Annotated in this window: 51 protein-coding genes and 2 pseudogenes (1 of these 53 running past the window's edge); 19 read left to right on the plus strand and 34 right to left on the minus strand. The window is 69.4% G+C overall.

The annotated features are described in order from the left end of the window. From ACFUPX_RS23220 to ACFUPX_RS23230, 3 genes and pseudogenes are all read right to left on the minus strand, one after another. A pseudogene (locus tag ACFUPX_RS23220) lies at positions 1–322 on the minus strand (hypothetical protein); the annotation flags it as partial. A gap of 125 nt (positions 323–447) precedes the next feature. Then, positions 448–1,365, minus strand: coding sequence for a cupin domain-containing protein (locus ACFUPX_RS23225; RefSeq protein WP_383325691.1), 918 nt, complete (start codon positions 1,363–1,365; stop codon positions 448–450). Positions 1,366–1,405: 40 nt separating this feature from the next. Beyond that, positions 1,406–2,323 (minus strand): zinc-binding dehydrogenase, encoded by a 918-nt coding sequence (locus ACFUPX_RS23230; RefSeq protein WP_383325694.1) that lies wholly within the window; start codon positions 2,321–2,323, stop codon positions 1,406–1,408. Positions 2,324–2,908: 585 nt separating this feature from the next. Here ACFUPX_RS23230 and ACFUPX_RS23235 point away from each other — a divergent pair. The 3 genes from ACFUPX_RS23235 to ACFUPX_RS23245 are packed head-to-tail and all read left to right on the plus strand — an operon-like array spanning position 2,909 to position 5,028. Further along, positions 2,909–3,271: a MarR family winged helix-turn-helix transcriptional regulator gene (locus ACFUPX_RS23235; protein WP_383325928.1), complete on the plus strand. Its 363-nt coding sequence runs from the start codon at positions 2,909–2,911 to the stop codon at positions 3,269–3,271. Further along, complete coding sequence (locus ACFUPX_RS23240) at positions 3,268–4,701, plus strand: MFS transporter (protein ID WP_383325697.1); 1,434 nt, start codon at positions 3,268–3,270, stop codon at positions 4,699–4,701. The genes ACFUPX_RS23235 and ACFUPX_RS23240 overlap by 4 nt, the downstream gene beginning before the upstream one ends. Before the next feature lie 33 nt (positions 4,702–4,734). Continuing rightward, on the plus strand, positions 4,735–5,028 hold the full coding sequence (locus tag ACFUPX_RS23245) for a DUF1330 domain-containing protein (protein WP_383325700.1): 294 nt from the start codon (positions 4,735–4,737) through the stop codon (positions 5,026–5,028). A gap of 330 nt (positions 5,029–5,358) precedes the next feature. On the opposite strand, the gene ACFUPX_RS23250 is transcribed toward ACFUPX_RS23245, so the two are convergent. Together ACFUPX_RS23250 and ACFUPX_RS23255 are read right to left on the minus strand one after the other, a co-directional pair. After that, positions 5,359–6,066 (minus strand): TetR/AcrR family transcriptional regulator, encoded by a 708-nt coding sequence (locus tag ACFUPX_RS23250; RefSeq protein WP_383325703.1) that lies wholly within the window; start codon positions 6,064–6,066, stop codon positions 5,359–5,361. A gap of 176 nt (positions 6,067–6,242) precedes the next feature. After that, complete coding sequence (locus ACFUPX_RS23255) at positions 6,243–7,202, minus strand: NAD-dependent epimerase/dehydratase family protein (protein WP_383325706.1); 960 nt, start codon at positions 7,200–7,202, stop codon at positions 6,243–6,245. A gap of 85 nt (positions 7,203–7,287) precedes the next feature. Here ACFUPX_RS23255 and ACFUPX_RS23260 point away from each other — a divergent pair, with 85 nt between their 5' ends. From ACFUPX_RS23260 to ACFUPX_RS23270, 3 genes and pseudogenes are all read left to right on the plus strand, one after another. Continuing rightward, positions 7,288–7,806, plus strand: a complete 519-nt coding sequence (locus tag ACFUPX_RS23260; RefSeq protein ID WP_383325709.1) for a helix-turn-helix domain-containing protein — start codon at positions 7,288–7,290, stop codon at positions 7,804–7,806. A 345-nt stretch (positions 7,807–8,151) separates the two neighbouring features. After that, positions 8,152–8,640, plus strand: a pseudogene (locus ACFUPX_RS23265) (oxidoreductase); the annotation flags it as partial. Positions 8,641–8,968: 328 nt separating this feature from the next. Further along, positions 8,969–10,150 (plus strand): acyl-CoA dehydrogenase family protein, encoded by a 1,182-nt coding sequence (locus ACFUPX_RS23270; RefSeq protein WP_383325712.1) that lies wholly within the window; start codon positions 8,969–8,971, stop codon positions 10,148–10,150. Positions 10,151–10,266: 116 nt separating this feature from the next. Here the strand turns inward: ACFUPX_RS23270 and ACFUPX_RS23275 are convergent, their stop codons facing one another. After that, positions 10,267–10,605, minus strand: coding sequence for a thioredoxin family protein (locus ACFUPX_RS23275; protein WP_383325931.1), 339 nt, complete (start codon positions 10,603–10,605; stop codon positions 10,267–10,269). Between the two features lie 256 nt (positions 10,606–10,861). Here ACFUPX_RS23275 and ACFUPX_RS23280 point away from each other — a divergent pair, with 256 nt between their 5' ends. Continuing rightward, the gene (locus tag ACFUPX_RS23280; RefSeq protein ID WP_383325715.1) at positions 10,862–11,434 is read left to right on the plus strand and encodes an EF-hand domain-containing protein; all 573 of its coding nucleotides are present in this window, start codon (positions 10,862–10,864) and stop codon (positions 11,432–11,434) included. A 176-nt stretch (positions 11,435–11,610) separates the two neighbouring features. Here the strand turns inward: ACFUPX_RS23280 and ACFUPX_RS23285 are convergent, their stop codons facing one another. From ACFUPX_RS23285 to ACFUPX_RS23305, 5 genes are all read right to left on the minus strand, one after another. Beyond that, positions 11,611–13,299 carry a methyltransferase gene (locus ACFUPX_RS23285; protein ID WP_383325718.1) on the minus strand — a complete coding sequence of 563 codons (1,689 nt, stop codon included), beginning with the start codon at positions 13,297–13,299 and terminating at the stop codon, positions 11,611–11,613. A gap of 105 nt (positions 13,300–13,404) precedes the next feature. Beyond that, positions 13,405–14,568: a 4-hydroxybenzoate 3-monooxygenase gene (locus ACFUPX_RS23290; RefSeq protein ID WP_383325721.1), complete on the minus strand. Its 1,164-nt coding sequence runs from the start codon at positions 14,566–14,568 to the stop codon at positions 13,405–13,407. Positions 14,569–14,930: 362 nt separating this feature from the next. Beyond that, on the minus strand, positions 14,931–16,142 hold the full coding sequence (locus tag ACFUPX_RS23295) for a lytic murein transglycosylase (RefSeq protein WP_383325724.1): 1,212 nt from the start codon (positions 16,140–16,142) through the stop codon (positions 14,931–14,933). Between the two features lie 25 nt (positions 16,143–16,167). After that, positions 16,168–17,445, minus strand: a complete 1,278-nt coding sequence (locus ACFUPX_RS23300; protein ID WP_383325727.1) for a lipase family protein — start codon at positions 17,443–17,445, stop codon at positions 16,168–16,170. A gap of 113 nt (positions 17,446–17,558) precedes the next feature. Beyond that, positions 17,559–18,773: a glycosyltransferase gene (locus ACFUPX_RS23305; protein WP_383325731.1), complete on the minus strand. Its 1,215-nt coding sequence runs from the start codon at positions 18,771–18,773 to the stop codon at positions 17,559–17,561. Between the two features lie 629 nt (positions 18,774–19,402). On the opposite strand from ACFUPX_RS23305, the gene ACFUPX_RS23310 reads away from it, so the two are divergent. Together ACFUPX_RS23310 and ACFUPX_RS23315 are read left to right on the plus strand one after the other, a co-directional pair. Further along, entirely contained in the window at positions 19,403–20,569 is a 1,167-nt protein-coding gene (locus ACFUPX_RS23310) for a DUF6801 domain-containing protein (protein WP_383325734.1), read from the plus strand. 122 nt (positions 20,570–20,691) lie between these two features. Continuing rightward, positions 20,692–21,729 carry a WxL protein peptidoglycan domain-containing protein gene (locus ACFUPX_RS23315; RefSeq protein ID WP_383325737.1) on the plus strand — a complete coding sequence of 346 codons (1,038 nt, stop codon included), beginning with the start codon at positions 20,692–20,694 and terminating at the stop codon, positions 21,727–21,729. 175 nt (positions 21,730–21,904) lie between these two features. Here ACFUPX_RS23315 and ACFUPX_RS23320 read toward each other — a convergent pair whose 3' ends face one another. Next, positions 21,905–22,936: a DUF6801 domain-containing protein gene (locus ACFUPX_RS23320; protein ID WP_383325740.1), complete on the minus strand. Its 1,032-nt coding sequence runs from the start codon at positions 22,934–22,936 to the stop codon at positions 21,905–21,907. Between the two features lie 414 nt (positions 22,937–23,350). Between ACFUPX_RS23320 and ACFUPX_RS23325 the strand changes: the two genes are divergently transcribed. Together ACFUPX_RS23325 and ACFUPX_RS23330 are read left to right on the plus strand one after the other, a co-directional pair. After that, positions 23,351–24,622 carry a DUF6801 domain-containing protein gene (locus ACFUPX_RS23325; protein WP_383325743.1) on the plus strand — a complete coding sequence of 424 codons (1,272 nt, stop codon included), beginning with the start codon at positions 23,351–23,353 and terminating at the stop codon, positions 24,620–24,622. A 99-nt stretch (positions 24,623–24,721) separates the two neighbouring features. Continuing rightward, on the plus strand, positions 24,722–25,879 hold the full coding sequence (locus ACFUPX_RS23330) for a DUF6801 domain-containing protein (RefSeq protein ID WP_383325746.1): 1,158 nt from the start codon (positions 24,722–24,724) through the stop codon (positions 25,877–25,879). 67 nt (positions 25,880–25,946) lie between these two features. Here ACFUPX_RS23330 and ACFUPX_RS23335 read toward each other — a convergent pair whose 3' ends face one another. The 18 genes from ACFUPX_RS23335 to ACFUPX_RS23420 all read right to left on the minus strand — a co-directional run bounded on the left by ACFUPX_RS23335 (position 25,947) and on the right by ACFUPX_RS23420 (position 42,666). Next, the gene (locus ACFUPX_RS23335) at positions 25,947–26,693 is read right to left on the minus strand and encodes an SAM-dependent methyltransferase (RefSeq protein WP_383325749.1); all 747 of its coding nucleotides are present in this window, start codon (positions 26,691–26,693) and stop codon (positions 25,947–25,949) included. A 158-nt stretch (positions 26,694–26,851) separates the two neighbouring features. Next, complete coding sequence (locus ACFUPX_RS23340) at positions 26,852–27,874, minus strand: HTTM domain-containing protein (protein WP_383325752.1); 1,023 nt, start codon at positions 27,872–27,874, stop codon at positions 26,852–26,854. Further along, entirely contained in the window at positions 27,871–28,509 is a 639-nt protein-coding gene (locus ACFUPX_RS23345; RefSeq protein WP_383325755.1) for a DUF5819 family protein, read from the minus strand. The genes ACFUPX_RS23340 and ACFUPX_RS23345 overlap by 4 nt, the downstream gene beginning before the upstream one ends. An 11-nt stretch (positions 28,510–28,520) precedes the next feature. Continuing rightward, positions 28,521–29,099 (minus strand): hypothetical protein, encoded by a 579-nt coding sequence (locus ACFUPX_RS23350; RefSeq protein ID WP_383325758.1) that lies wholly within the window; start codon positions 29,097–29,099, stop codon positions 28,521–28,523. Between the two features lie 13 nt (positions 29,100–29,112). Beyond that, on the minus strand, positions 29,113–29,760 hold the full coding sequence (locus tag ACFUPX_RS23355) for a hypothetical protein (protein WP_383325760.1): 648 nt from the start codon (positions 29,758–29,760) through the stop codon (positions 29,113–29,115). Between the two features lie 11 nt (positions 29,761–29,771). Beyond that, positions 29,772–30,320, minus strand: a complete 549-nt coding sequence (locus ACFUPX_RS23360) for a hypothetical protein (RefSeq protein WP_383325763.1) — start codon at positions 30,318–30,320, stop codon at positions 29,772–29,774. 19 nt (positions 30,321–30,339) lie between these two features. Further along, positions 30,340–30,822, minus strand: a complete 483-nt coding sequence (locus tag ACFUPX_RS23365) for a hypothetical protein (RefSeq protein ID WP_383325766.1) — start codon at positions 30,820–30,822, stop codon at positions 30,340–30,342. A 154-nt stretch (positions 30,823–30,976) separates the two neighbouring features. Further along, the gene (locus ACFUPX_RS23370; protein ID WP_383325769.1) at positions 30,977–31,477 is read right to left on the minus strand and encodes a hypothetical protein; all 501 of its coding nucleotides are present in this window, start codon (positions 31,475–31,477) and stop codon (positions 30,977–30,979) included. A 14-nt stretch (positions 31,478–31,491) separates the two neighbouring features. Then, positions 31,492–32,703, minus strand: coding sequence for an MlaD family protein (locus ACFUPX_RS23375; RefSeq protein ID WP_383325772.1), 1,212 nt, complete (start codon positions 32,701–32,703; stop codon positions 31,492–31,494). Beyond that, positions 32,703–33,857 carry an MlaD family protein gene (locus ACFUPX_RS23380; protein WP_383325775.1) on the minus strand — a complete coding sequence of 385 codons (1,155 nt, stop codon included), beginning with the start codon at positions 33,855–33,857 and terminating at the stop codon, positions 32,703–32,705. Before ACFUPX_RS23380 ends, ACFUPX_RS23375 begins: the two co-directional genes overlap by 1 nt. After that, complete coding sequence (locus ACFUPX_RS23385) at positions 33,854–35,056, minus strand: MCE family protein (RefSeq protein ID WP_383325778.1); 1,203 nt, start codon at positions 35,054–35,056, stop codon at positions 33,854–33,856. The genes ACFUPX_RS23380 and ACFUPX_RS23385 overlap by 4 nt, the downstream gene beginning before the upstream one ends. Beyond that, positions 35,056–36,153, minus strand: a complete 1,098-nt coding sequence (locus ACFUPX_RS23390) for an MCE family protein (protein WP_383325781.1) — start codon at positions 36,151–36,153, stop codon at positions 35,056–35,058. Before ACFUPX_RS23390 ends, ACFUPX_RS23385 begins: the two co-directional genes overlap by 1 nt. Further along, positions 36,141–37,175, minus strand: coding sequence for an MCE family protein (locus tag ACFUPX_RS23395; RefSeq protein ID WP_383325785.1), 1,035 nt, complete (start codon positions 37,173–37,175; stop codon positions 36,141–36,143). The genes ACFUPX_RS23390 and ACFUPX_RS23395 overlap by 13 nt, the downstream gene beginning before the upstream one ends. Further along, complete coding sequence (locus ACFUPX_RS23400) at positions 37,172–38,452, minus strand: MCE family protein (protein WP_383325934.1); 1,281 nt, start codon at positions 38,450–38,452, stop codon at positions 37,172–37,174. Before ACFUPX_RS23400 ends, ACFUPX_RS23395 begins: the two co-directional genes overlap by 4 nt. Positions 38,453–38,487: 35 nt before the next feature. Further along, on the minus strand, positions 38,488–39,309 hold the full coding sequence (locus ACFUPX_RS23405) for an MlaE family ABC transporter permease (protein ID WP_383325937.1): 822 nt from the start codon (positions 39,307–39,309) through the stop codon (positions 38,488–38,490). Between the two features lie 12 nt (positions 39,310–39,321). Then, entirely contained in the window at positions 39,322–40,119 is a 798-nt protein-coding gene (locus ACFUPX_RS23410) for an MlaE family ABC transporter permease (protein WP_383325788.1), read from the minus strand. Beyond that, complete coding sequence (locus ACFUPX_RS23415; RefSeq protein ID WP_383325791.1) at positions 40,116–41,132, minus strand: ABC transporter ATP-binding protein; 1,017 nt, start codon at positions 41,130–41,132, stop codon at positions 40,116–40,118. Before ACFUPX_RS23415 ends, ACFUPX_RS23410 begins: the two co-directional genes overlap by 4 nt. Before the next feature lie 100 nt (positions 41,133–41,232). Next, on the minus strand, positions 41,233–42,666 hold the full coding sequence (locus ACFUPX_RS23420; RefSeq protein WP_383325794.1) for a DUF6801 domain-containing protein: 1,434 nt from the start codon (positions 42,664–42,666) through the stop codon (positions 41,233–41,235). Positions 42,667–43,371: 705 nt separating this feature from the next. Here ACFUPX_RS23420 and ACFUPX_RS23425 point away from each other — a divergent pair. Beyond that, the gene (locus ACFUPX_RS23425) at positions 43,372–44,613 is read left to right on the plus strand and encodes a PucR family transcriptional regulator (protein ID WP_383325797.1); all 1,242 of its coding nucleotides are present in this window, start codon (positions 43,372–43,374) and stop codon (positions 44,611–44,613) included. A 505-nt stretch (positions 44,614–45,118) separates the two neighbouring features. Continuing rightward, complete coding sequence (locus tag ACFUPX_RS23430) at positions 45,119–45,367, plus strand: hypothetical protein (protein WP_383325800.1); 249 nt, start codon at positions 45,119–45,121, stop codon at positions 45,365–45,367. A 200-nt stretch (positions 45,368–45,567) separates the two neighbouring features. Here the strand turns inward: ACFUPX_RS23430 and ACFUPX_RS23435 are convergent, their stop codons facing one another. Further along, positions 45,568–46,299: an alpha/beta fold hydrolase gene (locus ACFUPX_RS23435; RefSeq protein WP_383325803.1), complete on the minus strand. Its 732-nt coding sequence runs from the start codon at positions 46,297–46,299 to the stop codon at positions 45,568–45,570. 294 nt (positions 46,300–46,593) lie between these two features. Between ACFUPX_RS23435 and ACFUPX_RS23440 the strand changes: the two genes are divergently transcribed. After that, positions 46,594–47,226 (plus strand): DUF2461 family protein, encoded by a 633-nt coding sequence (locus ACFUPX_RS23440; RefSeq protein ID WP_383325806.1) that lies wholly within the window; start codon positions 46,594–46,596, stop codon positions 47,224–47,226. A gap of 466 nt (positions 47,227–47,692) precedes the next feature. Beyond that, positions 47,693–48,376, plus strand: coding sequence for a GAF and ANTAR domain-containing protein (locus tag ACFUPX_RS23445; RefSeq protein ID WP_383325809.1), 684 nt, complete (start codon positions 47,693–47,695; stop codon positions 48,374–48,376). Positions 48,377–48,745: 369 nt separating this feature from the next. Here ACFUPX_RS23445 and ACFUPX_RS23450 read toward each other — a convergent pair whose 3' ends face one another. Beyond that, on the minus strand, positions 48,746–49,537 hold the full coding sequence (locus tag ACFUPX_RS23450; protein ID WP_383325812.1) for a phosphotransferase: 792 nt from the start codon (positions 49,535–49,537) through the stop codon (positions 48,746–48,748). A 161-nt stretch (positions 49,538–49,698) separates the two neighbouring features. Beyond that, positions 49,699–50,925 carry a threonine--tRNA ligase gene (gene thrS, locus ACFUPX_RS23455; RefSeq protein ID WP_383325940.1) on the minus strand — a complete coding sequence of 409 codons (1,227 nt, stop codon included), beginning with the start codon at positions 50,923–50,925 and terminating at the stop codon, positions 49,699–49,701. 373 nt (positions 50,926–51,298) lie between these two features. Here thrS and ACFUPX_RS23460 point away from each other — a divergent pair, with 373 nt between their 5' ends. Next, a complete protein-coding gene (locus tag ACFUPX_RS23460; protein ID WP_383325815.1) occupies positions 51,299–54,295 on the plus strand; it encodes a helix-turn-helix transcriptional regulator in 2,997 nt (998 codons plus the stop codon). A 219-nt stretch (positions 54,296–54,514) separates the two neighbouring features. On the opposite strand, the gene ACFUPX_RS23465 is transcribed toward ACFUPX_RS23460, so the two are convergent. Further along, positions 54,515–55,105 (minus strand): TetR/AcrR family transcriptional regulator, encoded by a 591-nt coding sequence (locus ACFUPX_RS23465; protein WP_383325818.1) that lies wholly within the window; start codon positions 55,103–55,105, stop codon positions 54,515–54,517. A gap of 90 nt (positions 55,106–55,195) precedes the next feature. Here ACFUPX_RS23465 and ACFUPX_RS23470 point away from each other — a divergent pair, with 90 nt between their 5' ends. The 3 genes from ACFUPX_RS23470 to ACFUPX_RS23480 form a co-directional block, all read left to right on the plus strand. Then, positions 55,196–55,642 (plus strand): anthrone oxygenase family protein, encoded by a 447-nt coding sequence (locus ACFUPX_RS23470; RefSeq protein ID WP_383325821.1) that lies wholly within the window; start codon positions 55,196–55,198, stop codon positions 55,640–55,642. A 116-nt stretch (positions 55,643–55,758) separates the two neighbouring features. Continuing rightward, a complete protein-coding gene (locus ACFUPX_RS23475) occupies positions 55,759–56,109 on the plus strand; it encodes an antibiotic biosynthesis monooxygenase family protein (protein ID WP_383325823.1) in 351 nt (116 codons plus the stop codon). A 32-nt stretch (positions 56,110–56,141) separates the two neighbouring features. Beyond that, positions 56,142–56,477 carry the 5' portion of a VOC family protein gene (locus tag ACFUPX_RS23480; protein WP_383325826.1) on the plus strand. It continues 51 nt past the right edge of the window, so only the first 336 of its 387 coding nucleotides appear in the window; its start codon is at positions 56,142–56,144; its stop codon lies beyond the right edge, outside the window.

Genomic DNA, 56,477 nt, shown 5'->3' on the forward strand with positions numbered 1-56,477 from the left:
TCCCCGGGGGGGGGGCGGTTTGGGGCCCCCCGGGGGGGCCCCCCGGCCGGGGGTTGCTGCCGGGCAGGGGCACCGCCTCCGTGGCTTGCCCGGCGAAGCCGCGCCCGGATGCAGCAGGCAGGGCTGGACCCCGCCGGGTCAGTACTCGCCCGACGCCCTTCTCCGTACCCCAGTACTCGCCGATCGCGTCGTCGGGGCGCAGCTTGCACTCGGTGCTCTTGCTGGCCTTCAGCTCGACCTCGCTGTCGTCGCCTCCTCCGCAGGCGGTGAGCGTCAGCAGCGGTGAAGCGGCGAGTACGGCGACGGTGGTGGTGCGGCGCATGGCCCCCAGATGTGTGGGGGGCCCGGATCGCAGCCGGGCGGGAGGCCGGCGGGAGCGGGAAAGCTGGAGCAGGGCACCGGAGTTAACCAGCTTCCCGGCATTCGCTGGGGGTCGCCTGCCTACGATCACTTGCGAAGTCGAGAACGGTACTCGCCCGGGGGCATGCCTCGGGCACGTCGGAAGGCACGGCTGAAAGCGTGTGGCGAGGCGTAGCCGACCGCGCCGGAGATCGACTCGACCGGCTCGTCGGTGTCGCGGAGCCGGACGGACGCCAGGTCCATGCGCCACTGCGTCACGTATGCGCCGGGCGTCTGTCCGAGAGCGGACCGGAAGTGCCTGGACAGCGTCGTTCGGGAGACTGCTGTCGCCACCGCCAGGGACTCGGTGGTCCAGGGGTGTTCCGGCCGGGCGTGGACACATGCCAGGGCGTCGCGCACGACCGGATCACGCATCGCGCCCAGCCATGAGCCGGACTGCTCCCGCGGGTGGCGGGCCAGCCAGACGCGTACGAACTGGATGAGCAGAAGGTCGACGATGCTGTTGACGGCGGCGGTGGTGCCGATCTGCGGCTGTGCGAGCTCCGCCGTAAGAAGCTCGACGGTCTTTCTGAGCTGGGTGTTCTCCCGGCTCGTGACGTGCATCGGCCGGAGGAGAGAGGTGAGCACCGGCGTGCTCACCTCCGGGTCCTGCTCATAGCGCAGGACGAGCACTTCCGTCCGCGTCGGCGTCGAGCCCAGGTGCAGAGGGCTGCCGTCGGTGAGGGCCTGGTCCGTCGCCTTGCGGTCGCAGGGGCCCATCGTCGTACTGGACCCGCCGGCTATCCCGTGGGAGGTGCCCGGCGGCAGCAGGACGGCGTCTCCTGCCTGGACCTCCAGGGGTTTCCCGCCGGGGACGCGCAGCCACATCGTGCCGCGGGACACCACGTGCAGTGCCGCTCCCGGAGAGGAGTCCAGCCACAGGCCCCAGGTTCCTCCCGCCTTCAGCACGACCCCAAGTGCCCCTCGCGCACCCGATATACGCAAGGCCTCCGTGAGTACGTCCATCGTTCCATTCTCCTCGGCGGGCGTCGGACCATGACGGGCGTCAGACCACGTCAAGAACGATCTTTCCGTGCACCTTCCGCGCGAACAGTGCCTGGACGGCGTCGTCCACGTCCCGCCAGCTGCCTCGCAGTCCGACCGGTGCCGAGAGCCTCCCGGCGGCCATGAGGCCCAGCAGGTCCGTCAGCTCCCCGCTGGTCGGCGTCATGTCGCCGTAGGTGGCGATGCTGCGGGGTTCGCCGAAGCCGAACAAGGCCCCTGACGCAAACGTGGTGTCCTGCCCCGAGGAGTAACCGACCACGTGGATGGTGCCGCCCTCGGCGAGGAAAGTCCACGCCTGGGCCATCAGCGGCCCACCGACCGTGTCCAGGACGAGGTCGAACCGGCACTCGGTCTCAGCCAGGTCGGTCAGGTCGGTCAGGACCTTGTCGGCCCCGAGTTCGCGGAGCCCGACGGTGCGGTCCGGCGAACCCACCAGTGCCGTCACCCGGGCGCCCGCCAGCGCCGCCAACTGGACGGCGAAGTGCCCAACGCCCCCGCTGGCGCCGGTGACCAGCACGTCGCGCGCCAGCAGGGATCGCTTGCGCAGCACCCGCAGCGCGGTGACTCCCGCGATACCCAGCGCGGCACCGTCGGCCAGATCCACGCCCTCGGGGACGGTGCCGAGCGAGGCGGGGCTGACTGCCACCCGCTCCGCCCACGCGTGGGCGGACATCCCCAGCGCGACGCGCGTACCTTCGGGTGGCCCCGAGCCGTCGGATGCGGCGCGCACCACGACGCCGGCCGCGTCGTGACCGTGCACAGCGCCGATCGGCCACTGGCGCACGTAATTCAACTCACCGAAGTTGAGACCGATATGCCGTATCTCGACCAACGCCTCGTCGCTGGACGGCACGGGCTCATCGACATCGGCGAACCGGACGGGTCCGGCCTCGCCATGATCGACCACAAGGGCGCGCATGGGTGTGTTTCCTTCCCTCGTGGATGCGCCTGAACACTCGGCGCGAGCGACAGAGGCGGCAGTGCGCGAATGCAGCGCTGCCGCCTCCTTGAAACCCTACGCAGCACCAACACAGCGAACAGCCCCGTGAGAACCAATCAGTTGACGATCTGTATCAGTCCGATTCGCGCGCGGCGTCGAATCCGCACGCATCCGGTGGATGACGCTGTGACGGGCGCGGCGACACCCTGGCGGGCCGGCAGAGCACAGCAGCTCCCGCCCGCTGCCCGACTTGCCCTCACTCCGAGGCAGCGACTGACCGACACGTTGACTGCGGAGGGCTACTTGTCACTTGGTTCGCTACGTGACACCAGCCGCAGTTGCAGCCGGATGCGCTCTCAGCCTCGGCGACCGTGCTGCTCGGGTCGTCGGCCTTCCGCAACAGGCGTGCCGCCCAAGCCAGTTCACCATTTCCATAAACCATGAATATAAAAACGCTATGCTTCGAGCATGAGTCGTCACGACACCGCTCCCGGCGCGTCCACCGCCATCGGGACAGCCCTGTACGGCCTGGCCACCAGGGCCGCGAGACGCTTGCCCCGGGACATGAGCCTGACGTCCGCCGCCACCCTGGCCACCCTGGACCGGACCGGCCCGCGGCGCATCACCGATCTGGCCGCGGTCGAGGGCGTCACCCAGCCCGCGATGACCACCCTGGTCCGGGTGATGGAGGAGTCCGGCCTGGTCGAGCGGCGGGGCGACGCGTCCGACAAGCGGGTCACGCTGGTGTGCCTGACCGAGGCCGGCGCCTCCTATGTCCGGACGCGACGCCAGGCAGGCGTCCACGCGTTCGAGCGGTTGATCGGCGAGCTCACCGGCGACGAGGTCGAGGCGCTGGTGGCGGCCCTTCCGGCGCTGAAGCATCTGACAGAGCTCGAAAGCCAGGACCGCGAAGAGCCGAAGCGGTGACCGGGCAGCCGGGCGGCGGGGTCACGGTGAAGGGCTTCCCGGTGGCGCGTTCCGAGGCACGGCTGCTGGCTCCCGCCCTGATGTTCATCGCTCTGGTCGTGGCGGCGGTCGCCAGCCTCGGGACGCCGCTCATCACCAGCGTGGCGACCTCGTTCCACGTCTCGCTCGGCAGCGCGCAGTGGACGCTGACCATCTCGCTGGTCAGCGGCGCCGTCGCCACGCCGGTCCTGGGCCGGCTCGGAGCCGGCCCGCACCGCCGGGCCACGATCCTCGCCACGCTGGCGGTCGTCGTCGCCGGCAGCGCGCTCACCGTGCTGCCGCTGCCGTTCGCGTGGCTGCTGGCCGGCCGGGCGGCCCAGGGCGTCGGGCTCGGGCTGACGGCGCTGATGATGGGCGTGGCCCGGGACCACCTCCCCGAGGAGCGCAGCGCGGCCGTGATCGCCCTGATCTCGGTGGTCTCGATCATCGGGGCCGGCGTCGGCTACCCGCTTGCCGCACTGCTCGCCGAGCTCGGCGGGGTACGGGCCGCCTACGGCCTCGGTCTGGCCGTGACCACCGCCGCCCTCCTGACCGCGTGGCGCTCCATGCCCGAAGCCCCCGAAGGCCGCTGCGCCCACGTGGACGTGGCAGGCGCGGTCGTCCTGGCCTGCGCGCTGCTCCTGGTGCTGTTCCTCGCAGGCGAACGGAATCTGTGGAGCCGGCACCTCACCCTGGCGGCGGGCCTCGCCGTCGTCGCGGTGGTGCTGCTCTGCGTCTGGGCCGTCATCGAGCTGCGCAGTACGACGCCCCTGGTCGATGTACGGGCGGTGCGGCACCCTGCGGTCGCCGGGGCGAACCTCGCCATGTTCGTCGGCGGGATCGGCATGTACCTCCTCCTCACGCTCATCACCCGCTACGCGCAGACGCCGCACGGCGCCGGCTACGGCTTCGGGCTGACGACCTTCGTCGCCGGGCTGGTCCTCGTCCCGTTCTCGGTGATGGGCTTCGTCGCCGGCAAGCTCACGCCGCGGGTCCGGACGCGGATCGCCGACCCCCTGCTCCTGGCCGGCGGCGCCGTCGTGGTCGGCGGCGGGTTCGCCCTGTTCGCGGCGGCCCGGTCGGACCTGGCCGAACTGTTCGCGGCGATGGGCGTGCTCGGCTTCGGCGTCGGCGCCTTCTCGGCAGTGATGCCCGGCGTCATCTTGGCCGTCACCCCCAAGAGCGAGACGTCGAGCGCCATGAGCTTCAACTACGTCGTCCGCAGCGTCGGGTACTGCCTGGGCAGCGCCATCGGCGGCCTGATCCTCACCGCGGGCACCGGCCCCGGCCACCTCTTCCCCGACGACAGCGCCTACACCACCGCGGCGCTCGTCGGCATCGGCGCCATGGCGATCACGACGCTGACAAGCCTCGCTCTCGCCCGCCGACGCTCGTCCGAGACCAACCCGTAAGTCAGATGCACTCATCCCAACACTGGAGGTTCCATGCCCAAGGGCTACTGGGTCAGCGCCTACCGCACCATTTCAGACCCTGAGAAGCTGGCCGCTTACAACAAGCTGGCCGCCCCGGCCGTCCAGGCCGGGGGCGGTCGGACCCTCGTCCGTGGCGGTCGGGTCGTGGCGCATGACGCCGGAATCGCCGAGCGCACCGTCCTGATCGAGTTCGACAGCTTCGAGCAGGCCGTCGCGGCACACGAGAGTGCGGCCTACCAGGAAGCGCTGGTCGCCCTCGCCGACGGCGTCGAGCGCGACTTCCGCATCGTCGAAGGCATCGACTGACCGAGGTCCAGTCGGATCCTCACTGAAGATCCACCCGCTTGGATTGCGCTGATGCGGCTGTTGGTGCGACTGCTGGTGCGGCGGGGTTCATGGGTGCTCGTGCTGGTCGTGAGCGGCTGCCTTCGGTCTTGATCGTCTGTCAGCGGCCGTGTTTGAGGCGAGCAGGTCCAGCAGGACCGGGAGCGGTTCCGTCAGGGGGTCGGCAAGCGCGGTGAGTTCGGCGGCGTCGAGATCAACGGCCCTCTGGCGGTCCACTTCCGATCAAGCTCTGGGTGAGAGCGACGCGTGTCGATGTCGAGCCAGCCCTGTCTGGCGGTCAGCGTGAGGACTTCAGCGGAGCTGAAAGGCGTCGGCCAGGAGCGTGGTCTGCACGTCGAGGAGACCGGCCGGGTCGTGGCCCATGCCCGTGAACTGGCCCGAAACTTCCAGACTCACCGTGCCGTGCATCTGTGACCAGGCCATGATCGCCCCGGTCAGTGTGACGGCCGCTGCGGGGGTATCGGCGGACAGGTCTGTCCACTGCCTGACCCAGGCTGCTACCTCCGCCTCCCCGGACAGCCACGCCCGCGGGCCGTCCAGCAGTGGGTCCACCGCGGCCAGTGGTCGCCCCTGGACAAAGACGGACAGGAACGGCCCCAGGACGGAACGTGCCTGCAGCAAGGTTTCAGCCGGGGCGGTGAAGCCCGCCACCGGGGTGCCCTGGATCAGCAGGTACAAGTGTGGCTGCGCTAGGGCCCATGCACGATAGGCCCTGGTCAGGGCGTGGAGAGCGGCGCGCCCTGGCGTTGTGGTGTCCACTGCGTGGATGGCCTCGGCGGCGCCTCGGAAGGCGTCGAGCACCATGTCTGCCAGCAGGTCGTCGCGGCTGGCGAAGTAGCGGTAGAGCGCCGGGCCGGACATCCCGATCTCCTTGGCGATCCGCAGCAGTGCCACGCTCTCGACGCCGCCGGCGGCGAGCTGACGGACTGCTGCTGCCTTGATCTCTGAGCGGGTCTGCTCCCGGTACCGCTCACGCGGACTGCTCACGCGCGCAGCCATCCCCTCACCTCTTATTGATCTCCCGGGACATCGCGTATGCGGCTTCCCGACCGTTGGTCCGCCGGACCAATTCTGGTCTCGCGAATGTTTCATTCTATCGCTTTTGCTATACACCATGCCCCCTTCCAGCCTTGCCGGGAGGGGGCGGCGTCGTTATCGGCCTGCGCACAGGCGGCTCAGCCCCGTGACTGGGCGGCGAGGAAGCCCCGGTACCACTCCAGGGTCTCCTCGAGGGTGGTCTCGATCGGCGTGGGCTCGACGCCGAACTTCTGCTGGAAGGCGGTGGAGTCCATGATCTGCGGCTCGGTGTGCTGGTAGAACAGCTCGGCGTAGGAGTTCATGAACGTCTCGTCGAACGGACCGAAGGGCTGCGGCTTCTCCATCGTGACGGTCTTCAGAGGGTGGCCGACCAGGTCGCCCAACACTCCGAAGATCTCGCGCGTCGTACGGGCCGTAGCGGTGGGCAGGTGCCAGACCCGGCCGTCGCCCTCGGGGTTTTCGCCCAGCGTGGCCAGCCCGCGGGCGACGTCGAGGATGTTGGTGTAGCTGTGCGGGAGGTCGATATCGCCCAGCGCCAGTACCTCGCCGCCCATCAGGGCGGCGGGGAAGACGGTTCCGCCCATCGTGGAGTTCAGCACGCGGGGGCCCACGAAGTCCGACGAGCGGCCAAGGGCCACCTTCGCGCGGCCTTCCCTGTGTGCGGTGAGGTAGTTCTCGTCCAGTGCGGCGCGCATCTTGCCCTTGGTGGTGGTCGCCCGCCACGGGGTGTCCTCCGTCATGACCTCGCCGTGGGTCTCGCCGTACGGGTACAGCGTGTCCAGCACGACCAGGCGCGCACCCGTGCGCTCCACCGCGCCCAGGACGGCCTCCTGGATGCCCGGCATCACGTCGACCTGGAGGTGGTAGGCGACGTTGACGCAGTGGTAGACGACGTCCGCGCCCTCGATCGCGGTGAGCGCCCCCTCCATGGTGCCGACGTCGCCGGCGACCCGCTCGACGCCCTCCAGCGGCTCGCCGGAGCCGGCCCGGTCCACGAGCCGCACCGCGTGCCCGCGGCGCGCAAGCTCCAGGGCGATGGAGGTGCCGGCGGGACCGGCTCCCAGAACGGTGTGGAGCGAACCCTGTACTGCAGCCATGACGGAGTCCTTTCGGGACGGGAGGAGCAGAGCGAAGAACCTTCGCCGTTACTGACGAACGCTTACGTTATACACCGTAACTAAAGTGTTGGTGCGTCGCAAGGGTGGAGGTCTCTCGACTTGCGATCGCGGCGAGGTGAACCTCGACATGGCCGCCCGCCTCAACCTCGCACCGGCCACAGTCCCGGGCCCCCGCACTTCGGGTGAGGCGAAGCCGACTCCTCCGCTGCCAGTGCGGCGGGCAGGGCCTGGGGCCGACGACTACGTCGTCAAGCCCGCCAGCGCCGCGGACAGCGGGCCCGCCACGCTCGGTGATCTGGAGATCGACCGCGGCGCGCTCATCGTCCGCAAGCAGGATGAAGAACTTCCGCTTGCACCCTCGGAATTGAAGCTCCTGCTGTTCCTCAGCGCCGCACCGGAGCAGAGCTTCAGCCGCCGACAGCTACTGGAGGACATCTGGGAGCACAGCCACTACGGGGACGCGCGCCTCGTCGACGCCTGCGTCAGGCGGCTGCGCGCCAAGATCGAGGAATACCCGCGCTGCCCTGTGTACGTCCAGACCGTGCGCGGTTCCGGCTACCGCTTCGGCCCTCTGCCGTCATGAGACCCGGCGTCCCCCGCGGCCTGCGCCCCCGCTTGGTCGTCGCTTTCATACTCGTCGCCGCACTCAGCGCGCTCATCACCGCTGCACTCGTGCACGACCTGCGCCTCCAGGTCGACTCACTGGTACGCAACCTCCCCCCGGACCCCACCGATACAGACCTGCGCACCTTCGCCCGCCAGCTGGAGCGCGCCTCGGGTTCACGCCGCTGGCACACCGCAGTCTCCCGCGACCAAGACCCGCTGATCGGCACCGTAGACAGGGTCAGCAGCACGCTGCCCGCCGCGACCGAGGACAAGGGCCCCACCTTCTACGAGCGCAGCGAACATGCCGATGAACCCCAACTCCTCATCGGCATGCCCGGCGCACATGCGTTCTGGCATCGCATTCGACGACCTCCACTTCGAGCGTCGCAGCTACGACCCGCAGATTGCCTACGCCCAGTCGAAGACGGTGAACTCTCTCTTCGCCGTCGAAGCGACCCGCCTCTGGGCGTCTGACGGCATCGTGGCCAATGCGGTGAACCCCGGAGGTGTCGCGACGGGACTGCAGCGGAACTTCACAACGCGGCAGAAGGAGTCGCTCGACGCGGCCGAAGCCGCTGGAGTGTTCACGTACAAAACGGTCGAGCAGGGGGCTGCCACCAGCATCGTCGCGGCCGTCGCCTCGGAGTTCGCGCACTCCGGAGGCCACTACCTCGACGATTCACAGGAGGCCTACACCGTGCCGAACGACGCCGACCTCGCGCAGCACCCGCACGGGGTCAAGGAATGGGCGCTCGATCCCGCCACCGCCGAGCACCTCTGGACGGTCTCGACCGACCTGCTCCGCGCCTGACCTCTCGACGCCAGAGCAAGCGGCACCGCCGCCTTCTCGGTTGGTCGCCGCATCGCCCCACATAGACGCAGGCGTGATGGTCTTCACCCGGTTCGACAACCAGAGACGCGGTTGCCGAAGCCTTGTGGTCGCGCTACCCGCCGGCGACACACCGCCCAGAAGACGGCCGAGCAACCCCGTTCAGAAGGAGCGGCGTTGCTGGAGCTCCTTGACAACTCAACGTCACCTGGCGCTGCACACACGAGGGGCCGATCGCACGCCAACTGCCTCCGGACCGCCGGGCGGTGCGTGAGACGATCGGGAAAGAGACCACCAGGAGAGGAAGTTCATGGGGGACAAGGGTCGGCTGCATGTCAGTGCGGAACTGGCAGAGGTGCTGGAGCGGATCGACGCGCTCGGCGGGATGCTCGATGAACGGGCCGACACTGCCGAGGAGTTGGGCAGACTGCCGGAGGACACGGCACGGGCCCTGCTGGACGCTGGAATCGTACGCGCCGAGCTCCCGCTGTGTCTCGGCGGATACGAGTTCGCGCCGCGGCAGCTGATCGAGACGGTGGAGCGGTTGAGCTACCACGACGCCTCGGCCGGGTGGACCATGTTCGCGCTGCAGTTGATGACCGCGACCACCTCGGCGTACCTCGCCGGGGACGCGGCGGCCGAACTGTTCCCGGACGTGCCGAACGGGAAGTACGCGTTGCTCTCCGGGCACGGCACGCGCCCCGGGTGGGCGGTGCCCGTGGAGGGCGGCTACCGCGTCAGCGGCCAGTGGCAGTTCGCCTCCGGGATGGCGCACGCCACCCACATCCACAGCGCGATCCAGGTCGAGGGCACCGGTGAGCTGCGGGTTCTGGCGATGCCGAAGTCGCAGGTGACCCTGGACGGCAACTGGGACGTGCTCGGGCTGCGCGCGACACACAGCATCGACTACCACTGCACCGATGTGTACGTCCCGTACGAGTACACCTACGTCGCGACCACGCACACCCCGGTCAGCGGCGGAGCCGTCTACCGCCTCGGCCTGGTCAACATGTCCGCGATCGGGCACACGGGCTGGGCCCTCGGCGTCGGCCGGCGGCTCCTGGACGAGCTGAAGCGGGTCGCTGCGGCGCGCACTGGTTCGCGGGGCGCCGCGGTCGACACCTCCCAGTTCCACGCCGAGTACGCCACGGCGGAAGCCAAGCTTCGGGCAGCGCGGGCCTGGGTGAACGACCTCTGGCAGGACGTCGAACAGACCCTGGATCAGGGCGAGTTGCCCAGTACGGAGCAGGAGACTCTGATCCGTCTCGCCCTGAACCACACGACCTCGACCGTGTACGAGGTGGGCGGCACCGTACACCGCTGGGCCGGCTCGGCGGCGATCCGCCGGGGCCCGGTCGACCGCTTCCTGCGCGACCTCGGCACGGGCGCGCAGCACATGACGTCGAGCCCTGTCGTGCTCCAGAACTGCGGCAAGTGGCTGAGCGGTGCCCAGCCGGACGCCCGGTGGAGCTTCCTCGACCTGACGACCTGACCCGACCATCCGAGGCCGGCGATCGGGGGCCAGGAGCCGCTCCCGTCGCCGCATCTCGATCGCGGCCCTGGGCCGCTACAAGCCGGGACAGGGAATTCGGATCCCGCTGTGCATGATCAGACGTGCGCTGCCAGGAACGCCCTGAGTTCTTCCCTGCTCATCGGCCCCTCCCACGTCGCTGTCACTTCTCCCTGCTTGATCAGGAGCAAGGACGGTGCTCCGGTGACCCCGTATCGTCGTGTCGGCTCCGGACAGCGGGTCATGTCGGTCTTGACTGCCGTCAGGCGATCGCCGTACACGTCGGCCATCTCTCCTACGACGGAGTCCATTTCCTTGCACTGCTTCATTGCTTTGGGCCAGGTTCCGGAGAAGTAGGCGAGCACCGGTGCTTGGGATGCGGTGAGGATGAAATCGAATTCTTCGTTTTCCCTTGGCTGATGCACTCGGCTCGCCATCGATTGCCCCTCGGTAGTCAGTAACACGTCCGCCACCATCATGACGGCTTCGCGCGGCGCAGTCCGCGCGGGGAATCCGGACAGCGGCTACGTCGGCGCCCCCGCCCTTCCCCTCCAGGGGCCGGTTGAGGCCATCCGATCGTGTCGTTCTGAATGCTCTTTGCGCGGACAGACATCATCCATCGGCACACACCAAGCCGACTGCCCGGTGGTCAGGCGCCCAGGGTGGCCGGTGCAACCTCAAGGAGGCTCATCTGTGGCCAGCCAGTTCCAACACGACAAGCTCCAGGCCATGTTTGCGGCTTTCGACGCGGATTCCGACGGCTACCTCCGAGCCGACGACTTCGAGGCGCTCGCAGCCCGCTGGGGCCAACTGTCCGGCGTGGAGCCGGGCACCGAGTTGCGAGCCCGGGTCGAGGAGGTCTGCAGGGGCTGGTGGCGCACGCTGCTGGCCGCCGCCGACACCAACCGCGATGACACGGTGAACATGAGCGAACTCCTCGCGGTGGTCGACCAGCTGCCCACCATGCGAGAGGAGGTCGCGGCCACCGCCGACACCATCTTCGACGCCGTCGACACCGACAAGGACGGCCGCATCTCACCGACCGAGCACCAGCTACTGGTCGAGACATGGCACGGGCAGCCCCTCGACACGCGTGAAATCTTCCCCCTTCTCGACCACGACGGGGACGGCTACCTCACCCGCGCCGAGTTCGCGACCCTGTGGACCCAGTTCTGGATCAGCGACGACGCCGCAGAACCCGGCAACCAGGTGTGCGGCCGCATTCCCGGCCAGCGCTCAGGGAGCCCGGCCTCGTCCCCGGCCTGAGGTTCACCGCGAGCAAGCGACGACGACCACTCCCCCGGCCCGGGCCCCGGGTCCGGACAGTCGCCCGGATCCGCGGCTCTTTTGCCCTTCTGCCGCCTTCGAGCAGTTGGAGCGGGCCTGGTGAGGTCGATGTCCCTGGCCAGGGCGTGACGTGACAGCGGCGGCCCCAGCGTGGATCAGATGTGCGACGGCCCGGCCCTGCGGACGTGCAGCACGCTTCCGTCCAGGGGCAGCGATGCCACGTCGACCAGGGTGAGGCCCGCGTCGGCGAACAGCCGGGCGTAGTGGTCGGTCCGCCTTTCTCGGCCGCCGACGTTGCACATCATGTGCAGGTCCCAGGCCGTGGCCAACGAAGCCGAGCCGTCGGCGGGCAGGACACGTTCGACGACGAGCAGGTCGGCGGTGGCGGGCATGGCACGGGCACAGTGGCGAAGGATCTCGCGGCAGCGCTCGTCGTCCCAGTCATGCAGGACGCGGGACAGTACGTACACCTCGCCGCCCGCGGGTACGTCGGCGAAGTCGCCCGCCCGGAAATCGCACCGCTGCGTGTGCCCGGCCGCGCCGAGGAGGCGGCGGGCGGCTTCGACCGTGTGCGGGCGTTCCAGCAGGAGGCCCTGCAGGCGGGGATGAGCGGAAAGGATTCGGCAGAGCAGTTCGCCGTTGCCGCCCGCGATGTCGACCACGGTGGCCCCGTCGACCGCCGCGGTCAGGACCGGGTGGGCCGGCAGCGGGTCGAACATCCTTGAACCAGCGGACATCGACTGGTCGAAGAGTTCCGCGAGTCGTGGATCACGGGCGAAGTGGTCGAAGTGATTCTCGCCAAATCGCTGCTCGAAGGCGACCTGCCCGGTGCGCACGGTGTGGTCGAGCCCGGCGAAGGACTCGTAGAACACTCCTCCGTACATCAGTGCCAGAGCCCGCATCGACCCTTCGGTGTCCGTACGCAGCAGTCGGCCGGTTTCCGTCAGCCGGTAACCGTCATCCTCCTCGCTGACCACACCGAGCATCGTGAGGTAGCGCAGCAGGGTGGCCAGGTTCGTCTCGAACGCATCGACCTCCCGCGCCAGCTCCGCGATGGACACGCTCCGCTCCGCGTCCATCGCGTCGGCCACCTCCAACCGTGCGAACGTGGCCAGCGCCTGCGTCGTCCACGCCCCTGTCAGCAGGCGCAGCAGGCTCTCGGCGGGCTGCCGCCTGCGGTATTGGTCGAGGTGGGCGTCAAGGAGGTCACGGTGGTCACCGGGGACATACAGCTCTACGCGCCGGTAGCCTGCCTTGGCCTCCGCGGGCGCGACGAAGTAGAACACCGTGCCGTTCTCGTGCGGGTTGTAACCACCGCCGTCGGGCGTGGCGCCGTACCGTCCCAAGGCCGCGCACAGGCCGCGCAGGACCAACGGGTCCGCTGCCTTGACCTCGAAGGCGACATGCGCCTCATGCTGCTGGTCTCGCTCGTGCGTGGCGAGCGCTTCAAGGGACGAACCCGGCGGCACGGTCAGCGCGAACACCTCGACCATGCGCCGCGTGCCGTCCAGGCAGTCCACCCCGGGGCGCAGGATTTCGACGGTGAGGTCCGCCGCACACCGCTGGTGCCGTACGGCCAGACGTTCGCGCACGATGACGCTCGGCTGTGGCGGCGCCTCCACGACGAGACCGCAGTCGGTGATCATGGCGTGCAGTGCGGCCTCGTCCTGCGGGAAGACCAGGAGCGCGGCGTGGGAGAAGTCGCAGCGTTCGGCCAACGCCCGCAGCTCCGGGCCGTCGAGCCCGGGCAGCAGGAGCGGAAGCAGTGCGGCGGTGTCCTGCACCTTGACGAAGTCGACCGCCGCGCGCAGGCGAGACGTATCGCCCGACAATGTCGTGATCATTGCGGGAGGTTCCTCATTCCGGGTTCAACGCATGCATACGGACGTACGCACACGGACATACGCGTACGGACGTACGCGAGTGAAGGGGCTCGGGGAAGAGACGGGCTACACGCCCACGTAGTGCTCCGCGAACCAGTCCTGCTGGCTGCGCGAAGTACGCAATGAGGCAAGACGCGAGCGTCGCAGGGAGTTGTGGAACAGCGATTCGCCGTCCGTACCGGACGGGCCGTGCAACAGGCCGATCATCCAGTGGGAGAACTCCTGTGCACGCCAGATGTGTGTCAGGCATCGCGCCGAGTAGGCGTCGAGGCCGGCCAGGTCCCCGGAAGTGCGGGCGTCGATCAGGGCATGGGCCAGGAGCGCCGCTTCGAGCACCGCGAGATTGGCGCCCTTCGCCGCGGACGGACTGATCAGCCCGGCGGCGTCGCCCGCGAGGAACAGCGCGCCGTGACGCAGCGGTTCGACCACGTCGGACTCCAGGTCGAGTACTGACCGCTGCAGGATGGGCCCGCGGTGCAGCGGGCCGTACTCGCGCGCCCGCATGCGCAGTTCCAGTTCGTCCCAGATCCGCTCCTGGGACCAGGCGTCGGCCGAGGTGCCGCGCTCGCACTGCAGGTAGTAGCGGGTGACCTCGCTGGTGCGGGCCATGTGCCCGGCGAAGCCGCGCTCGTGCACCGCGTACCCGACGGCGTCCAGGCTGGGCGGCGCCTGGGCGAGCAGCCCCAGCCAGGTCACGCCGTGATCGCGGTGGTGACGGACCGTTTTGGCAGGCAGGGAGCGCCGGGCCGCGCCGTGACGCCCGTCGCAACCGGCCACGTACCGGGCACGCCACAGACCGGGCCGCCCGTCGGCTTCACGTACCGCTACCGCAGGCCGTTCGCTGTCGGCATCGTGCACGGCCACGGCCTCGGCGGCGAAACGAATCTGCCCGCCGCGTGCCAGGAAGCGCGTCAGCAGGTCGGACACCAAGTCCTGTTGCGGGTAGACGGTGTGGCGCTCTCCTTGACCGAGCCCGCTGTAGTCCAGCCGGAAGCGGCCGTCCCCGGTGCGGAACTCACAGGTGTCGTGCATCTGTCCGCGCCGGTGCAGGCCGTCGGCAAGACCATGCTCGTCGAGGATCCGCACGGTGTTGGCGGCCAGAAACCCTGCCCGTGACCGCGTCTCGACATGGGCGCGCTCGGCCCGCTCCAGGACGACGCAGTCGATCCCGTGGTCCATGAGGATGTTGCCGAGCACAAGCCCGGCCGGACCCGCCCCCAGAACGATCACACCTGTCGCATGGTCAACCGCACGCGGCCGACTCTTCCCGTCTGTCACGAGGCCAGATCCTAAGGAGGTCAAACTCGCTATTCGCGCCTAGATCACCCAAATGCCTGTATCTGATGAAAAAGCAGTCACATGGAATCATCCACCGGCGCACGGACCTCCACGCGCGCCCGCGGCGTCATGGCCATCCACTCGCGCGGCCAGCCCAGAAGGTGCCCCACCATCCAGTGGTGTCCGAACAGGTGAACCGGAACCGGAACCATCCGCGTGGACTCCGCTCTGCACGCGAAACCGCGGCAACGACATCTCGCATACCCAACTCAGCGTCGTCCGAGGTCCAACTCCGAGGAGCAGCAAACCACCTCTTACGGGGTGCAGGAGTCGGGGGGCGTCGAGTCCGTCGGCGAGGGCGAGGGCGATCTCGTCGGTGAGGGCGTAGGTGAAGGAGAAGAGGGGGCCGAAGGTGTCGGGGTGTCGGAGGGGGACGGTTCGTCTGTGGGGGTCGGGTCGTCGGAGGGGGTCGGGGTAGGGCACTCCGGGGCCGTTGGGTCAGGGGCGGAGGGGCCGGGAGTGGTGGGGCTGGGGTGTGGGTCGGTGGGGGTGGGGCGTGGGTGCGGGCGGGTCGGGTCCGGGGAGGAGGGGTCGCCCGGGCGGGGATTCGTCGGGTTCGATGGCTGGGGGCCGATGTTCAGGCCGCCGCCGTTCGGGCGGGTCGCCGGGGTTTTGCCGCCCGGGCCGGGGCTGGTCGGCAGTGGGCCTTGGCCGTCGGGGACCTCGTGGGTGCCGCGGCGGAAGAAGTCCAGCCAAGCAAGGACCGTGCGCAGGTAGGCCGATGAGTGGTTGTAGCTGAGGATCGCTTGGTCCAGGTCGGCTTTGTGGGCCAGGTTGCGGTTGCCCGCACACAGATAACGGCCCGCCGCGAGCGCGGCGTCGTGGATGTTGTTGGGGTCGGCGCGGCCGTCCTCGTTGCCGTCTGCGCCCCAACGGGCCCAGGTGGAGGGGATGAACTGCATCGGCCCCACCGCCCTGTCGTAGGTCGCGTCGCCGTCGTACTCCCCGTTGTCCGTGTCGGAGATCCGGGCGAAGCCGCTGCCGTTGAGGACGGGGCCCAGGATGGGGGTGAGTGTCGTGCCGTTCTCGTCGACCCGCCCGCCGCGGGCCTGTCCGGACTCCACCTTGCCGATGGCTGCGAGGAGTTGCCAGGGCAGGCGGCAACCGGGGTCGGTGTCTGCGAGAGCGTCCTCGGCGTGCCGGTAGGCGGCGAGGACCGTGGCCGGGATGCCGGACTGGGTTCGCACCGCGGGGGCCTCGCTCCCTCCGCCGCCTGTTCCTTTACTGCCACGCAGGGGCGGGAGTTCGGTGTGGTACGCGTCGGCCGAGGGGCCCGCCGGTGGGATCCAACCGCCGTCCCCGCTACCGCTGTCCGGGGCGGCGCCACGACGGGGTGCGCCCAATGGGTCGCCGGGCGCGCCCGATGCGGTGAGTCCGGCCACCGCGACGGCCGCGACGACGGTGCCGGCCATGCCCCGGCGCATACGGCCGCTGGCCTTCTTGCGGTGCTTGTTGTTCGTCGCCATGGCTCACCTCTCGAAGTTGCGGCGCTCAGCAGTTGGGGGTGGCGGGCCGGTCCGCGAAGCGGTCGGCGAGATACGCCATGGCCTCGGCGTTCGCCGCCTGGATCGGCCAGAGGTGGTCGGCGACCGGGGGGTGGCTCGAGGTGTCGTACGTCTTCCAGGTCAGCGGCACGCCTTGGGCGCAGTACTGCTTGTGCAGGGCGTCGGCCTGGTTCGGTTCGACGAGGGCGTCCTGGGTCGCGTGGTACTGGAGTACCGGCACCTTGATCTTCGGGCTGCTGCCGAGGGCGTTCTCCGTGTAGCGGGCGACCCAGGGCGCATCCACGAGCGGGCTACGGGTGACGTACGCCGACAGTGCTTTGTTGCCGTACTTGTTGATCATCTCGAGGGCGCAGCCGCCCGCTTCGAGATCGGCGACCATCGCCCGTCCCGCGTCGTTGAGTACGTCGCCGAACTTGAGCTCCGGATAGGCATTGTTGAGGCCGATCAGGGCGTAGAAGAGGAAGCCGGAGCCGGGGCGGCCGTTGAGCGGCAGGGCCACCTCCATCAGGTTGGCGGGGACTCCCCCCGCGACGATGCCCTTGAGATTGAGTTCGGGCGCGTAGTCGGGCTGGAACTCGCCCGCCCACAGCGCGGCACCGCCGCCCTGCGAGTAGCCGCGGAAGGCGACCGGCGCGGCGGCGGAGAGCCCGGTGGCGGGCAACCGCTGGGCGGCGCGGACCGCGTCGATGAGGGCGGGGCCGAGGGACTTGCCGACCATGTACGTCGTCTTCGGTCCTGGCCGGTAGCCCTCGTAGTCGGGGACGGCGACCGCGTAACCCGCCCTGAGCATGGCGTTGATGACCCACTGCTCGTACAGGGCGCCCTTGGTGATCATCCGGGAGGGGGTGCAGCGGAAGGCGGGGCCCTGGGTGCCTGGCCCCCAACCGACGATGGGCCGCGAGGCGGGGGTGCCGCCCTTGGGCACCAGGACGGTGGCGGTCACCGCGTGCGGCTTGCCGAGCGCGTCGGTCGACCGGTACATCACCTGCCAGGTGTCGGCCAGGGCGCGCGGTGTGGGGGTGCCGGGCTCGACCTTGCGGGAGCGGATGACGTCGCCGGGCTTTCCGTCGGGCAGGGCGGACGGCGGTACGTAGAAGTCGTCGGGCGGCAGCGGCGCGGCGGCGCTCGCGTTCGCGCTGGCGGGAGTCTGGCGGGGCTCGCTGCCCGCCGTGCGCTCCGTGCCCGCAAAGAGCGTGCAGGCCGCGAGGATCAGGGTGAGGGCGGTGGTGAGCCGTCCTGCCCGGCGGGATATCCGTGTCGGCATGTCAGTCCCCTTGGGGGCCGGTGGCGTGTGGTGGCTGGTGGCTGGTGGCTGGTGGCTGGTGGAACAGCGCGTTGACGAAGCCGGTTGCGGCTGGCCGGCAAGCCTGCGCTCGGCTAGATCTGCAACCCCTGGCGCGGGTTCTCCTGGTCTGCGATGGCGAGCTCTTCGAGATGTGCGGCCGCGGTGGGAGCTCCGCCCGCCTCGCGGAAGGAGTGGCTCACGCGGCGGGCGGCCGCGGCGAAGCGGGGCTGGCCGAGCACGACGTCCAGAGCCGATCCGACGGCCTTGGCATCGGTCCGGCCGAACCGCACCCGCACTCCCGCGCCCGCGGCGGTGACCTGGGCGGCGACCACGGGCTGGTCGCCGCGGACCGGGGCCACCACCAGGGGGACGCCATGCCACAGAGCCTCGGTGACGGTGCTGTGCCCGGCGTGGCAGACGACGGCGTCCGTGCGGGCCAGAAGAGCGAGTTGGGGCACGGCCGGGCAGATCAGGAGGTTGTCGTCGTCGCGCGGCGGCCCGAGGACACCGTCGGGGTCGACGACCACGGCGCGCAGTACGTGTGATCGGGCGCGTACGCCGTCGACGCACTGGGCCAGGAAGTGGGCGCCCACCGTGGTGTCGCCGGTGTCGAGCGAGACCAGGACCAGCGCCCGGCCGTCGTCCCGGTCGACCCACCCCCAGGGGAAGTCGGCGGCCTCGATGCGCGCGTCGGGAGCCTGGCCGAGCGCCGGGCCGACGAAGCACACCGGGCCGCGGTCCGGCGCCTGCGGGCCGGTGAGTTCGGTCGTGGAGAAGACCAGTGTGAGCCGTGGCGAGAAGCGTGGGTCGTAGCGGGCCGAGGGGTCGCCCAGGCGCAGCCGTAACCCGTCGAGGAGATCGGCGATCCACTGGTCGAACTGCGGAGTGTCCACGGGGCTGCCCGACAGCTCCGCGGAGGTGGTCGAGGAAGTGACGTAGGGAACGCCGAGCCGCTCGGCTACCAGTGCGCCCGCGACCGTCTGCTGGTCGACGACGAGCAGGTCGGGCCCGAACTCCAGCACTGCGGCCGTCACTCCGGGCGCCATGGCGTACGCGAGCGGCGCGAAGAAGTCGTCCCACTGACACTTCAGGGCCGCCGTGCCGCGCAGATCGCGGGGCATGTCGTCGATGCCGGGTGCGCCCGCGCAAGGGAATACAGGGGTGTCGGCGGCCACCAGGCCCTCCAGGGCGGCGGGCTGCCCGGCCCAGGCCACCTCGTGCTCCCGGCCGGCGAGTTCGGCGGCGACGGCCGAGACCGGATTGACGTGACCGGCCAGCGGCGGCACCACGAAGAGGAAGCGGCTCATCGGGCACCGCCGCCGCACAGCGCGACGTACCCCGCAATGCCCAGGGCCGGTTGGGCATTGCGGGTGTCCAGGTCGCCGGTCTTCGGGCCAGGCCTGCCGCAGGCGCCGGCCCGGCACACCCTGCTCACCGGTCTCCCGCTCGCGTGGCCGGAAGGGCTCAACCCCGGGACCGCGTCCGGGATTGCCTCACAAGACAGCATCAGAACTCCGACCGCTCGGCGACACAAGTACAGGCACAGGCAGGCAGGTAGGCGAGAAAATGCGTTGATTTGAGAATCGAGCCGAAAGCGGAAGCTAGTCGCGCCTCAAGAAACTGGTCAAGAGCAGTTTCACTGCGTACCGAAGATCTGTTGCGGGATGAGTACGGAGCCGGGATCAGTTGTCACCCCGACTCACCCCGGGATTTTGGCATCAAAGCACAAGTCCCGATTGCTGATTACTCACCCCGGGATGAACCAGCCCTCAAATCCAGGCAGCGGAATTCTGCTGGTAATTGACATCTTGACCGCCCAACTACCCGTCAGTAGTTTACCGATCCGAAACAGGACCGTATCTGGCGAAGATAACGACATGTACGGCCATTCTTCCTTCATCCGTTCTGCTCCTTCACGCAGTACGAGAGGCAGCTCATGAGAGCTAATCGAAAGAGAGCCGGGGTGCGTGGCGCCCTGGCCGCTGTCGCGACCGCAGGTCTGGTCACCGGCCTGATCACCGTCACCGGAGGTACCGCCTCCGCCGTCCCGCTGAAGCTGAATCAGAAGTACACCTGTAAGTTCCCGATCATCAACAACGACCCGATCGAAATTGAGATCACCGCCGACATGCCCGCCACCATGAAGGTGGGCGAGACGGTCCCCGAGTACGACATCAAGGCCGTCACCAAGGTCAGCGCACGCGCCGCACAGGGCCTGGGCGTCATGGGAGCGGTGACCCTCGAAGGCAAAGCCACCGCCGACGTCAACGTGACCCTGCCCGGCGGCACCGGCAACCTCCCCATCAAGGTCGTCAACAACGTCGCCAAGGCCAACATCCCCAACCCCGCGGCAGCGTTCACCGTCGACGCCACCGGCAAGTCGCCCGGTTCCCTGCTGACCTGGGCCGACCCCGGCACCGCCAAGTTCGACGTCACGGGCCTCAAGCTGCACAACATGATCGCCCGCGACGCGGCCGGCGCCCCGGTCCAGCTCCCGCCGTTCGGCGACGAGTTCGAGACTGCCTGCACGCTCGACGCGGGCCAGCCGACGCTCCTGCACACGATGGAGATCCAGGGCGGCAGCACCGACCCTGGGCCTGATCCTGACCCCGGCCCCGATCCCGACCCGGGCCCGGAGCCCTCGACGGGCAAGCAGAACGTGAACACCAAGGTCACCCCCAAGCAGGGCGGAGGCCAGCTCACCATGGCCCAGGCGGGCGACACCGTCGCGCTGTCCCCGGTCGAGGAGGGCGCGGGCGGCAGCTCGACCGGCGACCTGCAGAAGGTGACCGTCAAGGACGCCCGTAACGGTGCCACCGGCTGGTCGCTCACCGGGAAGGTCACCGACTTCACGGGCGCCGGCACCATCGGCGCGGACAAGCTCGGCTGGACGCCGTCCTGCGAGACGGCGGCCGGGTCGGCAAGCACCTGTGTGCCCGGCACACAGGGCACGGTCGGCGGGGCGGGCGCCACGCTCGCCAGTGCGCCCGACGCGGCGCAGACCGGCGGCGAGTTCACGGTCGGCGCGGGCCTCGCGCTGGACGTGCCGGCGACCGCGGCCGCCGGTGACTACGCGGCCGTGCTCACGCTGACGCTGACCTGATCCGGGGCCGCGCCTTGGTGGACCGGCCGTCGCACGACGGCCGGTCCACCTCTTCGGCGTTGCTCCGCCCTTCACTCGCCGCCCTTCCCTCCCCTCCCTTCTCCGCTCGCTCTGGGGGCCGCATGCACCTCTTTCGTACGCAGCTCACGCATCACCGATACGCCGCCGTGCTCATCACCGCCCTGGCCCTGGCGCTCGGCCTGCTCACCGCGGGCCCGCCGCCGGACGCGTACGCCGCCGACAACGGCCGCTGGTCCGTCTTTCCCGCCAAGACGGGTAAGGACGGCAGGGACGGCAAGGCGGGCAAGAAGGCCGCCAACGGCAAGGCGCACCGCGCGTACTTCCAGATGAAGGCGGATCCAGGCCGCACCGTGCGCGACAAGGTCACCGTCTCCAATCTCGCCAAGGAGCCGGTGACCTTCCTGCTCTATGCCGCCGACGCGTACAACACCCCGCGCGACGGCGGCTTCGCGGTGCGCGAACCCACGGAGAAGCAGCGGTCCGTCGGAGTGTGGACGCGCCTCGCACGCTCCGAGGTCACGGTGCCGGCGGGCGGCAGGACCACGGTCCCCTTCACCGTCGCCGTTCCGCGCACCGCATCGCCGGGCGACCACCCCGGAGCCGTCATCGCCCTGGACAAGCGCGTCGCCCGCGCCAAGGGAACCGGCGTCGGCATCCGTCAGGCGGTCGGCGCCCGGATCTATCTCCAGGTCAACGGCGAACGCAGGCCCGGCCTAAGCGTCCAGGACGTCCACTTCGACTACGAGGTTCCGCTGCTGCCCGGCTTCGGCAAGGACGCCACGGTCACGTACACGCTCGTCAACAACGGCAATGTGCAGCTCGAGCCGAGGGTCGACCTCAAGGCGAAGGGCCTGTTCGGCCGGACGTCCTTCGACAGCGCGGGCAACAAGTTGCCTGCCGAGCTGATGCCGGGACAGCGGGTGCGGATCACTCAGAAGTGGGCCGCGCCGCCACCGCTGGACTGGGGCAACGTCGAGCTGACGGCGAGCGACAAGGGCGGTGAACTGGTGGAGAGCGGGAGCACCGCCTATCGCACGGTGAACTGGGGTGTCCTCGTGACGCTGGTCTTGGTGGTGCTTGTGCTGATCGTGGGCGTGGTGGTGCGACGTCACCGAGCTCGCTCCGCCGTGCGGAGCTGATGGCGTACGGCATGGCCGCGGGCCCGGAGCGCCGTCGCTGCTCCGGGCCCGCTCTCTGCGCTGCCGTACGGCGGGGAGGCCCCGGGAACGCGGGGCCCCGGGGTGCCGTACCGCAGCAGCCTCAGATGGCCTGCTCGTCGCCGTAGCCGCAGACCACCTCCTCGTCGCAGTAGCCTCAGACCGCTTCCTCGTCCCTCCGGATGCGCCGCGGCAGATAGTGGAAGGCCGCTGTGCCGGCGGCGCCGAGGCCTCCTGCCGCGGCCAGCATCAGGCCGACGCCGGACATGCCGGTCGCCGCGAGGCTGCCCGAGCCGCCGGCCACCTGGGTCCCCAGCTGGGTGCCGGAGGACCCGGAGCCGCCGCTCGAGCCCGAGCTGCCCGCGGTACCGGATGCGCCGCCCGAGGAGCCGCCGGTCGTGATGCCAGGATCGGCTGGGCCGGTGGGGTCAGTGGGGTCGGTCGGCGGGTCGGTGGGCGGATCCGTCGGCGGATCGGTGGGCGGGTCGGTCGGCGGGTCCGTGGGCGGATCCGTCGGGTCCGTCCCGCCGTCGCCCGTGATCGTCATCGTGTGCAGGAGCGTCTTCTGACCGGCGTCGAGCGTGCACTCCGCCGTGAACTCATCCCCGTTGGGCGGAAGTGGGACGGGCTTGCCCGACGCGTCCCTGGCGATCATGTTGTGCAGCTTGATGCCCTTCACGTCGAAGGCCGCTTTGCCCGCCGTGCCCCAGGTCAGCAGCCCACCGGGCGACTTCCCCGTCGCGGTGACCTCGAAGGCCGCGGGGGGATCGGGGATGGCTGCCTTGGCCACGGTGTTGGCGACCTTGATGGGCAAAGTGCCGTCGCTACCTGGCTGGGTGACCACGACGTCGGCTGTCGCCTTGCCCTCCAGCGTGACCGAGCCGAGCACACCCAGGCCCTGCGCGGCGCGCGCGCTGACCTTGGTGACGGCCTTGATGTCGTACTCGGGGACCGTCTCGCCCACCTTCATGGTGGCGGGCATATCCGTGGTGATCGCGACTTCGATGCCGTCATTGTTGATGATCGGGAACTTGCAGGTGTATTTCTGCGCGAGCGACGCCGGATCGGCCCATGCACTGCCGCCACCACCGGTCAGCGCGATTAACACCCCGGCAACTCCGGTCAGGGCCGATCCCCGTACCAGCCTGGCCACGACTTTTCCCGGTTGCTCTCCGCTGCGGACTCCCATGCGGTCTCCCATGTGTGGCCCCACTTCTGAGAATTGACACAATCCAGAAAGGAGTACTGGCAGGTAAGGTGCCCGTCAACCCGATCGGCTCGGTTCGGCACGGGCAGACGGCACGGGTCGCACAATTTGTCATCCGCGCACCATCCCGTACTCACCGGAGCCACAAAACTGCGCGGCCCTCAACTTCCTTTCGCCATCGGCCCGGAACAGACCTTGACCGCCCAACTACTCATCAGTAGTTTGCGTATTCGAAACACCGCCGTAGCGTCTGCAGCAATTCAGTCGGCAGATTCCCTCGCGGCGGCGGATTTCACATCTCCGATTCCCCCGGGACAGCTGGGCCGGCGAGTCCGGAATCGCAGAGGTGGCACCGACGTTCGTTCGTGCCCATTCACGTAGTCCGAGAGGTAGCTCATGGGAGCGCACAAGAGACAAGCCAGGGCACGCAGTGCTCTGAGCGCGGTGGCGGCCGCCGGCCTCGTCACCGGCCTGGTCACCCTGAGCGGCGGTTCAGCCTCCGCCGACCCGGTCAAGCTCACGCAGAAGTACACCTGCAAGTTCCCGATCATCAGCAACGACCCGATCGAAGTCGAGATCAGCGCCGACATGCCCGCCACCATGAAGGTGGGCGAGACGGTCCCCGAGTACGACATCAAGGCCGTCACCAAGGTCAGCGCACGCGCCGCACAGGGCCTGGGCGTCATGGGAGCCGTGACCCTCGAAGGCAAAGCCACCGCCGACGTCAACGTGACCCTCCCCGGCGGCACCGGCAACCTCCCCATCAAGGTCGTCAACAACGTCGCCAAGGGCGACATCCCCAACCCGGCTGCCGGATTCACCCTCACGGCCACCGGCAAGTCCCCCGGCTCCCTGCTGACCTGGGAGAAGGAGGGCACGGCCAAGTTCGACGTCACGGGCCTCAAGCTGCACAACATGATCGCCCGTGACGCGGCCGGCGCGCCGGTCCAGCTCCCGCCCAACGGCGACGAGTTCCCCGCGGACTGCACCCTGGACGCGGGCCAGCCCACCGCGCTCCACACCATGACCATCAGCGGCGGCAGCACCGATCCCACGGACCCGCCGACCGATCCGCCCACCGATCCCCCGACCGACCCTCCGACGGACCCGCCCACCGACCCTCCGACGGACCCGCCCACCGACCCTCCGGGCGATGACCCGGTGAAGCTCAACTTCGGCATCAAGGGCAACTCGTTCATCAAGGCGGCCAACGGCAGCGCCCCGCTCACGGGCGGCATCGACACCCGCTACGACCTGGCCAAGGGCACCTTCGACGCCGACCTGAAGCTCGACCCGACCAAGGGCAAGTTCACCATCATGGGCTTCCTGCCCACGACCGCGGACATCGCCTTCGAGCAGACCGGCAAGACCACCGGCACCCTGGACACCGCCGGGGTCCTGAAGTCGAAGTCCGAGATGTTCGTCAAGCTCGCCAGCGTCAACGCCTTCGGCCTGCCCATCGGCGGCGGCGCCGACTGCAAGACCTCCTCGCCCGCCAAGATCGACCTCGCCAGCGAGGGCCGCTTCCAGCCCTACAAGGGCGGCAAGCTCAAGGGCACCTACACCCTGCCCGGCCTCAAGGGCTGCGGCGCCCTCAACGACATCATCAGCACCTTCATGGCCGGTCCCGGCAACACCATCGACATGGACCTGACCTACAAGAGCTGACGCCACATCACACCGCAGCGGTGAGAGTCCGCATCCCGATCCGGCCCCCCGCCCCTCGAGGCAGGGGGCCGGACCCGTTCCCCAGTACTTGGAGAGGCAGTGCTGAGATTGCGCGCCACAGGGTGGCGGGCCGCGCCCGCCACCGTGCTGCTTGCCGGGCTGATCGGCTTCACTCCCAGCCATCCGGCCGCCGCGGACCCGGCGTCCCTGACACAGACGTACCAGTGCGTGTTCCCCATCATGGAGGAGGATCCGCTCACGGTCGTCATCACGGCGGATCTGCCGGCCAAGGTGAAGGTCGGCGAACAGATCCCGGCCTTCCGGGTCACCTCGGTATCAAAGGTCAGCAAGACGGCGGCCACGGCCCTGCGCACGGTCGGCGGCGCCACCCTCGAAGGGGTCGCCACGGCGGATGTCACCGTCCACATGCCGGAGGGCCCGCTGAACATCGGCCTCGACAACACCATCCCCAAGACACCGCTGCCGCAGCCGCCCGCCGCCTTCGAGGTGACCGCGACCGGCCAGGCACCGGCGCTCACGTTCCGGCAGCCCGGCAGCGTGAAGATCGACGTCAACCGCCTGCTCCTGACGATGACGCCACGGGACACCACAGGTGCCAAGACGGCCCTCGACACCTTCGAGACCGAGTGCACCCTCGATCCCGGCGACCAGAACAAGACCCTGCACACCGTCCAGGTCGAACCGGGCACGGCGGATCCGACCGACCCGCCGGATCCGGGCGGCGAGCCGGTGCCGCTGAACTTCGGCATCAACGGCAGCACGTTCATCAAGGCGGCCAAGGGCAGCGCCCCACTGGACGGGGGCATCGGCACCCGCTACGACCCGGACAAAGGCACCTTCAACGCCGACCTGGAACTCGACCCGACCAGGAGCCAGTTCACCCTGCTCGGCTTCCTGCCGACGAGCGCAGACATCGCCTTCGAGCAGAGCGGAAAGGCGACGGGAACCCTCGACACCGCGGGCAGTCTCAAGGCCCACTCCGAGATGTACGTCAAGCTCACCGGCGTGAGCGCGCTCGGCCTGCCCATCGGCGGCGGGCCGAACTGCAAGACCGTCGAGCCCACCAAGGTCGACCTCGCCAGCGAGGGCCGCTTCCAGCCCCACAAGGGCGGCAAGCTCAAGGGCACCTACACCCTGCCCGGGCTGAAGGACTGCGGCGCCCTCAACGACATCATCAGCACCTTCATAGCCGGTCCCGGCAACACCATCGACCTGGACCTCACTTACGAGAAGTAGCGCAAGTAGCACGCACACGCGGGCCCGGGCAGCCGCCGTGCTGCCCGGACCCGCGCTCATCGGGCCGTCAGCGGGCCATCAGTGCGAAGACCCCCCAGCCGACGTACTCACGCTGGTACCGCGCGTAGTTGGCGGGACCGGTGGTGAGCTCGGCCCGTACCTCGGCGGCCAGCTCGTCATCGGGGTTCCCGTCGAGCCAGCGGCGCATGTTGAGCCACTGTGCCGCCTGGTACCGGTCCCAGCTGTCCTGATCGGCCAGCACCATTTCCACGACGTCGTACCCGAGATCGCCGAACTGTTCCATCAGCTCCGGCAGCAGCAGGAAGTCGTCCCTGCTCCCCGCGTGGCAGGCTTCGGCGGTTGCCTGGTCCGGCACTTCCTGACGCCAGTACGGCTCACCGATCAGCATCAGGCCGCCGGGATGCAGACTCTTGTCAAGGAGATCGACGGTGCCGGCCACGCCGCCCCCGATCCAGGTGGCGCCGACGCATGCGGCGAGATCGACCGGCTCGTCCGCGACGAAGCCGACGGCGTCGTCGTGCACGAAGGCGACCCGGTCGGCGACACCGAGTTCGGCGGCACGGGCGCGCGCCTTTCCGGTGAACACCGTGCTGATGTCCACACCGGTCCCGGTGACGCCGTGGTCACGGGCCCAAGTGCACAGCAACTCGCCCGACCCACTGGCCAGGTCGAGCACACGCGTTCCGGGAGCCAAGTGCAGTGCCTGGCCCAGGTCCGCGAGCTTGCCAGGGGTGATCGGGTTGTGGAGGCGGTGGCTATTTTCGCGAATGGCGAAGATGCGTGGAAGATCCACGAGAGGTGTTCCTTCGGTTTGTTGGGGTCGTGGCGTCTGCGGGAGACAGCCGACCGGAGTCGGCAGCCGTGGCTCGGACCGTCATCAACACACCTCGTTCGCACGCATGGATCTTGAGCCGATGAGTGTAGAGATCCCGGATCGGCGTCTCCACCGAATTACTGCCGCTGCGAGAGGGGCGAGCGCAGCAGCCGGACCCTCCGGACCGCGCCCAGCCAGAACGACGTCGGCAGGAACACCAGATCTCCCACGACGGTGATCGCCGAGAACATCGGCAGCGCCATCAGCACACCGATGCCCAGATGCGTGCCGAGCATCACGACCAGGACCGCGTACTTGAGCCGCGGGATGAACACGAGGACGGGGAAGAGAAGTTGGGAAGCGACGGTCACGTAGGCGAGCAGCGCCATGCCACTCCCCTGCGCCGCCAGCCAGTGGGAGAGCTCGGGGAAGGTCGCGAAGTCGTCCAGGCGCAGGGCGTAGTGCAGCGCGCTGCCGTCCCGCCACGTCGAGCCGCGGATCTTGTAGAGAGCCGCGGTGGCATAGACCGCCATCACCTGGAAGGTGATCAGCGCCATGCCCGCGTTGTGCAGCACGGTCACGACCCGGCGCCGCAGTTCCTCGTACGGCGTCACCGGCCCGGGAGTCGCGCGCGCGGCGCGGCGGGCGTCCAGGGACCAGCGGCGACCCGACGCGCACAGCACCAGATAGTTGGCGAACAGCAGGCTCAGCAGCTCGAACCCGCTGGCGGCGACCGCCGAGCGCATGTAGAAGCCCGCGACGACGAAGGCGAACAGGACAGCCATGAGGCGGGTGTGCCAGCCCAGCAGGTACAGCGCGCTGACCGCGATGGCCAGCACATAGGCGGCCCAGAAGAAGTCAGGGCTTGGGGTGCCCAGCCAGGTGTACCACCAGGACAGGCGGCCGTCGGCGCCGCGTGCCTGGACCGAGGCGCGGAAGAGTTCGGGGGTGTAGGGGGATCCGGGGCCCCAGAGGCGGTCGGCGTGGCCCGCCTCACGGAGCAGGTTGAGCAGGAAGAGGCCCGCGACACCGATGCGGAGGACCGCGGCACCGTACAGCCCGAACGGGGTGAGGCTGCCGGCGCGCAGTCGCTCCCGCACGCGCCGGGTGCCGTCCTCGGTCACGGCGGCCCGCGGGCCAAGGGCCGGGCGCAGGGTCACGGGAAGGCCTCCCAGATGCCCAGGGGCTGACGGCTGGCAGCGGGGGCGGGCCGGCCGGGCGGGGCGATGGGCACGGTGCGCAGGCGCAGCTCGACGGCGTCCGGGCGGGGCTCGCCGAGGTCTTCGAGGCGTACGACGACGGCATTGCGCAGGTACCGCGCGGCGGGGGTCAGCGGCGCCCTGAGCTGGGTGTGCGGTGAGCCCGCGAGGTGGGCGTTGACCGCCTTGCGCAGCACAGTCTGATCCTCCCGGCTGGGCAGCGGGTTGCCCCGGTGGGCGGCGATGTCGTGGGCGGTCAGGTCGATCCACCGGCCGGGGCGGTCCGCGCGCCAACTGCGGGCCTCCAGATGGGTGTTGGCGCGGGGCGGGTCGGGCGCGAAGATGTTCCAGTCCTGGGGGAAGAGCGGCCGCAGCCACGCGTCGGGCTGCGCCGGACGGGCTCTGCCCGAGGAGCCGGAGGAGAGGGCGGGGCTCAAGTGCAGGACCAGGAGCGCCATATGGGTCAGCGCGAGGGCCATGACCAGCAGGGCGGCGCCCCGTCCCGCTGCGCGCAGCGGGCCGCCGAGCGGGGCGCCCCGGGGGGCCAGCGGATCGGGCGGCTCGATCAGGAGGGGCGTGCGCTCCGTGCCGTCCACGGGGGCCGCCCTTACCCCGCCGAGGGTGCCGAGGGTCCGACACCAGGCAGGTTCTCGCACTCCGGCGCCTTGTCGAAGGCCTGCTTGAGTGCGGGGTCGGCACGGAAGTCGTGGGCAGGACCCTGGTAGCCGCCCGTCTTGCCCATGCCTTCGCCGGCCTTCTCCAGCGCCGCCTTCAGCGACTTCTCGTCGGTGACCTTGGCCTTCTTGAGTTGGGATGTGGTGTCGGCGAGGCTGCTGCGGGCGCCACGGAGGTTCTTGAGTGCCTTCTTGTACGTGGCGTCGCCGCCGTCGACGGGTGGTGCGCCGTCCTGGCGCATCTTCTTGTCCAGCGCGCCGAGTTGCCGGTCGAGCGCTTCCATGAAGGTGACGACCTCCGCGTGGTACTTCTTGGCATCCTTCTGGTCCGAGGCGGGCAGCGCCAGCTTGGACCCGACGTCCTGCACGCTGTCGCAGACGTCCGAAGCCCAGTCGACCTGCGGGCCGTCGTCCACCCGTGAACTGCACCCCGACATCACCGCCGCGAGCACGACCCCGAGAGTGGCGGACAGGAGCGCGGTGGTGCGCCGCGTGCGTCTGGTGTTCTTCATGCCTGACTCCCCTTCATCGGCTGAACGTGTCGATGTTCGCGATCTGCCAGGTCCCACCCCGGTGGACCACGTCCACGGCGAACATCGCTGCCGCGTGGGTGGCCGAACCCCCCTTGGCGGTACTGGTGTTGCTCTGGTCGGCGAACACCAGGACCCGGGCCCGGTCTCCGTCGATGACCTCGACCCCGCTGTGCGTGACGGTGGTGCTCAGAACGAGCTTCTGCCGCTCTCCCCCGGCCCGGACCTGCGCGAGCATCTCCCGGTGCTGACCGACTGCCTTGCCGGTGAGGTACTTGTCCGCGGCCTTCTCGGTCCGGCCGGGGTTGGCGTGGTCGTAGGAGAAGACCGCGTCGATAGCCTGGCCGACCGTGCCCTTGACCTCGCTGGTCCGGGCGGTGTCGGTGAGCGCCGCGTTGCGCAGGGCGGGCACGTCGCGCTCACCTTCGGCCCGCGTGTGGGCCAAGACCGCGAAGGCCGCGGCCAGAACGGCGAGCAGCGCGAGCAGCAGGGGCCAGGGCACCCGTCTGCGCTCGCTGCGGGCAGGCCGTTTCCGGGGCTTCGGGCGCGGGCGCGGGACCCGCGGTGCGGGCGTGGGTGTCTCCCGGGCCTTGACCGCGGCCAGCCGCCGCTGCCGGTTGACCATATGGCGTGTCGTCGACATGGATGGGCCCCTCAGTCGGACGGAGTGTCGGTGGGCGTCTCGCCCGCGGGGGCCTGGCCCAGGCCGCTGAGCTTCCAGCCGTCGCCGGTGCGGGTGAGCTCGCCGAGCAGCCGGCTCTCCTTGGTGCTCGGCTTCTTCTTCGGCGGGTCGACCGTGATCCGCATCGCGATCAGGACCCCTGCCCGGCCCTCGCGCTCGTCCAGTTCGGTCACGGCGCCGGACAGCACCTGGGCCGTGGTGACCGTGCGGGCGGCGCGCACCTGTTTCTCGAACTCGGGCCTGCCTTCGCGCAGTTCGTCCAGGAGGCTTCCGGTCGCGGACTGCTCCCAGGCGTCGAGTCCGCGCTCGAGGTCGCGGTGGTCGAGGGTGTTCATGTTCAAGGCGGCCTGTTCGCCCGCCGCGAGCACCTCGTCGCGGGTCGTTGCGAAACGTACGGAGTCGTCGTGGGCCGCCGCGTACCAGGTCGAGCCCGTCCAGCCGGCGAAGCCCAGGGCGAGCGCGCCCGCGGCGGAGGCTAGCGAGAGTTTCGTACGGTGTCGGGATGTCGTCGTACGTGCCATGTCTCTCTCCGGTGGTGTTCTAGCGGGCCTTGATGTCGGTGATCGTCCAGTGGCCGTCGTGCAGGCGCGCGGTGATCGAGAGCTGGGCGGCCGCGGTGGTCGCCTTGGCGCCCTCCCGCTTTGCCCGCTGGTCGAGGAAGACCAGCAGCCGCGCCTGGTCGCCGGTGAGCTCGACGGCTCCTGCCCGTACGACCTGAGTGGTGAGCGACAGCTGCTGCTCGGTGACTTGCCTGCGGAGGGTGCCGAACAGGGCCCGGTAGTCCTTGGCCGCCTTGCCGCGCAGCACGTCGTGCGCGCGTCGCTCGGTGGTGGCCAGGGCATCGGGTGTGTAGGTGAAGATCGTGGTGAGTGCGTCGCTGACGTCTGCGATGACCCGGCGGGTCCGCTCGCTGTCGGTCAGGGCCTGGTTGGCGGCGCCCGGTGTGTTGGCGGTGCGGTCGGTGAGGACCAGGAGTGTGCCGCCGCTCAGGAGCAGGGCGGCCAGGACGAGGGCGAGCAGCACCTGGTTCCTGCGGCCCTCGTGACGATGGGGCGCCGGCTGCACCTGGCTGTGCGCGTCCGCACCTGCTGTGCCCGTATCGGATGTGCCGGCTGGCGCCGCACGCTGGGGTCTCAGTCCGGCGCCCATCTGTATCCCCTCATTCCCCTCATTGCGCTCATTCCGCTGCGGCCGGGACCGCGCTGAGCGAGCTGAGTTTCCAGCCCGCCCCCGTGTCGTCGAGGCCCGCCTCGAAGCGTTTGCGGTCGGTGGTGGACTTGCCGGTGCGTTCGGTCATCTCGACCCGGACGGTGGCGATGACCTTCGCCGTGCCCGCCCGGCTGTCCAGGGCGATGACGGCCGCGTCGGTGACCGTGCCGCGGGTGCTTGTGCCCTCCTGTTCGAGGGCCTTGGCGCTGTCGTCGCCGGTGCGCCGCAGTTCGTCCGCGAGCGGCCCGTCCGCCGCCTTCGTCCAGGCGCGCAACGAGGTGCGTACGTGTGTGCCGTCCATGGTGTTGAGCACCGCGATGTGCTCGCGGGCGGCGTCCAGTGCGCTGTCGCGGGCGCGGGCGTGAGCCAGGTCGTCGTCGGCCCGCGTGTGCGCGTACGTCCATCCCGAGAACCCGCAGAACAGCGCTCCTGCCAGGAGTGCGGCCGACCATGCGCTCCGTCGCCTCATGACTTTCCTGTCGGTCACGACTCCCCCATCCCGAGCAGCCCGCCCAGGTCGTGCGGGCTGTTGGACGGCGCCCGGCTCCGTCCAAGACCCCCTGAGCCCGGCCGGGCGGGTTCGGGCACGCCGCCGCGCGGTGCGTTCCCCGAGCCGCGTACGTTCTGACCGCCGGCGGGGTCAGCGGTGCAGGCCGCCTTGGTGTTGGCGGGGGCCGGTGAGGTGTCCAGGCCGTTGCGGTAGGTGGTGCCGCCGTATCCGGCGGTGCACGGCAGCGGCTTGAAGAAGGTGGTGGTCATGCCGAAGCGCACGCCGTCGGGGCCGATGGCACTGGCTCCGGTGGAGGCGACCTGGGGGATGCGCACCATCAGTTCTTGGGTGCCGCGCTGGCGGGTCACCAGGAGTTCGGAGGTGGTGACGAGGTTGGCGAGCACGACGCTCAGACCGGGATCGGTGTCTTGCAGCAGCGCGGTGAACTGGGTTGCCGCGTCCGGGGTCTGTGCGATGAGTCGGCGCAGGTCGGGGTCGGACTTCTTGAGCTGGGCGGCCAGCTCGGCGGCGCCGCTCGCGAAGGATTTGAGGGCGTTGGACTGCTCGTTCTGGGTGCGCAGCACTGTCTCGCCGTCGATGAGGAGCTTGGTGGTGGCAGGCAGTGACTTCTTGGCCGCGCGGATGAATTCGCTGCTGGTGTCGATGAGGATCTGCAGGTCCTGCCCGCGCCCCTCGAAGCTCTTGCCGAGTTCGTCGACGAGGGTGCGCAGGGCGGCGGTGTTCACCGAGGAGGCGAGCCGGTCGACGCTGGTGAGTACGTCGGTGACCGGTGCGGGAGTTTGCGTGGCCGCGCGCGGGACCACCGAGCCGTCGGCGAGATAGGGCCCCTCATCGGTGCGCGGGCTCAGGTCGAGGTACTGCTCGCCGACCGCCGAGAGGTTGGCGACCTTGGCCTCCAGGTCACTGGGGATCTTCGGCGCCGATTTCTTGATGCGGATGCGGGCCTCGACTCCGTCGGAGGTCAGCTCGACACCTTCCACCCGGCCGACGTCGACGCCCCGGTAGGTGACGTTGCCGTGGCTGAACAGGCCGCCGGTCTCGGCTAGTTGGACCTTGACCGTGTAGTAGTTGCGGGCGCCCACGTACCGCCCGAGATCGGCGTACGTCGTCGCGATGTAGGCGAGGACGAATACGCCGAGAACGAGGAAGGCGATGTTCTTGAGGTGGGTGGAGCGGGTGAGCACTAGGAGTCGCCTCCTGAGGTTGCGGTGACCGCGGGCAGCGGCAGGGACGAGCGCGTGGCACTGCCGCCGCCCCCGCGGACCGGTGGCACGATCTCCGTGCCGGGGGCCGCGGCGATCTTCAGGTAGACGTTGAGGTAGTCGCCCTTGACTCCGGTGAGCACCTCGTCCGTGAAGGGATAGGTGAACATGACCTGGAGCGACTGGGGCAGGTCGGCGCCCGAGTCGGCGAGGTTCTTCAGGACCGGGGCCAGGGCCTTGAGGTCGGCCACCAGGTCGTCCTTGGTGCGGTCGACGGTGTCGACGGCGACCGTGGAGAGCGAGTCCAGGGCGCGCAGCATGCCGACGAGGGAGGAGCGCTGGTCACTGAGGACCTTCAGGCCGGGCGGCAGGTCCCGCAGGATGTCGCCGATCTTGCGGTCGCGGGTGGCGAGGGTGGTGGAGAGCCGGTTCATGCCGTCGAGGGCGGCGGTGATGTGTTTCTTGTTCTTGTTCAGGCTCTTCGCGGTGGTGTTGACCTGCCGCAGCAGGGAGCGGATGTCGCCTTCCTTGCCGCCCAGTGCCTTGTTGAGTTCGCGGGAGATGGTCTGGATCTGCTGTACGCCGCCTCCGCTGAGCACCATGGACAGGGCGCCGAAGACTTCCTCGATCTCAGGGTTGCGGTTGGTGCGGGCAAGCGGGATGACGTCCCCGTCGCGCAGTCGGCCCCGGTTGGCTGCGTACGCCGCCGTGGTGCCGGCCTTGGTGTCCTGGAGGTCGGGGCGGGCGCGCATGTCCTTGGGGGCGACGAGCTGGACGTACTTCTCGCCCAGGACGCTGGATTGCTCGAGATTGGCGTAGGCGTTGGCGGGCAGCCGTACGCCGCCGTTGACCTTGAGGGTGACGCGGGCGGCCCAGCCGTTGTCGGCCAGCGATACCCGGGTCACCCGGCCGACGTCCACGTCGTTGACCTTGACCGCGGAGTGCGGGAAGAGACTGACGACGTCGCGGAACTCGGCGGTGATCTCGTAGGGGTGGTCGCCGAGGTCGGCTCCGCCCGGCAGCGGCAGATCCTGCAGGCCCTCGAAGTCCGGCAGGCCGCCGGCGCCCAGTACCAGGCCGACCAGGGACACGCTCAGGGAGAGGCCCATCGCGATGCGTGCGCTACGGCGCTTCATGGCCGTCCTCCCCCGGCGTTCTTGGCCGTGGCGTATACGGTGCCGACCGGCGGCAGCGGCAGCATGGGCAGCTTCTTGGCCCGCTTGTCGGGGAGGGCGACGAGATCCTCCGTGCCGCTGCGCTGGGCGCCGTTCGCTGCGGCCAGTTCGTTGATGTTGGCGCGGCCGTCGATGGTGCGGGTGCGCGGGTTGTACGCCTGGTCGAGGTTGGCGGCGGCCAGCGGCAGGACGTCCAGGGCTTCGGCCACCGAGGCCCGCTGCTCGACGACGGAGCGGGTCAGGCCTGCCAGCTTGTCCACGTTCGACTTCAGGCGGCCCCGGTTGTCCTTGATGAAGCCCTTGACCTGGCCCAGCGCCGTGCCGAGCTCCTTGAGGGCGCCCGCGAGGTCGTCCTTGTCCGCGGCGAGGAAGCCCGCCACTTCCGACAACTGCGTTTCGGCGCGGGCCACTTGGCCGTCCTTGCGCTTGAGCATGCTGATGAACTCCTGCAGCTGCTCGACGGTCTTGACGAGGTCGCCGCTGTTGCCGTTGAGGACGGCGGAGGCGCCGCCGAGCTGGTGGATGGTGTCGCCGATGTCCTTGCCGTTGCCGTGGAGGTTCTTCGCTCCGGTCTCGACGAGCCCGGCCAGGGCGCCGTCCTTGTTCGCCCCGTCGGGCCCCAGCGCGTCGCTCAACTGCGTGACGCTCTTGAGGAGTTCGTCGACCTCGACGGGGGTGGCGGTGTGCTCGGCGCCGATGACATCCCCGTCGCGGATCTGCGGTCCGCTGCTGTAGGCGGGGCTGAGCTGTACGAACCGCCCTGACACCACGCTGGGGGCGACCACGACGGCCTGTACGTGGGCGGGCACCTTGACTCCTTCGTCGAGGGTGAGCCGCACCCGTACCTGTCTGCCCTGCGGCCGGATCTCCTGGACGCTGCCGACGCGGACCCCGAGCACTTTGAGGTCGGATCCTTCGTGGACGGCGACGGCCCGGTCGAAGTAGGCGGTGATGTGCTTGCCGTCCCCGCCGCGCGCCAGGGTCCTGACTCCGGCGATCCCGCCCGCGGCAAGGAGCGTGAGGGCGAGGAGGATGGCCACGAGCCGTCCGCCCCACAGGGCGCCGGTCGCGTCCGCGATCCGCTCGCCGAACCCGACTCTCGCGCGGTGGTGTGCGCGGGCCTGCGCTGGGGTGCGGGCCCCCGCCCGGGTGCGGGCCATCAGCGTCCGCCTCCCTGTTTCGGCGGCATGCATCCGGTGGCCGGGTCCGTGCCCGCGGGCAGATACTCCTTGGGGACGAGCCCGCAGAGGTAGCCGTCCATCCAGCGCCCATTGCCCAGCGTGTTGCCGACGAGCCGGTAGTACGGTCCGGCGGCGGCGAGGGCCTTGTCCAGGTTCTTCTGGTTCTTGCTCAGCACGCCGGTGACGCGGTCGAGCGCGGCGAGCGCGGGGCCCAGTTCGCGCTCGTTGTCGTCGACGAGGCCGCCGATCTCGGTGCCGAGGTCGCGGGCGCCGGTGAACAGTGCGTGGAGGGACTTGCGGCGGTGGCGTACCTCCTCAAGCAGTAGATTGCCGTTGTCGAGCAGCCGCTCGAACTGCTTCTTCTTGCTGTTCACGGTGGTGGTGAACTGGGCTGATCCATCCAGGAGTTCGGACAGTTCGTCGTTGCGCGTGGAGACCGTCTTGGAGAGTGCGCTCAGGCCCTTCATGGCCTTGCGGACGTGCGGCGGGGTGTTCTTGAAGGTCGCGGAGAGGGCCTGGAAGCTCTTGGCGAGCTGGTCCTCGTCCAGCGCACCACTCGTGCGGCTCAGGCCGTTGAACGCTTCCATCACGTCGTACGGGGAGGTGGTGCGGCGGGTGGGGATGCGCTTGCCGGGGTCCTGGCGGCGGCTGCCGAGCGGGTCGACGGCGAGGTATTTGGCGCCCAGGAGGGTCTTGATGGCGATGCCGATGGTGCTGCGGTCACCGATCCAGGCGTCCTTCACCTCGAAGGTGACCTTCACCTTGGGGCCGTCCAGGGCGACGTCCTGCACCTTGCCGACACGTACGCCCGCGATCCGCACCTCGTCGCCCGCCTTGAGTCCCACCGAATCGCGGAAGTCGGCGCTGTAGCGGGTGCCGGCGCCGATCACGGGCAGCGATGGGGCGTTGTAGGCGAGCAGCCCGATGAGGGTCATGGCAAGGAGCCCGGCCAGGGCGACGGACACCGGGTTGCGCTCGTTGACGGGTTTGATGCGGGGGCGCCGCAGCCGGGGCAGCTTCGGGCCCGGCCGCTTCACACCTGAAGGCTTCCTGCCGGGTCGCTTCATGCGCGACACCTCGCATCCTTGATCGCGAGGCCGGTCGGCGGCGGGCTGTCGTCGTAGGTCGAGACACCGCTGACCTTCGCCTCGCAGAGATAGAGGTTCAACCAGGAGCCGTAGGAAGCCATGCGGGAGATTGCGGCCATCTTCTGTGGTGTCTTCTCCAGGAAGTTCTCGACCAGGGGCTCGTGGTCGGCAAGGGTCTTGGACACCCGCCCCAGATCACGGATGCCGTCCTTCAGGGGTGCCCGGCTCTTGCCGAACAGGTCCGCTGTGCTCACGCTGAGCCTGGCCAGCGAATCGACGGACCGGCCGACACTCTTGCGGTCGTCGGTGAACCCGGAGACCAGTTTCTCGACCGTGCCGATGAGTTCGGTGAAGCCCTTCTGGCGGGTGTTGACCGCGGTGAGGACGCGGTTGAGGTTGGTGATGACCTCCCCGATCACCCGGTCCTTGGCGGCGACCGTGGTGGTCAGCGAACCGACGGTCGACAGCAGGCTCTCGACCGTGCCGCCCTCGCCCTGAAGGACCTGCACGATCGACCCCGCGAGCTCATTGGTGTCCTGCGGGGACAGGCCCTGCATCAGCGGCTGGAACCCGTTGAACAGCTGGGTCAGGTCCAGCGCCGGGGTGGTGCGGCTCAGCGGGATGCTCTGCCCCGGCTCCAGGGTGCGCCCGACCGGTCCGGCCCCGCGGCGCAGATCGACGAAGCGCTGCCCGAGCATGTTCAGGTACTTGATGGACGCCGTCGCGGAGGCAGGCATCCGCCGCCGGCCCTCCAGCGTGAACTCAACCTGTGCGTAGCGGCGTTGGACGACCTCGACCGATGACACCTGGCCCACCTTCACCCCGGCGATGCGCACCGAGTCGCCCTCGTTGAGCCCGGTGGCATCGGTGAACCAGGCCTTGTAGCTGCGACTCCCGCCGACATCGGTGCCCGCGACGCTCAGGGCCAGGACGGTGGTGGCCAGGGCGGTCACCACGATGAAGATCAGTGATTTGACGACGGGTCCGGCAAGGCTGCGCTGTCCGCTCACTTCAGCTTCACCTCCGCCCCGCGGAAGGCCGCTCCGGCGAGCACACTGGACCAGTCGGGCAGGGAGCCGTGCCGGTCGTGGTCCGGTGCGGCGAGAAGTTCGGTGACCAGCGTGTTCTCCTGGGGCGAGTTGGCCACTCCGAGCCCGCCGGACACCCCGCTCAGGGTGGTGGCCGTGCTCTGCCGCGCGGCGTACGAGCCGCCCGTGTAGGGGACGGGGTAGCAGCGTGGCCCGCCGCCCACGTCGTAGCGGGGCGCGTCCCGGCCCGGCGCATAGGCGCCCCGCGAGGGCACGACCCGCACGTCGACCCGCAGGCCGGGCCGGTCGGTGCCCTTGCCCAGGGCGGCGTCCATCTCCGGCACGAAGTCGGCGACCGTGCTCAGGGTGCAGGGGAAGGCGGGCGCGTACCGGGCGAGGATCTCCAGGGTGGGGCGGCTGGTGGCGGTCAGCCGGATGAGGTTGGCCCGGTTGCCGCGCAGCCAGCTGCCGGTCTCCTGGGAGCTGCTGGTGACGGACGCGTACAGCGTGGACAGTTCGGCTCGCCGGGCGGCGATGGTGGCGCTCGTGGTGGTGGCATCGTGCAGCGCGTCGACCAGGTCGGGGGCCGCGTCGGCGTAGGTGTCGCTCAGCTCGGCCAGTGCCGTGATGTCGCGGTTGAGGGAGGGCAGATGGGGGTTGAAGTCCTTCAGGTAGCCGTTCAGCTCCACCAGCGCGTCGCCGATCTCCTCGCCCCGTCCTTCGAGGGCCCGGGCGAGGGCGGACAGCGTGGCCGACAGCTTCTGCGGCTGTACGGCGGTCAGCAGGGGTAGCAGATTGTCCAGGACCTGCTCCAGCTCGACGGCGCTGCGGCTGCGGTCCTGCGGGATGACGCTGCCTGCGGCGAGCGGACGCGACGAAGGGTTTTCGGGCGGTACGAGGGCCACGTACCGCTGTCCGAACAGGGTCGTCGGCAGCAGCTGGGCCCGCACGTCGGACGGAACCCGACCGATCTTGTCGGGCTGCAGGGCGAGGGTGAGCCGTGCGGTGCGGCCGCCGGTGTCGATCTTCTCGACCTCGCCGACGACGACGCCGCGCAGCTTGACCTCGGCGCTGGGGTGCATCTCGCTGCCGGCCCGCCCCGTCTCGACGACGACGGTCGCCGTGTCGGTGAACTCCTTCTCGTAGACGGCGATCGAGAGCCACACCAGCAGGGCGGGCACCACGAGGTAGACCACTCCGGCAAGCCGTCTGCGGCGGGCGAGGGCGCCCTGGCTGGGGCGCGTGCGCGCCGCGGGCATCGCCACCGGACGGGTCGGAGTCTTCGGCGGGGCGCTCATCCGGCGACCTTCACGGTGGTCGTGGCGCCCCACAGCGCCAGGCTGAGGAAGAAGTCGGTGACGCTGATGAGGACGATGGCGGTGCGCACCGAGCGGCCGACGGCCACCCCTACTCCGGCGGGGCCGCCCGAGGCACGGAAGCCGTAGTAGCAGTGCGCGAGGATCACGAGCACGCTGAAGATCAGCACTTTGAGGAAGGACAGGAGTACGTCCGTCGGGACCAGGAAGAGGTGGAAGTAGTGGTCGTAGGTGCCCGTGGACTGCGCGTTGAACAGCACGGTCGTCGCCCGTGAGGCCAGGTAGGAGCCGAGCAGCCCGATGCCGTACAGCGGGATGACGGCGATGGCCCCGGCCACGATGCGGGTGCTGACCAGGAAGGGGGTCGAGCGCACGCCCATGCTCTCCAGGGCGTCGACCTCTTCGTTGATGCGCATCGCGCCGAGTTGCGCGGTGAAGCCCGCGCCGACCGTGGTGGACAGGGACAGAGCGGCGACGAGCGGGCCGATCTCGCGGGTGTTGAAGTAGGCGGAGACGAAGCCGGTGAACGCGTCGGTGCCGATCTGGCTGAGCGCCGCGTACCCCTGAAGGCCCACGACCGTGCCGGTGAAGACGGTGATGCCGATCATCACGCCGACGGTGCCGCCGATCACGCCGAGCCCGCCGCTGCCGAAGGCGACCTCGGCCAGCAGGCGCTGGATCTCCTTGGGGTAGCGGCGCACGGCGCGCGGGATCCAGAACAGCGCCCGCAGGTAGAAGAGGAGCTCGTCGCCGGGCCGGTCCAGCCAGGCGAAGGCGCGGCTCTTGCCGCCGCGTTCCATGAGGGCCATGGCTCACAACCCCTTCGGGGGGACGAGCTGCAGATAGACGCCCGTCATGACCATGTTGACGAAGAAGAGGATGAGGAAGGTGAAGACGACGGACTGGTTGACCACGTCGCCCACGCCCTTGGGTCCGCCCTTGGGGTTGAGTCCGCGGTAGGCGGCGACGACACCGGCGATGAAGCCGAAGATCAGCGCTTTGAGCTCGCTGATGTAGAGGTCGGGCAGCTGGGCCAGCGCGGAGAAGCTGGCCACGTACGCGCCCGGGGTGCCGTTTTGCATCACGACGTTGAAGAAGTAGCCGCCCAGGGTGCCGACCACGGAGACCAGGCCGTTGAGGAGCAGCCCCACCAGCATCACGGCGAGCACCCGGGGCACGACCAGGCGCTGGATGGGCGAGACGCCCATGACCCGCATGGCGTCCAGCTCCTCGCGGATGGTGCGCGAGGCGAGATCCGCGCAGATCGCGGATCCGGCGACGCCCGAGATGAGCAGGGACACGATCAGCGGGCTGGCCTGCTGGATGATGACCAGGACGCTGGCGCCGCCGGTGAAGGACTGGGCGCCGAACTGCTCGATCAGGGAGCCCACTTGGAGGGCGATGACCGCGCCGAAGGGGATGGTCACCAGCATCGCGGGCAGGATCGTGACGCTCGCGATGAACCAGAACTGCTCGACGAACTCGCGCCACTGGAAGGGCCGTTTGAAGATCAGGCGGAGCACGCTGATGGCCAGCGCGAACAGGTGGCCGATCTCGCGCAGCACGCCCAGACCCGGCAGGGGCTGACGTGGTGCGGGGGGTGCGCTCATGTGGCCGCTCCCCTGACCACTCGGGGCGCGGCGAGCGTGGGGGCGTCTTCCTCGCGAAGGCTCGCCTCGATGGCGCGGCGGGCCGCGGGCGGCAGCTCGTGCAGCATGGCCTGGACCCGCTCCCGGCGACGGCGCACCGCCTGGCGCTCGGGCAGTCCGGGAGTGGGCGCGAGCTGCGGCACGATGGTGCGCTCGGTGGCGGGTCCGGCGACGATGCCGTGCGCGGCCTCCAGGTCCAGGGTGGCCTGGTCCTTCTCCTCGGACATGCCGATGGGGCCTGCCCTGCGGGCGCTGAGGAACTGCTCGACCACCGGCTCCTCGCTGGTCAGGAGCACTTCGCGCGGCCCGAACGTCACGAGGTTGCGGCGGAAAAGCATCCCCATGTTGTCCGGGACGGTCGCCGCGATGTCGAGGTTGTGGGTGACGATGAGCATCGTCGCGTCGATCTCCGCGTTGATGTCGATGAGCAGCTGGGAGAGATACGACGTGCGCACCGGGTCGAGCCCCGAGTCCGGCTCGTCGCACAGGATGATCTGCGGGTCGAGCACCAGCGCCCGGGCCAGGCCCACCCGTTTGCGCATGCCGCCCGATATCTCGCCGGGCAGCTTCTTCTCGGCCCCGGCCAGACCGACCAGATCGAGCCGCTCCATGACGGTGCGGCGGATCTCCGATTCCTTCTTGCGGGTGTGCTCGCGCAGCGGGAAGGCGACGTTGTCGAAGAGGCTGAGCGAGCCGAAGAGCGCACCGTCCTGAAACATGAGGCCGAACAGCTTGCGGGCCTCGTACACGTCCCGTTCGCGGCTGTTGACCATGTCCACGCCGTCGATGAGGACGTGCCCCTGCTCGGGGCGGACCAGGCCGACGATCGACTTCAAGAAGACCGTCTTGCCGGTGCCGGACGGGCCGAGCATCACGCTGACCTCGCCGCGCGGCAGGGTCAGGGTCACGTTCTGCCAGATGTTCTGCTTGCCGAACGACTTGGTCAGTCCTTCGACGACCACTTCGACTCCCATCGCACCTCCTCGCTCAGAGTTCGGGGTTGCTCACGGTTCAGGTCTCGGTCTCGCGCTTTGTGGCCGCGGCTCGCGCGGCGATCGGGACTTCGCCCGGCGATCAGAGGCCGGGAAGCTCCGGGATCTTGCAGGTCGTCGATACGGCGCCGCAGACGCGCCCCTGGCGGATCTTCAGTGCGTTGCCGGACCCGGAGACCGCTCCGGACAGGAGCCCGTCCAGGTCTTCGCCGTCGGCGCCGCACCCCGAGAGCGCCGGGATGTCCAATTCGCCTTCAAGCAGCCCGCCTTCGCTGACCGGATAGCTGCCGGTCAGTTCCGTCTCGACGGGCCGCGAGGTACGGCAGCGGGGCCCGACGTCGAGGGGCACCCCGTTGACCCGTACGTCGTACAGGCGCAGATGCTGGCGATAGCCCACCCTGGTCACCGGCGGCTTGCCCGGACGGATGATGTTGACGATGGTCGCCGGCTCGGGCTCGAAGCGGACCCTGGCAGTGGTCGGCTGGAACCCGAAGGTGAGGAACGTGCCCTCGGTGTCGGGCAGTTGCATGATGCCCAGGTGGTCGTACTCCACGTAATCGGGCGCCCTGACCTCGCGCATCCGCATGGCCAGGTGCATGAGCCCGACCTGCTGCCCGCGCGGGTCGTTGACCAGGGCCGAGCTCTTGAGTTTGCGCAGGGTCGCAAAGCCCGCCGGCACCGCGCACATCGAGGTCGGCTCCAGCTCACTGGCTTCCCCGCCCCGCGGCACCGGCGGCAGCCGCTGGGGGTCGAGCTTGCCCGCGGGCGGCTGTGCGGGGCAGGCGTCCGTGGCGGCGCGAGGCTGCGTCCCTGCGTCGATGCCCTTGGGGCTGTCGTGCGGGGCACTGCTGTCCGTGTCCCCGGAGCCGGTGGCCGGCTCCGGGGGCGTCCCCGTCGAGGCGGGCGCCTCGACGGGCACTGCGGCCAGCAGGGTGTCCGCGCCCCTGGCCGGGGTGCAGGCCAGCTTGACCGGGGCGGGGCGCGCGCCTGGTTCGCCAGGGACCGATGCCGTGAGTACGAGGTCCAACTTCCCTGCCGTGAAGGTGACATCGCCTGCGGAGCCGACGGTCACATACGGCACGCGGCCGCTGAAGCCGATTTCCACCGCGCCCCGGGCGGGCAGCTCCACGTCCGCGGACGTCAGGTCCGCCCACTGGGCCCCTGCCCGCTCCCGCCCCTGGGCGACCGACGTGGCCAGCACGGCCGTCCCCGCGACCGAAGCCGTCCCCTGGGGCAGCAGCTCGGCCACGACCTGGCGCGGCAGGCTCGCCCGTACGCTCACCGCGGTGGGCCTGATCGGCTTCCCGATCGCGCCGCGGTCGGGAAACGTGGCGCCGACGGCGACCTCGACCTGCCGGGTGCCCGAGGGCAGCGTGCAGTCGTACGCAGCCGCGAGCCGCGCCTCGCGCAGATCCCGCGCGGCCGAACCCGAGCCCGGCAGCAGGCCGAGCACACAGGCCGCGACGACCACCGCGGCCAGTCGTGCGGTGCGCCCGCCACTCAGGGCACCAGTCATCGCTGCTCTCCGATCAGAGGCGGACCCCGCAGCAGGGGGGCCGCCGCGGGGTCCGATGGAGTGGTCCTCACGTAGTCCCCAGGAGACCCGGGACCTTTTGCGCGAAGGGGCATCCGCACCCGGAGGACCGAAGCAGACATCGGGAAATACCTTCCGAAAAGGCCCGACCCGCTTCCCGTTCAGTTGCGATCCGGACCTTACGCACGGGTAACTCAGCGGCGCAACGGCCGCATCGGAAAAGCACCCGGGACGGAAATCACCAGGCATTTCCTTGTCCTCGGCACAGCAAATCCGAGAGCGGATTCGTCCCCAGGTGAGTACTCCGCGTCCGCCCTCTTGACGAAGAGCGCATCCAGCTCTCCTCGCGCGAGCACAACCGGAAGCAGGTACTCGCATTTGTCATCAGGACAACAACATGCGGAAGAGGTTCATCCTGCGGTGAGTACTCCTCTTCCGACCTCTTGACGGACCATGCTCAGGCAGGGCGACCTGAACACCTCACCAGCGCAACAGGGTTGACCGAAAGAGGGTGATGAGCAGGATGCACACCGGCTGTCCATGGTCTAGCGTGCGACTGGCTCCAAAGCGCCAAGATCAGTTGTGACCCGCCGCCAGCCGGCGACCACCGGGGGCGCTGGGGATTGGTTCCGTCCCCAGCCACTGCCGGTCAGCAGTTTCGATCACGGGCGGAGTAAGGGGAGTTCCATGACTACTGCATTAAAGGCGGGGGATGCGGGGCATCCGGCGTCTGCTCTCCCTCGCGAGTTCGCCGCAATCATGCGCCCAGAACTGCCCGGCCTCATCCAGGAAGTCATCGACGAGATCCGCCGCTCCTACCCCGAGTACGCGGAAGTTCTCGACGGCCCCTATTCCCGGGCCGTACATCTCATTGTCGAGCACAATCTGACGAGCTTCGTGGACCAGGTCGCCGCCCCGGACACCTCCACGGTCCAACGCGACAAGGTGTGCCGCATGTTCGGCCGCTTCGAGGCCTACGAGGGCCGCAGCCTGGACACCATGCAGGCGATCTTCCGGCTCGGCGCCCGGCTTGCCCTCAACCGGGCCAAGGGGGTACTGCGACGGCTCAACCTGCCGGCCGGCCTGATGCTCTCCTTCGCCGACGCCCTGCTGGCCTACGTGGACAACCTCATGGAGGTCTCCCGCGAGGGCTACCAGGAAGCCCGCGCCGAGATGGAGCAGGGCCAGGACATCCAGCGCCAGCGCCTCCTGAAGCACCTCCTCTCGGATGTGTCCCTCCCCAGGGCCAACCTCGTCGAACTCGCCGAGCGCGCCAAGTGGCAGCTGCCCGACGAGGTGACACCGATCGCGTTCAGCACGGACGGACGGCCGGACCGGGGCGCCATCGCCGAGGACCTCCTGGTCGACCTGAGCTCCTCGCTGCCGCACGCCCTGATCCCCGGGCCCGTCGACGAGCACCGCCGCGCCTTCATGGACGCGGCCCCGCACACCATCCGCGCGGCCGTGGGACTGACCGTGCCGCTGGCGGACGCGGCGGAGTCCTTGCGCTGGGCCCGAAGAGCCCTGAGCCTTGCCGAGGCGGGCATCCTGGAGGGAGCCGCATACATCCACTGCGAGGACCACCTGGTAGCCCTCTCCCTCTTCGCCGACCCCGGCCTCATCTCGGCGCTCGCCAAGCAGCAGCTGACCCCGCTGGCGGGCCTCACGGCCAATCAGCGCGACCGGCTCATCAGCACCCTGCGCGCGTGGCTCGACACCCGCGGAAACGTCCTGCAGATGGCCGACGCGCTCCATCTGCACCCGCAGACGGTGCGCTACCGGCTGCGCAACCTGGAGAAGGTCTTCGGCGACCTGCTGGCCTCACCGGACGCCCGCTTCGCCACCGAACTGGTCCTGCGCGCACTGGAGTTGCGCTCCCGCCGAAGCACCACGACTCACCGCCCGCGGACATCGGCCGTCACGGGCTGACCATCAGGGAGGCGTGCAGGCGTCCGGGGCGCATCAGAACGAAGGGGCCGGTGCCCGCACGACGGCAGGTCGCTGACGGAAGGCGAATCGCCGCGGACCCGCACCACACATGGCCGATGGCGAAACCGTCCGGGGCGGTGTGCAGGGATGCGGTGAACGCGGCCGGCTCGGCCGCGTCCTGTTCCGAGAGGACGCCCCAACTCCGCGCCGCGGTACGAGTGCACCGTGACGGCGGTCGAAGTCATGCACGAGGTCGCCGCCGCGACGGTCGGCCGAGGAATTGTGGGACAGAGGTGTTCCTATCGACTCCTGATCCGTTCCCGGTTGGCATCGAAGAGCCAGTACGGCCAGCAGGATCCTGCTGCTCCCCGCAATTGCAGGACGAGCATTCCGCAACCGAGTGAATCTTGATCAGAACACCGCCCGGCACTAACACAGAGTGAACGGGTGCAGCCATTCTGTCCCAGGAAAGATCCCTGCTTCAGAACGGATTCCTCTTATGCGCATGCGTCGTTCGCTCGGACTTCTGGCCGTCACGGCCGCCATCACGCTCGCCGGCAGTGCAGGTACCGCCTACGCCGAGTCGGCTCCCCTGCAGCCCGGCCACGTACAGTCCATGGACATGGAGGGTGACGACACCCTGCAGGTAGTCGACAACTCCGAAGAGCGCATCGTGGTCGGGAACGTCGTGGTCGAAAGCCGCGCCATCCGAGGCTCGTGCGGCGGCTCCGCTTGCGGGCCGGGCTGGCTCTGAGCCTGCCCCTACGCGAGGTGCCGGGGCTCTGAGATCCCGGTAGACGCGTGACTCCCGGCCGCCGCAACGCGGCGGCCGGCAACTTTTCACGAGTGAGCTGAGTACGGCCGGGGCCCCCGTGACGGCGTCGGCGGTCGCATACTGGCAGCCAGGTACGGCGCTCTGTTCAGGGGCGCCAGGTGATCCCGGCGGCGGTGCGCTCAACTGGCAGCAGGGAGTTGACGGGCGAAGCGGCGGACGGCATCAGTGAAGGCACCGGGGTCGTCGAAGTTCGCGAGGTGTCGTGCCCGCGGGATCAATTCGACGCGAGCGTGCGGATGTGCGCGGGTGAAGTCCGCCTCCCCGGCGCGGAAGACAGCGTCCTTCTCGCCATTCAGGATGAGAACCGGAGCCTTCACATAACGCATCGCACCCGCGTCGAAGCGTCCGAGTACTTCGTCCCAGGCTGCTGGCAGGGTATGGAAGGCGTAGCCGGCATGGATGGTCGCCTCCACAACTTCCCGTGGGTAGAGCCGCCGCAGCAACCGGTCGTTCCATCGGGTCAGGCGCTCCGCCGGCATGCGAGGCACCAGCCGGGCGACCCATCGATATGGCGTTGCCCGGAGGCCGCGGGTTGAGGCGCTGGCTCCGGCCAGGACCAGCCCGCGCAGTTGCTCCGGACGGCGCCGCGCGAACTCCAGCGAGGCGTATCCGCCGAGCGAGTGCCCGACGACCAGAGCCGGCCCCTGGTTGAGCGAGTCCACCGCGGAAGCGATGATCTCCGTCGCGGCGCTCAGGCTCCAGGGCTGCGCCGATCGATCTCCGTGGCCGGGCAGGTCGATGGCGACTACCGGGAATTCGTCCCGGAGCGCGGCGAGCTGCGTACTCCACTGTCCCGCGCTGAAGCGCGTCCCGTGAACGAAGACTATGGGCACTGCATCCGCTGCTGTCATCAGTCCCCCCAGGTGACATCGTCATCAAGCCGACTCTACCGGCGGTATCTTCCTTGCGATCAAGGGAGTTACCAGAGGGTGTTCAGCCAGCCAGTGTGTGGTGCTCAGTCACGTGTCTGCGGAGACGAGAACGAGGGCATCCAAGATCGTTGAGCGACGAACGAGCTGGACACCCTCGCGACAGCACTTCCTATCCGTGCGATCCCGGGGACGGCAGACCCACGCATCACGGGTGCCCGCTCAACCGGTACGGCGGGCCGAGGCCACAGACTATGGGTGAGCTAACCTGCCCGCATGCGCCGACAGTTCACCGGCTGGCCGGAACAGGCCATGGACGTGTTGTGGGAGCTCCAGGGCGAACCGACCCACGCGACCCGCGAACGCTATCGCGCCGACCGCGAACGCCTGGTCCGGCAGCCGATGATCGCCCTGCTCAACGCGATCGCGGACACCGACCCCCGATACGAGGACTTCTCCGTCTGGCACTACCGCACCGACTCCTGGTGGTGGCAGCACCAGAGCGCGGTGATCCGGCTCGGCCGCAAGATCGAGATCGGTCTCCGGTTCGCCCTGGACGGCCTGCGGATCCAGGGCGCCTGGTGGTACCCCGATCCCGGCCAGGTGGACATGTTCCGCAAAGCCGTGGTCTCCGAAGGGAGCGGCCGCGAACTGTCCGCCATCGTCGAGGACCTGCGCGGGAAGGGCTACGACATCTCCGGAGACGTGATGAAACGCCCCCCGCGCGGCTATCCGACGGACCACCCCCGCACGAACCTGCTGCGCCACCGCTCGCTGATCGCCGCCCGTCCCCTCGGCTGCGAGGAGTGGCTGAACACCCCCGAGGCGCTCGACCGGGTCCTCTCAGCCGCCTCCGACCTGGACGCCCTACTGATGTGGCTGGTCCACCACGTAAAACGCGCCGCCTGACATCACGAGAGGGCCGCGCGGGACGGAAGGAGCCACACCCGCCTCGCACACCCACCTCGCCAAACCTGGCGGGTATCGGCGAGAGCACGTCGAGGCTGCACCATCGACGGGGCAGGCGCACCCTGGACATACCCGGACCCATCGCAGAGTCGTCCTCGGCTGTCTGCTCGCCCTGGCCCTCTCCGGTTTGACGGCTTACCGCTCGGTCCGCGACTAGGGTCTTGGCCTGACTTCGACCAGGTCAGGAAGATTGGCTCCGTTGTCTTCAACATCGACAACGGGACGCGGCCAGAAGCGACCGTCCGACAGCGCCGGTCGGTTGGGGCCATCGCCATCGCTACGGGAGTTTGATGCTCGCTCCCAGTGCGAGAAGCGGCCCCGGTGTGGCTCAAATACGGTTTTATGGTGTGGTCGTTCGAAGCAGGCTGTCGCTGTGCCGGCCTGTACATCCGAGGTGAGGAGCCTGATGGACTGGCGTGCGTTCTCCCTGCACATGGCGTCGATGGCGCGTGAGCTCCTGGCCCAGGACTCCGTTGCCCACACCTTGAGCAAGATCACGTCGTCGGCAGTCCATTTGGTCGAGGGATGCGACGCGGCGGGCATTCTCGTTCTGCGCAAAGGACGGGCGAACTCACTGGCCCCCACGGAACAACTCGTCGAGGACAGTGACCGGCTGCATGAGCAGCTCCGGGAAGGGCCGTGCTTCGACGCTGCCCGCGCAGGAGATCCGTCCTTCCGCATCGCGGACTTGAGCGTCGAGTCCGTGCGATGGAGCGCGTACGCACCCCGGGCCCATGCGCTGGGAATCGGCAGCATGATGGGCTTCCTGCTGTACACCGACGACCTTCATGACCTCGGCGCCCTCAACTTCTATTCCAGGGAGCCCGGAGCATTCACGGACGTCAGCGAGACCGCCGGATGGATGTTTGCCTCCCACGCGGCAGTCGCCTTTTCCAGCGCCCGCGACCACGCCACGCTGCAACACGCGGTCGAGACCCGCAACGTCATCGGGCAGGCCATGGGCATTCTCATGGCCCAGCACAACCTGAATCAGCAAGCCGCCTTCGACGTGCTGCGGCGCCACTCACAGGAGAGAAACGTCAAACTGCGCGATATAGCTGAAAACCTGTGCAAGCGGGGCGTCTTGTAGGTTAGGGCGGCTCTCCCGGCTCTTGTCTGAACCGGAGAGCCTGGGCGCGGCAGACCTCCGGAGGTTGATCACTGACCAGCGCCGTGCACTTTGAGTTCCCCTTCGGGGGGCAACCACACATGAGCGGCTCCGACATCTGCGCGAGTATGCGCCGAGCGCGCCCCGGATCGCGATGACGATGATGGCCTCACGAGCGACGCAAATCGGCTCGATGTTCTGACCATCGTGCCCTTCTGTCAGCAGGTTTCCCTGCCGTCTCGGTCAGCCGGCTCAGCTATCTGATCCGAACCGAACTCATCGAAGGCGTACGACCGGCCGGGCGGTATTTACCACCACCGAATTTCTGTATCAGCGCAAGCTCAGCACGCCTCACCCCTGCCTGTACGCAACCCAAGCTTGAGCAGTGTCCTCCATGGCGCACAGCCACTCTTGCTCAGGAAACCGCTTCGCCCTCTGACGGAACATTCGGAGGTTGGCCATGGCGAACGCATCAATTGCCGCAGGATCGGACGTCGACCACCCGTCGCATTGAGAGGCCAAGGACTCTGCTCCCTCAGGGCTGTGGCCGGCCGCGATGAGCTGCAGGACCAGGAGCGCAGGGTCGATGAGCGCGCTCCCCCTCGTGGGCCATGCCCAATCGACGATCCACGGTCCGGCGTCCCCGACCAGGATGTTGCTCGGGTTGATGTCTCCGTGGATGAGCATGTCCCCCTTGAAGAGTGCTGCCTCATCCTCGTGTGACGCAAAGCGGTTCCACCTCCTCTCGGGCCATCGGTCGGCCACCGGCGGAAGAGGGATTTCCCCGATCCTGTCCATCAGCTGAATGACGGCAGGAAGATCGGCGGAGCCTGGTGTGAGGTCACTCAGGCGACCGTTGACCCACTCGAATCCGAGTGCGATCCACTGATCGCTCTCCGTGTGCCAGAGGAGGCGGGGAGAAAGGGGGCGCACGGATTCATTGATCAGTCGTTCTCTGTTGATGGAGTCCCGGCGCCCCCCGGCCCGGTTCTGGACCCCTTTGACGAAGAACTGCCCCTGTTCACCATCGATCAGTGCTAAGACATCGGAGCTGAAACCTCTCGTCGTGGGCTGCGCATCAAAGACATCTCCCGTGTAAGGGTGGATGACGTTCAAGAAGTCGACGCTGGGGAGGCGGGTCATGCGGCGTTCCTTGCTCGCTGGTTCCGGACTGCACGTACCGTCCGGGTACCCCGGTGTGCACTGATCATCGGTGTCGTTCACATGGTCGTCCCCGCCGTTGTGGCCGCGATCCGACTCCGGCTCCGAGCATGCTCCGCCGCCTCGGTCGAGAATGATGACCGCTACGCGGTGGTGTCTGCCCACAGGTCGGTGCTGTGGACTCCGATGAGAGCGCTGATGTGGGTGAGTGCGTCACTGACCGGCTGCGGGTCGAGTCGGCGTCCATCACGCAAGCGCAGTGCGACGTGATCTTCAACGGCCTCTTTGGCGCCGATGACGGCTTGGTAGGGAACCAGGCGGGCCTCTCGGACACGGGCGCCCAGACTGCCGCGGTCCGGTCCCGCGATCTCGGCACGCAGTCCAAGAAGGGTGCAGCGCTGAGCGAGCGCTGCGGCGTTCGGCAGTTCGGTGTCGGAGATCGGGAGTATGGCCAGCTGAGTGGGGGCGAGCCAGGCGGGGAACGCGCCGGCGTGCTGTTCGATGAGATGGGCAACGGCTCGTTCCACACTGCCGATGATGCTGCGGTGGATCATGACCGGGCGGTGCTTGGCGCCGTCCGCGCCGATGTAGTGCAGGTCGAAGTGCTCGGGCTGGTGGAAGTCGATCTGGACGGTGGACAGGGTGGATTCCCGGCCGGCGCTGTCGGTGACCTGAACGTCGATCTTGGGGCCGTAGAACGCGGCCTCTCCCTCGGCAGCCTCGTAGGGCAGACCGGAGCGGTCGAGGACATCGGTCAGCAGAGCGGTGGACCGCCGCCATTTTTCCGGTGCGGCGATGTACTTGCCACCGGGGCCCGGGAGGGAGAGCCGGTAGCGGGTCGGGGTGATGCCGAGTGCCTCGTACGCCCGGCGGATCAACTCCAGCGCGGCCTGTGCCTCCCCGGCGACCTGGTCCAGGGTGCAGAAGATGTGCGCGTCGTTGAGCTGGATCGCCCGCACCCGGGTCAGGCCACCGAGCACGCCGGAGAGTTCGGAGCGGTACATGCCTCCCAGCTCGGCCATGCGTAGGGGCAGTTCGCGGTAGCTGTGGGAGCGGGAGCGGTAGATCACCGCGTGGTGAGGGCACAGGCTCGGCCGCAGGACGACCTGCTCACCGCCCAGCTCCATCGGGGGGAACATGTCGTCGCTGTAGTGCGCCCAGTGCCCCGAGATCTCGTACAGCTCCCGCTTGCCGAGGACCGGTGAGTACACGTGCTGGTAGCCCGCCCGCCGCTCGGCGGCACGGATGTATTCCTCCAGGGTGTGCCTCACGGCCGCGCCGTCCGGCAGCCAGTACGGCAGGCCGGCGCCGATCAGCGGATCGGTGTCGAACAGGCCCAGTTCACGGCCGAGCTTGCGGTGGTCGTGCAGGGTGGTCATCGCGGTCTCCTTGCTGGTTGCGGAGCAAGTGACCGGGCCTACGACGAAGCCCCGGGGCACTTGCCCCGGGGCTTCGCATCAGGTCGTCTGTCAGCGCGCCGGGACACTCTCCGGCGTCGTCGTCATAGCAGCGCGCTTCATGTCGCAGACGTTAGCAGGCTGTAGTGATGTCCACACGGCCATTCCTTGTCAGGAGATCCGCCGAACGCCTTAGGCGACGCATCAGGGCGCAGCCACAACGGCCGTCACCCTGAAACGCCCACGCGCCGCGGCAGCGACCACCCAGGGTGCCGCCGTCGCGTCCTCGCACGTCGGAGAGCGGGGACCCACGACCGGTACCGGCCGGGCGTGCTTGGATGGGCCTGTGGCCCATCCAATCGATACACCGTTCGTCGGCCGGTCAAACGAACTCACCCGGCTCACCGACGTGCTGGAGCGGGCCGCTGCCGGCGACCCGCGCGCCGTCCTCGTGGCCGGGGACGCCGGCGTCGGCAAGACCCGCACGCTGACCGTGGCCGCGGCGCACGCCGCCACCACCGGCATGACCGTCCTGACCGGCCACTGCGTGGACCTCGGGGACGTCGGCCTGCCCTACCTCCCGTTCACGGAGATCCTCGGCGCGGCCGCCGCCGACGAACGGCTCGCCCCGGCCTTCGCCGCGTACCCCGCGGTGGAGCGCCTGATCGGCACCGCGGCGGGGGCAGGACCCGTGCCCGACGCCGGCAGCCGCCTCCAGCTCTTCGAGGGGATCGCCGGCCTTCTCGCCGACCTGACGGTCCTGACTCCGCTTCTCCTGGTCATCGAGGACCTCCACTGGGCGGACCAATCGTCTCGTGACCTGCTCCGCTTCCTGCTCAGCCGCGGTGTCCTACAGCGGCCCACGCCCGGCGGCCCGCCCCACCGGCTCGCCGTCTTCGCCTCGTACCGCGCGGACGACCTGCACCGCCGTCACCCGCTGCGGCCTCTGCTCGCCGAGCTGGTCAGACTGCCCGCCGTCGACCGGCTCGAACTGCAGCCGCTGGCCGACGCGGACGTGACCCGGCTCGTGTACGCGCAACGCGTGGGCCCCGTCTCCGACAGTGCCGTTCGCCGCATCGTCGAGCGGGCCGAGGGAAACGCCTTCTACGCCGAGGAGTTGCTCGCCGCGCTGCCCGAGGGCGACGGGGGCGCGGACCCGGACGAGGGCGCGGACCCAGCCGCCATGCCCAGCGGTCTGGCCGACGTCCTGCTCATCCGGGTCGAGCAGCTGACCGAGACTGCCCAGCAGGTCCTGCGCACGGCGGCTGTGGCGGGGCGCCGGGTCGGGCACGACCTGCTGCGGGGCGCCCTGCAACTGCCGCAGGAGGAGCTGGAGTCGGCGCTGCGCGAGGCAGTCGGACACCAACTCCTGGTCACCGACGACGCCGCGACGTACTCCTTCCGGCACGCCCTGACCCGCGAGGCCGTGTACGCGGATCTGCTGCCCGGCGAACGGGTCAGGCTGCACGGGGTGTTCGCCGCGCTCCTGGCCGGCGGAGACCGTCCGGCCAACAGCGCGGCGGAGCGGGCCCATCACTCACGCGCGAGCCACGACCTGGCCGACGCGCTGGCGGCCTCCCTCGAAGCCGCCGACCACGCCCAGCGCCTCCGCGCACCCGCCGAAGAACTGCGCCACCTGGAGACCGCGCTCGAACTGTGGGCCGTGGTGGACACATCCGCGCACCCCGAGCACAGCGACCCGGTCACCCTCACCCTGCGTGCCTCGGCCGCCGCCGCACACGCCGGGGACCCCCATCGCGCGGTCCAGCTCACCCGCTCCGCGCTCGCGCGGGCCGGCTCGGAGGCCGACTCCGAACTCGCCGCCCGCGTGCGCTACACCCTCGCGGGCAACCTGATGCGGATCGACAACCTGGAGGCCGCGTTCGCCTACAGCAGCGAGGCGCTCGACCTGATCCCGGCCGAGCCACCCTCGCGCACCTGGGTGTGGGCGGCCGCGACCCACGTCATGGCGGCCCGTTACGTGGGCCGTGATCAGGACGCCGAACGCGTCGCCCGCCAGGCGCTGGACACCGCCGAGCAGCTCCGACTGATCGACGCCCAGGCCGATCTGGTGATCTCGCTGGTCGGTCTCGAGGCGCACAACCGGCGCACTCCGCAGGGCCGGGAGCGACTCCTGGGAGCCCGTGAGCAGGCGCGCACCGCCGGGAACCTCCAGGTGGAGATGCGGGCGCTGTACAACCTGGCGATCGGTTGCTACGAGAGCGGCGAACTGGACCCGTGCCTGACCTGGATCAGCGACGGACTCGACCGCGCCCGCCGAGCCGGCCTGCTCTCCTCGCCGTACGCCGTGGAGTTGCGCTATCTGCAATCTCTGCTGCTCTACACGCTGGGTCGCTGGGACGAGTGCGCGGAGACGGCCGCCGACGATGTCACCCTCCTCACGGCCACGTCCGGGTTCGCGACCGCACCTGCGCTGTACGTCGCCCTGGCGCGCGGCGAGTTCGACGTGGCGGTCGCCGGCTCCCGCGCCCTGCTCGACGGTCCCGCGGACTGGATGGCCTCGCTCGTCGCGAGCATCGTGCTCACCGACGCCGCGGTGCTGCGCGGTGACGCCGAGGACGGTGTACGGCAGATGGGCGCCGCGGTCGAGGCACTCACGGAGAACTCGGGCTCCGAGAGGCCCGACGCCGTGGTCCGGCTGGCCGCGCTCGCCTTGTCGGCCGTCGCGGACGCGGCGGAGGAGTCCCGCCTGGCCGGCGACGCGCCGGGCACCAGTCGCTGGTCGGACACCGCGGCCGAGCTCGTGGAGCTGGCACGGACCACGGCGGCGCACGGCGAGGACGGCACCGAGCAGGGGCCCGAGGGCCTGGCCTGGCTGGCCCGCGCCCAGGCCGAGGGAGTACGCGCCGCCACCGGCCCGGACGTCGCCACCTGGGAGCGGGCCGTGACCGCGTTCGGCTACGGCGAACCGTACGAACTCGCCCGCTGCCGACGGCGGCTCGCGGAGGCCCTGCTCATCGCCGGCCGCCGCGAAGAAGCAGCCGAGCAGGCACATGCGGCCCGGGACACGGCTGTGCGGCTCGGCGCCGTACCGCTTCGGGAGGCGCTCGACGCCCTGGTACGACGCGGCCGTCTTGCCGACGCACCGGCCGACGGGGATCGGATCGCCGACCTGACCGCCCGGGAGAGCGAGGTGCTGCGGCTGCTCGGCCGGGGCCGCACCAACCGCCAGATCGGCGAAGAGTTGTACATCAGCGGCAAGACGGCAAGCGTCCATGTCTCCAACATCCTCGCCAAGCTGGGTGCCGCGAGCCGTACCGAGGCCGTCGGCATCGCATATCGCGAGGGCCTGATCGAGCCGGAGACCAGCACGTCGGACTGAGCGGCCACGGCGCGATGCGCGATACGCGATGCCCGATACGGCCCCACGCGCATCCGGGCCACCTGGGGCGGGGCCAGGGGCCAGAGCGTTTGGATTCTCAGAGCGAAGGGCTGAAACCTGGTTCGCCAGGGGCAGTTCGCGTGCCGCGTGTTCCGCATCGGCCGCAGCCCGCGAGTCGTCACCGCATCATTGCTCCGGATCCTCGAGCGCGAGCCACTACTATCCAGGCGTTCCGGGCACGGGGAGCCGGTCCACCAGCAGCTCGACCCGCGACTCTGAGTCCTCCAGCGGTAGCCGTCCCGCCCGGGTCAGGGTCGCCACCCCGTGCAGGGACGCCCAGAACACCTCGGTGAAGAGCCCCGGTTCGACGCCGTCCCCGGCAACCTCACCGAGGCACTCCAGCAGCGCGGCGAAGGCGTCCTTCAACGGCTCGGGGGTGTCCTCCTGCGCGTACGCCAGGCCGCCGTCGAGCTGGAACAAGGCGTCGTAGACCGCCGGATGGCGTGCGGCGAAGGCGAGGTAGGCACGGGCCAGCGCGGTGACCCGGGCGCGTGGGCCGTCCGCGGCGGAGGCCGCGGCCCGCACCGCCTGGGCCATCTCTGTGGCGCCCTGCAGAGCGACGGCGCCGATGATCTCCCGTTTGCCGCGGAAGTGGCTGTAGAGGACGGGCTGGCTGTATTCGATGCGCTCGGCGAGCCGGCGGGTGGTGACCGCGTCCCAGCCCTGCTGCTCGGCGAGTTCGCGGGCCGTCGCCACGATGAGGCGCTCGCGGTCCGCCCGTTCGCGCTGCTTGCGTTCCTGTACCGACATGATTCGATCCTAGCACCGCTAGACAATCGAGCGGCAGTAGTACTAGCGTTGCCTCATCAGCTAGCAATGCTAGATACCGGAGGGATCGTCATGCTCCAAGCGCTCGAGGTCGTCACTACCGTGATCGTCGGCCTGATGGTGGGGGTGGAGTTCTCCGTCGCCTTCATCATGAACCGGATCCTCAACGCCCTCCCCGAGGACAGCAGCCAACTCGGCCACGCCCACGGAGGCCGGATGCTGGGCGCCGTGATGCCGTTCTGGTACATCGGCTCGCTCATCCTCGTCGGCATCTGGGCTGTCGCCGGGTGGCACCACCACGGCACCGGCCTCGTCGTCACCGCCGGCGCGCTGCTGCTCCTCAGCGTGGTCATGTCGATTCTGCTGCTTGTTCCGATCAACAACCGGAGCAAGGCGTGGACCCCCGACAACAGGCCCGCTGACTGGAGGCAGCAGTTGAACCGCTGGGGCCGCTGGCACTACGTCCGCGTCGCCGTCATCATCGCCGCCTTCACCCTGCTGGTCGCCGCCCTCGCCTGAGCCCGCGGGCCCACCCGCCCGGTCGCCAGCCATAACCGCTCTGGTCTCCCCCGGACGCAGCCCCCAGCGATGCCCATGCACCGATAGCGAACCGATAGCGAGAGGAAGTTCCGAAAATGGCCAAGCTGCAGAGTCTCGACCCGAACACACCGATGCACGCGCAGTTCAAGGAGAAGACCGGGCCCATCGTCCTTGGCAACACCTTCGTCGTCCCGAGGGAGAGCACTGAATCGTTCCTGGCCCTCTTTCACAGACAGGCCGAGTTCATGAAGGCTCAGCCGGGATTCGTCTCCCTGCAGATGCACAAGGGAACGGCGGACAGCCGGCTTCTGATGAACGTCGCGGTCTGGGAATCGACCGAGGCTCTCGCCAGGGCGTTCGCCAACCCGGAGTTCCAGCGCATCGCCGCCGAGTTCCCCGACGACATCGTGTCCTACCCGCACATCTTCGAGCAGATCGACGCATGACACGGCAGCTGTAGCCCCGAAGAGGAGTCACTTTGACCGTGGAACTGAATCACACCATCGTCCCCGCCCGTGACCCGCAAGCGTCGGCGCGGTTCCTGGCCGACATCCTCGGCCTGAGCGTCGACCCGCCGGTGGCGCACTTCACGCCGGTCACGCTGACCAATCAAGTCAGCTTGGACTACGACCAGTTGGACGACTTCGAGCCGCATCACTACGCGTTCCTGGTCGGCGAGCGGGAGTTCGACGCCGCCCTCGCCCGCATCGAGCACGGCGGAGTCACCCACTACGGCGATCCCGGCTGCCGAGACATCGGGCAGATCTATCGCAGCAAGCACATCGAAGGGCGAAGGGGCGTCTACTTCCGCGAC

This window comes from Streptomyces sp. NPDC057302 (assembly GCF_042667685.1).
Taxonomy (GTDB): domain Bacteria; phylum Actinomycetota; class Actinomycetes; order Streptomycetales; family Streptomycetaceae; genus Streptomyces.

Bases quoted from the DNA above. Each gene is read 5' to 3' on its own strand.
- ACFUPX_RS23425 (WP_383325797.1), top strand. From the start codon at position 43,372: ATGACTACTGCATTAAAGGCGGGGGATGCGGGGCATCCGGCGTCTGCT.
- ACFUPX_RS23225 (WP_383325691.1), bottom strand. From the start codon at position 1,365: ATGGACGTACTCACGGAGGCCTTGCGTATATCGGGTGCGCGAGGGGCA.
- ACFUPX_RS23420 (WP_383325794.1), bottom strand. From the start codon at position 42,666: ATGACTGGTGCCCTGAGTGGCGGGCGCACCGCACGACTGGCCGCGGTG.
- ACFUPX_RS23245 (WP_383325700.1), top strand. From the start codon at position 4,735: ATGCCCAAGGGCTACTGGGTCAGCGCCTACCGCACCATTTCAGACCCT.
- ACFUPX_RS23360 (WP_383325763.1), bottom strand. From the start codon at position 30,320: ATGGCACGTACGACGACATCCCGACACCGTACGAAACTCTCGCTAGCC.
- ACFUPX_RS23305 (WP_383325731.1), bottom strand. From the start codon at position 18,773: ATGAGCCGCTTCCTCTTCGTGGTGCCGCCGCTGGCCGGTCACGTCAAT.
- ACFUPX_RS23250 (WP_383325703.1), bottom strand. From the start codon at position 6,066: ATGGCTGCGCGCGTGAGCAGTCCGCGTGAGCGGTACCGGGAGCAGACC.
- ACFUPX_RS23230 (WP_383325694.1), bottom strand. From the start codon at position 2,323: ATGCGCGCCCTTGTGGTCGATCATGGCGAGGCCGGACCCGTCCGGTTC.
- ACFUPX_RS23415 (WP_383325791.1), bottom strand. From the start codon at position 41,132: ATGGGAGTCGAAGTGGTCGTCGAAGGACTGACCAAGTCGTTCGGCAAG.
- ACFUPX_RS23300 (WP_383325727.1), bottom strand. From the start codon at position 17,445: ATGCCGACACGGATATCCCGCCGGGCAGGACGGCTCACCACCGCCCTC.
- ACFUPX_RS23325 (WP_383325743.1), top strand. From the start codon at position 23,351: ATGGGAGCGCACAAGAGACAAGCCAGGGCACGCAGTGCTCTGAGCGCG.
- ACFUPX_RS23385 (WP_383325778.1), bottom strand. From the start codon at position 35,056: ATGGCCCGCACCCGGGCGGGGGCCCGCACCCCAGCGCAGGCCCGCGCA.
- ACFUPX_RS23440 (WP_383325806.1), top strand. From the start codon at position 46,594: ATGCGCCGACAGTTCACCGGCTGGCCGGAACAGGCCATGGACGTGTTG.
- ACFUPX_RS23295 (WP_383325724.1), bottom strand. From the start codon at position 16,142: ATGGCGACGAACAACAAGCACCGCAAGAAGGCCAGCGGCCGTATGCGC.
- ACFUPX_RS23255 (WP_383325706.1), bottom strand. From the start codon at position 7,202: ATGGCTGCAGTACAGGGTTCGCTCCACACCGTTCTGGGAGCCGGTCCC.
- ACFUPX_RS23475 (WP_383325823.1), top strand. From the start codon at position 55,759: ATGGCCAAGCTGCAGAGTCTCGACCCGAACACACCGATGCACGCGCAG.
- ACFUPX_RS23430 (WP_383325800.1), top strand. From the start codon at position 45,119: ATGCGTCGTTCGCTCGGACTTCTGGCCGTCACGGCCGCCATCACGCTC.
- ACFUPX_RS23470 (WP_383325821.1), top strand. From the start codon at position 55,196: ATGCTCCAAGCGCTCGAGGTCGTCACTACCGTGATCGTCGGCCTGATG.
- ACFUPX_RS23465 (WP_383325818.1), bottom strand. From the start codon at position 55,105: ATGTCGGTACAGGAACGCAAGCAGCGCGAACGGGCGGACCGCGAGCGC.
- ACFUPX_RS23355 (WP_383325760.1), bottom strand. From the start codon at position 29,760: ATGTCGACGACACGCCATATGGTCAACCGGCAGCGGCGGCTGGCCGCG.
- ACFUPX_RS23275 (WP_383325931.1), bottom strand. From the start codon at position 10,605: ATGGCGAGCCGAGTGCATCAGCCAAGGGAAAACGAAGAATTCGATTTC.
- ACFUPX_RS23450 (WP_383325812.1), bottom strand. From the start codon at position 49,537: ATGACCCGCCTCCCCAGCGTCGACTTCTTGAACGTCATCCACCCTTAC.
- ACFUPX_RS23285 (WP_383325718.1), bottom strand. From the start codon at position 13,299: ATGATCACGACATTGTCGGGCGATACGTCTCGCCTGCGCGCGGCGGTC.
- ACFUPX_RS23370 (WP_383325769.1), bottom strand. From the start codon at position 31,477: ATGAGGCGACGGAGCGCATGGTCGGCCGCACTCCTGGCAGGAGCGCTG.
- ACFUPX_RS23410 (WP_383325788.1), bottom strand. From the start codon at position 40,119: ATGAGCGCACCCCCCGCACCACGTCAGCCCCTGCCGGGTCTGGGCGTG.
- ACFUPX_RS23270 (WP_383325712.1), top strand. From the start codon at position 8,969: ATGGGGGACAAGGGTCGGCTGCATGTCAGTGCGGAACTGGCAGAGGTG.
- ACFUPX_RS23320 (WP_383325740.1), bottom strand. From the start codon at position 22,936: ATGGGAGTCCGCAGCGGAGAGCAACCGGGAAAAGTCGTGGCCAGGCTG.
- ACFUPX_RS23405 (WP_383325937.1), bottom strand. From the start codon at position 39,309: ATGGAACGCGGCGGCAAGAGCCGCGCCTTCGCCTGGCTGGACCGGCCC.
- ACFUPX_RS23310 (WP_383325734.1), top strand. From the start codon at position 19,403: ATGAGAGCTAATCGAAAGAGAGCCGGGGTGCGTGGCGCCCTGGCCGCT.
- ACFUPX_RS23435 (WP_383325803.1), bottom strand. From the start codon at position 46,299: ATGACAGCAGCGGATGCAGTGCCCATAGTCTTCGTTCACGGGACGCGC.
- ACFUPX_RS23315 (WP_383325737.1), top strand. From the start codon at position 20,692: ATGCACCTCTTTCGTACGCAGCTCACGCATCACCGATACGCCGCCGTG.
- ACFUPX_RS23380 (WP_383325775.1), bottom strand. From the start codon at position 33,857: ATGAAGCGCCGTAGCGCACGCATCGCGATGGGCCTCTCCCTGAGCGTG.
- ACFUPX_RS23400 (WP_383325934.1), bottom strand. From the start codon at position 38,452: ATGCCCGCGGCGCGCACGCGCCCCAGCCAGGGCGCCCTCGCCCGCCGC.
- ACFUPX_RS23445 (WP_383325809.1), top strand. From the start codon at position 47,693: ATGGACTGGCGTGCGTTCTCCCTGCACATGGCGTCGATGGCGCGTGAG.
- ACFUPX_RS23235 (WP_383325928.1), top strand. From the start codon at position 2,909: ATGAGCCTGACGTCCGCCGCCACCCTGGCCACCCTGGACCGGACCGGC.
- ACFUPX_RS23350 (WP_383325758.1), bottom strand. From the start codon at position 29,099: ATGAAGAACACCAGACGCACGCGGCGCACCACCGCGCTCCTGTCCGCC.